General features: G+C 32.4%; 42 protein-coding genes and 1 pseudogene (2 of these 43 only partly in view). 25 read left to right on the top strand and 18 right to left on the bottom strand.

Annotated features, from left to right (window positions below):
* Positions 1-580, bottom strand: the 5' portion of a protein-coding gene (locus tag GBH57_RS06270; RefSeq protein ID WP_151673223.1) for a WD40/YVTN/BNR-like repeat-containing protein. 464 nt of this gene lie to the left of the window's left edge; the window shows 580 of its 1,044 coding nt (coding positions 1-580); its start codon is at positions 578-580; its stop codon lies off the left edge, out of view.
* 162 nt (positions 581-742) lie between these two features.
* Here GBH57_RS06270 and GBH57_RS06265 point away from each other — a divergent pair, with 162 nt between their 5' ends.
* The 3 genes from GBH57_RS06265 (at position 743) to GBH57_RS06255 (ending at position 4,256) form a co-directional block, all read left to right on the top strand.
* Complete coding sequence (locus tag GBH57_RS06265; protein ID WP_151673222.1) at positions 743-1,969, top strand: RsmB/NOP family class I SAM-dependent RNA methyltransferase; 1,227 nt, start codon at positions 743-745, stop codon at positions 1,967-1,969.
* Positions 1,959-3,002, top strand: a complete 1,044-nt coding sequence (locus GBH57_RS06260; RefSeq protein WP_151673221.1) for an endonuclease — start codon at positions 1,959-1,961, stop codon at positions 3,000-3,002. Before GBH57_RS06265 ends, GBH57_RS06260 begins: the two co-directional genes overlap by 11 nt.
* A 147-nt stretch (positions 3,003-3,149) precedes the next feature.
* On the top strand, positions 3,150-4,256 hold the full coding sequence (locus tag GBH57_RS06255) for an MBL fold metallo-hydrolase (RefSeq protein ID WP_151673220.1): 1,107 nt from the start codon (positions 3,150-3,152) through the stop codon (positions 4,254-4,256).
* 68 nt (positions 4,257-4,324) lie between these two features.
* On the opposite strand, the gene GBH57_RS06250 is transcribed toward GBH57_RS06255, so the two are convergent.
* Positions 4,325-6,505 carry a T9SS type A sorting domain-containing protein gene (locus GBH57_RS06250; protein WP_151673219.1) on the bottom strand — a complete coding sequence of 727 codons (2,181 nt, stop codon included), beginning with the start codon at positions 6,503-6,505 and terminating at the stop codon, positions 4,325-4,327.
* A gap of 250 nt (positions 6,506-6,755) precedes the next feature.
* Here GBH57_RS06250 and purL point away from each other — a divergent pair, with 250 nt between their 5' ends.
* The 3 genes from purL (at position 6,756) to GBH57_RS06235 (ending at position 14,819) form a co-directional block, all read left to right on the top strand.
* Positions 6,756-10,415, top strand: a complete 3,660-nt coding sequence (purL, locus tag GBH57_RS06245) for a phosphoribosylformylglycinamidine synthase (RefSeq protein ID WP_151673218.1) — start codon at positions 6,756-6,758, stop codon at positions 10,413-10,415.
* Positions 10,416-10,516: 101 nt separating this feature from the next.
* Positions 10,517-12,919, top strand: a complete 2,403-nt coding sequence (locus GBH57_RS06240) for a M14 family metallopeptidase (protein ID WP_151673217.1) — start codon at positions 10,517-10,519, stop codon at positions 12,917-12,919.
* Between the two features lie 118 nt (positions 12,920-13,037).
* Positions 13,038-14,819 carry an AMP-dependent synthetase/ligase gene (locus tag GBH57_RS06235; protein WP_151673216.1) on the top strand — a complete coding sequence of 594 codons (1,782 nt, stop codon included), beginning with the start codon at positions 13,038-13,040 and terminating at the stop codon, positions 14,817-14,819.
* Between the two features lie 137 nt (positions 14,820-14,956).
* Here GBH57_RS06235 and GBH57_RS06230 read toward each other — a convergent pair whose 3' ends face one another.
* The 5 genes from GBH57_RS06230 to GBH57_RS06210 all read right to left on the bottom strand — a co-directional run bounded on the left by GBH57_RS06230 (position 14,957) and on the right by GBH57_RS06210 (position 18,873).
* Complete coding sequence (locus GBH57_RS06230; protein ID WP_151673215.1) at positions 14,957-15,586, bottom strand: SDR family oxidoreductase; 630 nt, start codon at positions 15,584-15,586, stop codon at positions 14,957-14,959.
* Between the two features lie 110 nt (positions 15,587-15,696).
* Entirely contained in the window at positions 15,697-16,884 is a 1,188-nt protein-coding gene (locus tag GBH57_RS06225; RefSeq protein WP_151673214.1) for a BaiN/RdsA family NAD(P)/FAD-dependent oxidoreductase, read from the bottom strand.
* 83 nt (positions 16,885-16,967) lie between these two features.
* The gene (locus tag GBH57_RS06220) at positions 16,968-17,147 is read right to left on the bottom strand and encodes an alpha/beta fold hydrolase (RefSeq protein ID WP_151673213.1); all 180 of its coding nucleotides are present in this window, start codon (positions 17,145-17,147) and stop codon (positions 16,968-16,970) included.
* A gap of 354 nt (positions 17,148-17,501) precedes the next feature.
* Complete coding sequence (locus GBH57_RS06215) at positions 17,502-18,248, bottom strand: SDR family NAD(P)-dependent oxidoreductase (RefSeq protein ID WP_174844031.1); 747 nt, start codon at positions 18,246-18,248, stop codon at positions 17,502-17,504.
* A gap of 61 nt (positions 18,249-18,309) precedes the next feature.
* Positions 18,310-18,873: a TetR/AcrR family transcriptional regulator gene (locus GBH57_RS06210; protein WP_151673211.1), complete on the bottom strand. Its 564-nt coding sequence runs from the start codon at positions 18,871-18,873 to the stop codon at positions 18,310-18,312.
* Positions 18,874-19,082: 209 nt separating this feature from the next.
* Here GBH57_RS06210 and GBH57_RS06205 point away from each other — a divergent pair, with 209 nt between their 5' ends.
* The 4 genes from GBH57_RS06205 to GBH57_RS06190 all read left to right on the top strand — a co-directional run bounded on the left by GBH57_RS06205 (position 19,083) and on the right by GBH57_RS06190 (position 25,212).
* Positions 19,083-19,541 (top strand): MarR family winged helix-turn-helix transcriptional regulator, encoded by a 459-nt coding sequence (locus GBH57_RS06205; RefSeq protein WP_151673210.1) that lies wholly within the window; start codon positions 19,083-19,085, stop codon positions 19,539-19,541.
* 114 nt (positions 19,542-19,655) lie between these two features.
* The gene (locus GBH57_RS06200; protein ID WP_151673209.1) at positions 19,656-22,061 is read left to right on the top strand and encodes a 3-hydroxyacyl-CoA dehydrogenase/enoyl-CoA hydratase family protein; all 2,406 of its coding nucleotides are present in this window, start codon (positions 19,656-19,658) and stop codon (positions 22,059-22,061) included.
* 101 nt (positions 22,062-22,162) lie between these two features.
* The gene (locus GBH57_RS06195) at positions 22,163-23,353 is read left to right on the top strand and encodes an acetyl-CoA C-acyltransferase (protein WP_151673208.1); all 1,191 of its coding nucleotides are present in this window, start codon (positions 22,163-22,165) and stop codon (positions 23,351-23,353) included.
* Between the two features lie 50 nt (positions 23,354-23,403).
* On the top strand, positions 23,404-25,212 hold the full coding sequence (locus GBH57_RS06190; RefSeq protein WP_151673207.1) for an acyl-CoA dehydrogenase FadE: 1,809 nt from the start codon (positions 23,404-23,406) through the stop codon (positions 25,210-25,212).
* A 573-nt stretch (positions 25,213-25,785) separates the two neighbouring features.
* Here GBH57_RS06190 and GBH57_RS06185 read toward each other — a convergent pair.
* A complete protein-coding gene (locus tag GBH57_RS06185) occupies positions 25,786-26,199 on the bottom strand; it encodes a hypothetical protein (RefSeq protein ID WP_151673206.1) in 414 nt (137 codons plus the stop codon).
* 1 nt (position 26,200) lies between these two features.
* Entirely contained in the window at positions 26,201-27,355 is a 1,155-nt protein-coding gene (locus GBH57_RS06180; protein ID WP_151673205.1) for an endonuclease/exonuclease/phosphatase family protein, read from the bottom strand.
* A 65-nt stretch (positions 27,356-27,420) separates the two neighbouring features.
* Here GBH57_RS06180 and GBH57_RS06175 point away from each other — a divergent pair, with 65 nt between their 5' ends.
* Positions 27,421-28,299, top strand: a complete 879-nt coding sequence (locus GBH57_RS06175) for a TolB family protein (RefSeq protein ID WP_151673204.1) — start codon at positions 27,421-27,423, stop codon at positions 28,297-28,299.
* Here the strand turns inward: GBH57_RS06175 and GBH57_RS06170 are convergent.
* Positions 28,296-29,351 carry a helix-turn-helix transcriptional regulator gene (locus GBH57_RS06170; protein WP_151673203.1) on the bottom strand — a complete coding sequence of 352 codons (1,056 nt, stop codon included), beginning with the start codon at positions 29,349-29,351 and terminating at the stop codon, positions 28,296-28,298. The genes GBH57_RS06175 and GBH57_RS06170 overlap by 4 nt on opposite strands.
* A 119-nt stretch (positions 29,352-29,470) precedes the next feature.
* Here GBH57_RS06170 and GBH57_RS06165 point away from each other — a divergent pair, with 119 nt between their 5' ends.
* The 10 genes and pseudogenes from GBH57_RS06165 to GBH57_RS06120 all read left to right on the top strand — a co-directional run bounded on the left by GBH57_RS06165 (position 29,471) and on the right by GBH57_RS06120 (position 38,604).
* Positions 29,471-30,151, top strand: a complete 681-nt coding sequence (locus GBH57_RS06165; protein WP_151673202.1) for a M23 family metallopeptidase — start codon at positions 29,471-29,473, stop codon at positions 30,149-30,151.
* A gap of 66 nt (positions 30,152-30,217) precedes the next feature.
* Positions 30,218-31,549 (top strand): annotated as a pseudogene (locus tag GBH57_RS06160) (M28 family metallopeptidase).
* Between the two features lie 89 nt (positions 31,550-31,638).
* On the top strand, positions 31,639-32,154 hold the full coding sequence (locus GBH57_RS06155) for an STM3941 family protein (RefSeq protein ID WP_306424019.1): 516 nt from the start codon (positions 31,639-31,641) through the stop codon (positions 32,152-32,154).
* A gap of 951 nt (positions 32,155-33,105) precedes the next feature.
* Positions 33,106-33,981 (top strand): alpha/beta fold hydrolase, encoded by an 876-nt coding sequence (locus GBH57_RS06150; RefSeq protein WP_151673200.1) that lies wholly within the window; start codon positions 33,106-33,108, stop codon positions 33,979-33,981.
* Positions 33,971-34,465, top strand: coding sequence for an RNA polymerase sigma factor (locus GBH57_RS06145; RefSeq protein WP_151673199.1), 495 nt, complete (start codon positions 33,971-33,973; stop codon positions 34,463-34,465). Before GBH57_RS06150 ends, GBH57_RS06145 begins: the two co-directional genes overlap by 11 nt.
* Positions 34,466-34,467: 2 nt before the next feature.
* Positions 34,468-35,046, top strand: coding sequence for a hypothetical protein (locus tag GBH57_RS06140; RefSeq protein ID WP_151673198.1), 579 nt, complete (start codon positions 34,468-34,470; stop codon positions 35,044-35,046).
* 96 nt (positions 35,047-35,142) lie between these two features.
* Complete coding sequence (locus tag GBH57_RS06135) at positions 35,143-35,526, top strand: VOC family protein (RefSeq protein ID WP_151673197.1); 384 nt, start codon at positions 35,143-35,145, stop codon at positions 35,524-35,526.
* A 70-nt stretch (positions 35,527-35,596) separates the two neighbouring features.
* Positions 35,597-36,292, top strand: a complete 696-nt coding sequence (locus GBH57_RS06130) for a CPBP family glutamic-type intramembrane protease (protein ID WP_161596071.1) — start codon at positions 35,597-35,599, stop codon at positions 36,290-36,292.
* A 107-nt stretch (positions 36,293-36,399) separates the two neighbouring features.
* Positions 36,400-38,028, top strand: coding sequence for a M1 family metallopeptidase (locus tag GBH57_RS06125; RefSeq protein WP_151673195.1), 1,629 nt, complete (start codon positions 36,400-36,402; stop codon positions 38,026-38,028).
* Positions 38,029-38,037: 9 nt separating this feature from the next.
* Positions 38,038-38,604 carry a YdeI/OmpD-associated family protein gene (locus tag GBH57_RS06120; RefSeq protein ID WP_151673194.1) on the top strand — a complete coding sequence of 189 codons (567 nt, stop codon included), beginning with the start codon at positions 38,038-38,040 and terminating at the stop codon, positions 38,602-38,604.
* Between the two features lie 530 nt (positions 38,605-39,134).
* On the opposite strand, the gene GBH57_RS06115 is transcribed toward GBH57_RS06120, so the two are convergent.
* From GBH57_RS06115 to GBH57_RS06105, 3 genes are all read right to left on the bottom strand, one after another.
* Positions 39,135-42,989: a T9SS type A sorting domain-containing protein gene (locus tag GBH57_RS06115; RefSeq protein WP_151673193.1), complete on the bottom strand. Its 3,855-nt coding sequence runs from the start codon at positions 42,987-42,989 to the stop codon at positions 39,135-39,137.
* 145 nt (positions 42,990-43,134) lie between these two features.
* On the bottom strand, positions 43,135-44,238 hold the full coding sequence (locus GBH57_RS06110) for a tetratricopeptide repeat protein (protein ID WP_151673192.1): 1,104 nt from the start codon (positions 44,236-44,238) through the stop codon (positions 43,135-43,137).
* Positions 44,239-44,316: 78 nt separating this feature from the next.
* Positions 44,317-45,843, bottom strand: coding sequence for a helix-turn-helix domain-containing protein (locus GBH57_RS06105; RefSeq protein ID WP_151673191.1), 1,527 nt, complete (start codon positions 45,841-45,843; stop codon positions 44,317-44,319).
* Between the two features lie 68 nt (positions 45,844-45,911).
* Between GBH57_RS06105 and GBH57_RS16355 the strand changes: the two genes are divergently transcribed.
* Positions 45,912-46,073 (top strand): YdeI/OmpD-associated family protein, encoded by a 162-nt coding sequence (locus GBH57_RS16355; RefSeq protein ID WP_161596070.1) that lies wholly within the window; start codon positions 45,912-45,914, stop codon positions 46,071-46,073.
* Positions 46,074-46,132: 59 nt separating this feature from the next.
* Here the strand turns inward: GBH57_RS16355 and GBH57_RS06095 are convergent, their stop codons facing one another.
* On the bottom strand, positions 46,133-46,951 hold the full coding sequence (locus GBH57_RS06095; RefSeq protein WP_151673190.1) for a DUF6503 family protein: 819 nt from the start codon (positions 46,949-46,951) through the stop codon (positions 46,133-46,135).
* Between the two features lie 310 nt (positions 46,952-47,261).
* On the opposite strand from GBH57_RS06095, the gene GBH57_RS06090 reads away from it, so the two are divergent.
* Positions 47,262-50,531, top strand: coding sequence for an amidohydrolase family protein (locus tag GBH57_RS06090; protein ID WP_151673189.1), 3,270 nt, complete (start codon positions 47,262-47,264; stop codon positions 50,529-50,531).
* A gap of 47 nt (positions 50,532-50,578) precedes the next feature.
* Here the strand turns inward: GBH57_RS06090 and GBH57_RS06085 are convergent, their stop codons facing one another.
* From GBH57_RS06085 to GBH57_RS06075, 3 genes are read right to left on the bottom strand one after another with little or no spacing between them, the layout of a single operon-like run.
* Positions 50,579-52,426, bottom strand: coding sequence for a YfiR/HmsC family protein (locus tag GBH57_RS06085; protein ID WP_151673188.1), 1,848 nt, complete (start codon positions 52,424-52,426; stop codon positions 50,579-50,581).
* Positions 52,427-52,429: 3 nt separating this feature from the next.
* Positions 52,430-55,165 (bottom strand): TonB-dependent receptor, encoded by a 2,736-nt coding sequence (locus tag GBH57_RS06080; protein ID WP_151673187.1) that lies wholly within the window; start codon positions 55,163-55,165, stop codon positions 52,430-52,432.
* Positions 55,166-55,222: 57 nt separating this feature from the next.
* The gene (locus tag GBH57_RS06075; protein WP_151673186.1) at positions 55,223-55,627 is read right to left on the bottom strand and encodes a response regulator; all 405 of its coding nucleotides are present in this window, start codon (positions 55,625-55,627) and stop codon (positions 55,223-55,225) included.
* 558 nt (positions 55,628-56,185) lie between these two features.
* On the opposite strand from GBH57_RS06075, the gene GBH57_RS06070 reads away from it, so the two are divergent.
* A complete protein-coding gene (locus GBH57_RS06070; RefSeq protein ID WP_151673185.1) occupies positions 56,186-56,848 on the top strand; it encodes an ATP-binding cassette domain-containing protein in 663 nt (220 codons plus the stop codon).
* 30 nt (positions 56,849-56,878) lie between these two features.
* Positions 56,879-57,331 carry a DUF3291 domain-containing protein gene (locus GBH57_RS06065; protein WP_151673184.1) on the top strand — a complete coding sequence of 151 codons (453 nt, stop codon included), beginning with the start codon at positions 56,879-56,881 and terminating at the stop codon, positions 57,329-57,331.
* Positions 57,332-57,385: 54 nt separating this feature from the next.
* Here the strand turns inward: GBH57_RS06065 and GBH57_RS06060 are convergent, their stop codons facing one another.
* Positions 57,386-57,671, bottom strand: partial view of a fasciclin domain-containing protein gene (locus tag GBH57_RS06060; protein ID WP_235904655.1) — the 3' end only. Its footprint extends 335 nt past the window's final position; only the last 286 of its 621 coding nucleotides appear in the window; its start codon lies beyond the right edge, outside the window; the stop codon is at positions 57,386-57,388.

Below are 57,671 nucleotides of genomic sequence, written 5' to 3'. Positions count from 1 at the left end.
TATCTCCTTTCACCGCAATATTAGTGTTACTAGCTGCAAATGCTGCTTCACCCTTAAAGACTGGCGGTAAATTTTCACAAGAAATTTTATTCCACGTATTCCCACCGTCACGTGTTATAATTATTGATAGACATCCATTAATTGGGTCACCCATCGCAATACCTTCTTTTTCATTCCAAAAAGTAATTGCATCATAAAAAACACCTTCACCCTCTTCCGTATAAACCTCCTCCATACTTTCAGCTTCTATTCCATTAGACTTAATTTTATACAAAACAGCAGGGTTTTCTATACTCAAAACAAATACATTATTCCCAGATTTAGCTATTGCTCTAAAATTGAGAATACTGTCCCCATATTTGATAGTTGCAACTTTAGGGGTCTTACCATCAATTAAACCTACAATACCTTTATTTGCAGCAAACCATACTTTAGTAGCATCTTGTGGCGCTATTGCACGAACGCTTAAACTATCAGAAAAAATAGGTGTTATTTCAACCGAAGTAAATGTAGATGTTGTATCATTTCCGCAGGATATCAATAATAATGCGGCAAAAAGTGTAAGAAAATATTTTTTCATTCTGAAATTCTTAATTTTTAATTTGTTTGTTCCTTATAGCCCGTTTTATCACAAAATATAATACTCAATTAGATATATAATTTTAGCAAAAGTAAACAAAAGGTTTTGGGCTTAAAATGATACCTTTGTAGCCGCCTAATTTTAATAGGCTAAATACCCATTATGAGATTACACCGTAATTTAGTTTTTGCAACTATAGATTCTCTTCACGAAATATTCAATGAAGATAAGCAAGCAGATAAAGTATTAAAAAACACCCTTAAACGCGACAAGCGATGGGGATCACGTGACCGTGGATTTGTAGCTGAAACTACATATGATATGGTACGATGGAAACGTTTATACGCTGAAATAGCAGAGGTTAAAGAACCTTTTTCTAGACCAAACCTATTTAGAATGTTTACCGTTTGGGCAACATTAAAAGGTATCAAAATACCAGAATGGCCACAATTTGAAAACACACCTACACGTAGAATTAAAGGACGGTTTGACGAACTTTCCAAAGTTCGTGTTATGCGTGAATCTATTCCTGATTGGTTAGATGAATTAGGAGTTAAGGAATTAGGAAAAAAATGGGACAAAGAAATTGCAGCACTTAATCAACAAGCTGATGTTGTTTTAAGAGTTAACCCATTAAAAGCTACTGTTGAGCAAGTTAAAAATGAACTTTCGGATTTAGAAATAGGAACCGACCCAATTAAAGGGTATCCTTATGCACTAGTTTTAAGAGAACGAGCTAATGTTTTCACGTCTGATGCTTTTAAAAATGGTTGGTTTGAAGTACAAGATGCCTCTTCTCAAAAAGTAGCAGCTTTATTAGATCCTAAACCAGGAATGCGTGTAATTGATGCTTGTGCTGGTGCTGGTGGTAAAACATTACATATTGCCTCATTGATGGGGAATAAAGGGAATGTTATTGCAATGGATATTTACAATAATAAATTAACAGAGCTTAAACGCCGTGCACGTCGAAATGGTATTCATAATATTGAAACACGTTTAATAGATTCAACTAAGGTTATTAAAAAATTAATTGAAAAAGCTGATAAGGTATTAATCGATTCTCCTTGTACAGGTCTAGGTGTCTTAAAACGTAATCCAGATAGCAAATGGAAAATGAATCCAGATTTCCTAGAAACTATAATACAAAAACAAGCCGAATTATTAGACTCGTATTCTCGCATGGTGAAACCAGAAGGAGATTTAGTATACGCTACGTGCTCTATTTTACCTAGTGAAAACCAAAAACAAGTTAAAAAGTTTTTGGCTCGTGAGGAAGGAAAAAACTTTACGTTCGTAAAAGAAGAAATCATATTACCATCTGCATCAGGATTTGATGGTTTTTATATGGCATTATTAAAGAAAAACCCATCTACAGATGAAAAATAATCTATTTGCTTTATTAGCAGTTTTATTATCCTTTAATGCAGTTGCTCAACAACCATATTACAATGATGTTGATCTTTCTTTAACTGGTCAAGCATTATATGTAGAACTTCAAAACAAAATTGACATTAACAACAATACATTTACCTATGGAGATGTTCGTGATACTGTAAAATTTACAGATGAAGATCCTTCAAATTCAAACAATGTATTATTAATTTATGGATACGATAATAGCAGTTGCTTAACGCAACGCAGTAGAGATAAAGATGATTTTGGAGGAACTAGTTGCGAATACAATCGTGAGCATACATTTGCACGAAGTAATGCTAATCCTGAAATGGGATCAGCAAGTAACAGTTCAACAGGAATTACTGCAGACCCTCATAACTTACGTCCAAGCGATCAACAAATGAACGGAAATCGTGGTAACAAAAAATTTGATGATGGTTCTGGAAATGCTGGGAATGTAGGAAGTGGAAATTGGTACCCTGGAGACGAATGGAAAGGAGATGTTGCAAGAATAATGATGTATATGTACACACGTTATGGAGATAGATGTTTGCCATCGTTAAATGGTATAGGCGCTACGCAAAGCGGAAATGATATGTTGCAACTTTACTTAGAATGGAACATTGAAGATCCAGTTACTCCTTTTGAAGATCAACGTAATGCATACTTAGAAAATGCGTACGGGAACCGAAATCCTTTTATTGACAATCCATATTTAGCAACTGTTATTTGGGGAGGTGAACCAGCAGAAGACAGATGGAATTTATTCTCAGTAAATGAGCACTCTACTAATGCGTTCATAGTTTATCCTAATCCAGCAAATACTCAATTATCACTAACAACTACTACAGCTTTAAATGATGCTGAAGGTGTAATCTACACAGTAACCGGCACTGAAGTAATGACTTTTAAACTTAGTACTATTACTACAACTTTAGATATTTCCTCATTAAACTCTGGTATTTATTTATTACAAGTTAATAATAATGGTAAAAAAATTACAAGACAAGTTATTGTAAAATAATCTAGTTATTATCTATAAATTTAGCGCTCCTTAAAAAGAGCGCTTTTTTTATATCTACAATTTATCCAAACGTATAGATAGCTGTTAACTAAGCTTCAATAATGATTCAATATTAACATAATGATCAAAAAAATATTAAAGAGAATAATGATAATAGCAATAACAATAATCGGAGTATTAATATTAGCTTATTTCGCTTTTACTAACTTTTACCCAAGTTTTGGTGGTGATGTTTCTAAACAACAACAACTAATATATAAAGATTCTAAACAATTTAAAGACGGAAAGTTTACTAATATTAACCCCGTCCCAAAGGAGTTAAGCTTTTCAGAAACTACAAAATTAGCTTACACATTTTTCACAACCAAAGTTCCAAACGGCAGACCAAAAAAAGACTTAAAAGTAACCAAAATTGACTCTACAAATGTAGCTAACTATAAAGGTGAAGCAAGAATGATTTGGTTTGGTCATTCTTCATTTTTATTACAAATTCAAGGAAAAAACATACTTTTAGACCCTATGTTTGGTAAAGTAGCTGCACCTCACCCACTTCTTGGCGGAAATCGTTTTAATCAAGAGTTTCCTTTAGCAATAGAAAAATTACCGCAAGTTGATGCAGTGATTTTTTCTCACGATCATTACGATCATCTAGATTATCAATCTGTTTTAAAAATAAAAGATAAAACAAATCATTTCTATGTTCCACTTGGTGTGGGCGAACATTTAAAAGCTTGGAATGTTTCAGAAAGCAAAATAACCGAACTTGATTGGTGGCAAGAAACACAATTAGATTCTTTAAAACTAGTGTGTACTCCTGCTCAACATTTTTCTGGAAGAAAATTAAATAATGGGCAAAGTACATTGTGGAGTTCTTGGGTAATTCAATCTAATGAAGAGAACATTTACTTTAGTGGAGATAGTGGTTATGCATCACATTTTACTGAAATAGGAAACAAATACGGCCCATTTGATTTAGCGCTTATGGAATGTGGGCAATACAATGAAATGTGGGCAGATATACATATGATGCCCGAAGAAACAGCACAAGCTGGGGTCGATTTAAAAGCTAAAAAAATTATGCCTATCCATTGGGGTGGATTCAAATTAGCATTACACGAATGGACAGATCCTGTTGTTAGAGTTAAAGTTGAAGCAGCCCAGTTAAACATTGAAGTTATTACACCAACAATAGGTGAAGAAATTAGAGTAAAAGATGCTATAAATACCTCTATTAATTGGTGGGATAACCTTTAATCAATTACTATAAACAATAAAAGCGTCTTGATTTTCATCAAGACGCTTTTTAATATAAACTAGTGTTATTATTTATTTACAATAACTCTTTTAGTAGCTTGAAACTCTCCGTTTGATACTACAACAAAATACACCCCTGCAACTGCAGCTGACATATCCATTCTTGCAACATACTCATTACCTCTATTTTCAAGGTTACCAGCAGTTACTTTTTGTCCTATAGTATTATAAACAGTATAGTTAATATCTCCAAAATCTCTAGGCGTATTAAAATCTAAATCATATTGCTTAGATCCTATTGGTAGAATATTAAATTCACCACTATTAAATTCAACATCATTAGTTGAAAGTAATGTATTATTTACCTCAATTGAAAAAGGGTCATTAGGAGCATTTTGATCTCCTGTTAATAAAGTTCTTGCTTCAATATCATAGGTTGTTTGAGGTGAAGATAAATCAACTGTTTGAGTAAATGTGTACGTATCTCCAGTAAATGGAGCTAATGTTCCTGAAAAGGTTTCAGTAGCTACAATAGTTCCATCAACACTTAATTGAACATCAAAGTTAGATTGTGGGTCGTTACCAAAATTGTATACGTTTACAGTTACAGTTTCAGCATTACCTAGATCTCCAGTAGTAGGAGTTACAAAACTAGATACACCTACATCAGCCAATAAACCTGTATTTAATCTAAAAGAGGCAATACGAGTTCTCCAGTTGTTTACACCTTGAAAATATTCAGTAGTATGCCAAAATGTAAGTCCATCAGGGTCCATAGTCATATGTGCATAATCACCAAATCTATTTGTATTAGCTTGCCATCCAGTTCCATTCCAAATTGTACTTTCAGGGAAGGTCATTTCACCAAGAGGGTCTCCATCAAAACGCCCTGTAAATTTAATAGCTACTGGTGTATTTTCACTTCCTAAATTGTAAGCCATACCAATATTTCCATCAATATCCATTGCTGCACTACTCATAAAACGCTTTTCACCATCAGCAGGAGCAAATGTTCCTTCTTGAAAAATTGACCAATCATTTGTTGCATCATTACGTAGTTCTATCCAGCGAATTCCAGGAGTAAAGTTTCCTAAATCTGTATTCATTGTAATTACCCAAGAGTTATGAGTTGGAAATTTACGGTAATTTGCCGCATAGCTAATAATACCACTTTGTGCATCAACACGTCTAGTAGTATTAGGTTGTTCAATATCTCCTTGTCCAAATGGTCTAATAAAAGAATCAAAAGGAGCTGTAGGAATCTCTAATGGGTTTGCTGAAATTGTAGAATTTGCTGGTGTATCAAAATCAACATCAATTTCCCAAACTTTTAAATGGTCGAAACTTACTCCACCCCATTGGTCATCTTGTAAATAAACGATATATCCAGGTGTTCCTGCATCAAAATCAGTTCCTACTAAGTTAGCAGGTTCTGGGCTAAAAACCGTTGCTGGATTTCTAACTACTTGGGGAAGATTAAAACCAATAATTGCAGGATTAGCATCACCATTAATCATACCTTGTCTATCAATTGCATAGGTAGTATTACCGTTAAATTTATTCGCTGTTAAAAAATAAGCATCAGGCCAAATACTGTAATGTGGGTAATCAGGGAAAGCATCTAATGAATAAGAGTATAAGTTATATGATCCCGTTGGATCTGGAGTTTCAGAAACACCTATAATTAATGCATTATCTGAAGTTCTAAACTGACTTACAAAAAAGCGATCTGCTAATTGATCATACATTACAATAGGATCTCCATTGTTGTTTCCAGAACCTAAAAACGTTCCTAAAAACGTAGGTCCAGATAATAAAGTTCCTGTTTTGTCAAATATTTTCACAACTAAATTTACAGCATGAACATAATGGTTAGGTCCTACAGCTCCTGAAGGATCTGGTGGTACTGCTTGACCTTCTGCTAATGAAGCACCTTCAAAATTTTGCATGGTAGTCATTACTTGTCGAGTACCTTGCTCACTTTGTCTCACTAAATCATCTCCATTTAATGGAAGTGCATTTGGATTTATAACTGCATCTGCTTGAGTTGGGTCAAAACGCTGTTTAATCTCTCTTATATTTTCATAACCAGCTTCTTGCATTTCATATATGTCTGGCATATCACGTAAAGGAATTGTTTTCCCTAAGAATTCTCCAGTCGATACAACTTGTGGGCCTACAGTATCCTGAGCCATCGCTGAAAAAGATGTTAATGCAGTTACTGCAATAACAAGAGTACTTAATTTCATAGTATTTTTTTTAAAAATTAATAATTTGTTTTTGTAATGATTTTGAAGATTTTAAAAACCCAAAAAAATTATTGTATTATTTCAATAAAAAAGAGGTCAGAAAAATGATGAATACCTTACAAATTAATTAGTTGTTTGCAATTTACACCTAATTGTTGAAAACAATGGGGCAAAACTTCCTCATGTGATACTTTTATTAGAAAAATTTTAGGGTAAAATAACTACATTTGTTGCTCTAAAACCCGAACAAATGATTCACTTCTTTGGAAACGTAAAAAAGACCATTTTTGCAGTCCAATCAACTCAAGATTTATCAACCGAAAATGTCACTAAATTAAGTTGGCTATTTGGTAACCAAGCTAAGGTTAATGAAACCGTTTTAAAAGAATCCTATATAGGTCCTCGTGCCGCAATGGTGACTCCTTGGAGTACTAATGCAGTAGAAATTACTCAAAATATGGGTGTGGAAGGAATTATACGTATTGAAGAATTTTTCAATACTTCGGAAATAAGCCAGGATTTCGATCCTATGCTTACTCAAAAATATAGTGAACTAAACCAAGAGATGTTCACCATTAATATCGCTCCAGAGCCTATTAAGAATATTGATAATATTTCAGCATTTAATAAAGCTGAAGGTCTTGCTTTAAACGATGAAGAAGTAACATATCTAGATAACCTAGCTACTAAACTAGGACGTCCACTTACTGACTCTGAAGTTTTTGGTTTTAGCCAAGCAAACAGTGAACACTGTAGACACAAAATATTTAATGGAACATTTGTTATTGATGGTGAGGAAATGCCATCTTCACTATTTAAGTTAATTAAGAAAACAAGTAGTGAAAATCATAACGATATTATTTCTGCTTATAAGGATAATGTTGCATTTGTGAAAGGACCTAAAGCAACTCAGTTTGCTCCTGCAAGTCCTGACAAACCTGATTTTTACGAAAATAAAGAATTTGATAGTGTAATTTCGCTTAAAGCTGAAACTCACAACTTCCCTACAACGGTAGAGCCATTTAATGGTGCTGCGACAGGAAGTGGTGGAGAAATTAGAGATAGATTAGCGGGAGGAAAAGGTTCATTACCATTAGCTGGTACCGCTGTTTATATGACATCGTACTCAAGACTAAATGATTCAAAACCTTGGGAAAAAACTATGGAACAACGTGATTGGTTATACCAAACACCTTTAGACATCTTGATTAAAGCAAGTAATGGAGCGTCAGACTTTGGAAACAAATTTGGGCAACCCTTAATTACAGGTTCTGTTTTAACTTTTGAACACGAAGAACACGCACGTAAATTAGGTTTTGACAAAGTGATTATGATGGCTGGAGGAATTGGCTATGGTAAAGCAGAACAAGCCTTAAAAGACACACCAAAAACTGGAGATAAAATTGTGATTCTTGGTGGTGAAAACTATAGAATAGGTATGGGTGGTGCTGCAGTTTCAAGTGCTGACACAGGTGAATTCTCTAGCGGAATTGAACTTAACGCCATACAACGTTCTAATCCTGAAATGCAAAAACGTGCAGCCAATGCCGTAAGAGGTATGGTAGAAAGTGACATTAATCCTATTGTTTCTATTCACGATCACGGTGCAGGTGGACACCTTAATTGTCTAAGCGAATTAGTAGAAGACACAGGTGGATTAATTGATTTAGATAAATTACCAATTGGTGACCCAACGCTTTCTGCTAAAGAAATTATAGGTAACGAATCACAAGAGCGAATGGGTCTTGTAATTGGTGAAAAAGATATTGACACATTAAAACGTGTTGCAGATAGAGAACGCTCTCCTATGTATGAAGTGGGTGATGTAACTGGTGACCATCAATTTACATTTCAAAGTAAAACTACTGGTTTGAAACCTATGGATTTTGCTTTAGAAGATATGTTTGGTAGCTCACCAAAAACAATAATGACAGATAAAACGGTTGAGCGTGATTATAAAAATCCAGTTTATAACGTTTCAGATATTACATCATACGTAAGCCACGTTTTACAATTAGAAGCAGTAGCTTGTAAAGACTGGTTAACTAATAAAGTTGACCGCTGTGTCACCGGTAAAGTAGCTAAACAACAATGTGCTGGCCCTTTACAATTACCACTTAATAATTGTGGTGTAATGGCCTTAGATTATAACGGTGTTAATGGTGTAGCTACAAGTGTTGGTCACTCCCCTATTTCAGGATTAATTGATCCTGTTGCTGGTTCTAGAAACTCAATTACTGAAGCATTAACTAACATTGTTTGGGCACCACTTGAAAACGGACTTAAAAGCGTATCACTTTCAGCTAACTGGATGTGGCCTTGTAATAATGAAGGAGAAGATGCTCGTTTGTACAAAGCTGTTGAAGCAATTAGCGAATTTAGCATCGATCTTGGAATTAATGTTCCTACTGGTAAAGATTCCCTTTCAATGAAACAGAAATACAAAAACGAAGAAGTTATTTCTCCGGGAACTGTAATTATTTCTGCAGGAGCTCATTGTAGTGATATTAAAAAGGTTGTCGAGCCAGTTGCTCAATTCGAACAAGGAAGCTTGTATTATATTAATATTTCGCAAGACACTCACAAATTAGGGGGTTCTTCTTTTGGTCAAATGTTAAGTACTGTTGGTAACGAAGCTCCAACAGTTAAGAGTGCAGCATATGTAAAAACAGTTTTTAATACTATCCAACATGCAATTAAAAATGACTTAGTTGTAGCAGGTCACGATGTTGCTTCTGGTGGACTTATCACTACATTGTTAGAATTATTTTTTGCTGACACTAACATAGGTGCCACGCTAGATATTTCGGCATTAGGAGAAGATACTGTAAAAGTATTATTTGCCGAAAACTGTGCTATAGTAGTTCAAACAAATAATAATGAAGCTTTTGAAAGTTTATTAAATGACCATAATATCGATTTTAATATCCTCGGAAATGTGATAGCTTCAAATACACTGAGCATTTCAACAAACGGTGATCCTTTAGATTTTGATATAGCTGAAATGCGCGATACTTGGTATAACACTTCATATCATTTAGACAAAAAACAGAGCGGAAATCAAGCAGATGCAAGATTTAAAAATTATAAGAAGCAACCTTTACAATTCACATTTCCGAAGGACTTTACAGGAGCTTTACCACAAATACCAAAAGGAGAACGCATAAAAGCTGCTATCATTAGAGAAAAAGGAAGTAATAGTGAGCGCGAAATGGCTAATGCGATGTATTTAGCTGGATTTGATGTTAAAGATGTCCATATGACAGATTTAATTAGCGGTCGAGAAACCCTTGAAGATATCAAATTTATAGCTGCCGTAGGAGGATTTTCAAATAGTGATGTTTTAGGATCTGCTAAAGGATGGGCTGGCGCATTTTTATATAATGACAAAGCAAACACAGCATTGAAAAACTTCTTTGCTAAAGACAATACTTTATCATTAGGAGTATGTAATGGTTGCCAATTATTTGTTGAATTAGGATTACTTAATGAAGAAGATACTGAAAAGCCAAAAATGCTACATAATGATAGCGGAAAGTTTGAATGTTCATTCACATCAGTAAAAATACAAGAGAACAATTCAGTAATGCTTTCAAGCTTAGCTGGAAGTACCTTAGGTATTTGGGCTGCTCACGGTGAAGGAAAATTCTCTTTCCCAAATAATGAAGAGCATTACAATATTGTAGGTAAATATGGTTATGAAGGTTTTCCTTCTAACCCTAACGGAAGTGATTTCAATACAGCTATGATGACAGATGTTACTGGACGTCATTTAGTAATGATGCCACATTTAGAAAGATCTACATTCCCTTGGAACTGGGGTCACTACCCTAGCGATCGTCAAGATGAAGTTTCACCTTGGCTTGAAGGCTTTGTTAATGCAAGAAAATGGTTAGAAAATAAGAAGTAATTTCTCATAATTAACCCACAATTAGTCCATAAGAGCGTAAGAAATACGTAATTTTATGGACTAATTTCGTTTAACACTTCTGTTAAAAGTATTATCACTTTATGAAAAAGACCTTACTATTAATGAGTTTGCTGCTCATTACCATTTCAACATTTGCTCAACTTCAGCAAGAAAAATTTCAACGTGCAAAAATTTTGTACTCAGAACCTTCAGATCTTTCGAGACTGGAAAATTTAGGATTACCTGTTGATCACGGGAAACACAAACTTGGCTATTATGTTATATCAGATTTTTCAGAAAATGAATTAGAAATTGCAAGAGAAAATGGTTTTCAAGTAGACATTTTAATTGATGACACTAAACAATTTTTCTTAGAAAGAAATGCACAACGATTACCCTCTAGAAATTTAACTTGTGCTGAAAGCGGTGTTAATTATGAAACACCAACTAATTTCAACTTAGGCTCTATGGGTGGTTTTTTAACCTACCAAGAAATGCTTGACGAGCTTGATCAAATGCGCGCATTATATCCTAATCTTATTTCGGCTAAAGAAAATATAAGCACCTTTTTAACTGAAGGATCTCCAGACAACGGAGTTTCACCATCAATAGGTGGAAATGGAATACAATGGGTACGCATAAGTGACAATCCAAATACGGAAGAGGCTGAACCTCAAATTTTATATACAGCAATACATCACGCTCGTGAGCCACAATCATTATCTCAACTAATTTTCTATATGTGGTATTTATTAGAAAATTATGATTCTGACCCAGAAGTACAGGCAATAGTAGATAATAGTGAACTATACTTTGTTCCTGTTGTTAATCCTGACGGATATTTATATAACGAATTAACTGACCCTAACGGTGGAGGATTCTGGAGAAAAAATAGAAAAGAAAATGGTGGAAACTCATTTGGTGTGGATAACAATCGTAACTACGAATACTTTATTGACGGAGACGCTTCTAACGGAATGTGGGGAGGTGAAGGAAGTTCTGGTAACCCAAATAACGATACCTACCGTGGAACTGCACCATTCTCTGAGGTTGAAAACCAAGCTTTAAAATGGTTTGTTGAAAATCACGATTTTGTAATGGCATTTAATAACCATAGTTATGGTGATTTATTGTTACGCCCTTTTGGATATGCATTAAATACTCCATCTGTGGATGAAGACTTATTCAGAATTTTAGGCGAAGAATTAGTTTCTGAAAATGGATTCAACAATATCCTGTCATCTGAATTATATGCCGCTGCAGGAGATAGTGACGATTTTATGTACGGAACAATAGGTACACACGACGCTATTTATGCCTACACTCCTGAAATAGGCCCAGAATTTTGGCCATCGTCAAACGAAATAATAAACATCTCTAAAGGGATGATGCATTTCAACCTTACGTCTGCTAAAATGATTAATAACTTTGCTATAGTTTCAGACTCGGGAAGTTTATATGTAGGAAATAATGCAAGTGTAAATGCTGAATTTGACATCAAACGTTTAGGTATCTCTGGAAACGGAAACTTTACAGTAAGTTTAGAACCTCTTTCAGCTAATATTGCTGTAGTAAATGGATCACAAACTTTTAATGGATTAGATTTATTAGAAACTCAATCTGGGTCAATACCATATATTTTAGCGGGTGGAACAACAGAAGGTGAAACTATTATTTATGATTTAGTAGTTAACAATGGTATTTTCGAAACAAAACACCGAATTACTAAATATTTTGGGACATTAACTCCAGTTTTTGAAGATAACGGCGATAGTCTTGCTAATTACGATAATAACGGTTTTGACACAACTAACACAACATTTGTATCACCATCAACATCAATTACAGACTCTCCTAACGGAAATTATCAAAACAATGCTAATAAGTCAATTGAAATAAATGATGAAATTGACTTAACAAATGCTTCTGGTGCAATTGTATCTTTTTATGCAAAATGGGAAATTGAAGCAGGTTTTGATTATGCACAATTCCAAATTTCAATAGATAACGGTAATAACTGGATTGCGCAATGTGGAAATTATACTGTTGCAGGAAGTTCTAACAGCATTCAACCAGAAGGAGAGCCACTTTATGAAGGCGCACAATTTGATTGGGTTTTAGAAGAAATTGATCTAAGTGACTATCTTGGTGAAACCATAAAAGCCCGTTTTGTATTTAGAAGTGACAATGGATTACGTCAAGATGGATTTTATTTTGATGATATTTCGTTCAATATATCTGGAGATACAATCTTAAATATAGATGACACTGAGGTGTCACAATTTACTATTTACCCAAATCCAGTTGCTGAAATTTTAAATATCAAAACAACGCTTACAAATTATAACGCTTCATTATATACAATTCAAGGTCAGTTAATTGAAACTAAAGCAAACTTAAATGCTACACAGCAATTTGATTATAGTAATGTAGCATCGGGCTTATATATATTACAACTTACGTCAGGAGATACAACTGAAACAATTAAAGTTATAAAACAGTAAAAAAAGGACTATTTATAATCAAAGTCGCGAATAAATCGCGACTTTTTTTGTTTTTAAGAAGTTTAATAAAAATTTAAGAATTTTCCTTATTTTGCATGACGCAAACAATACATAGAACATGACCGAGATAAAAAGACTCTTTGACTTCCCATATCATCAATTAGAAAAATTTCCCCTAGCAGATTCCCTTGTAACAAAGGTTAATGGATCTTGGACAAAAACGTCAACTCAAGAATATATAGACAAAGCTTGTGCTTTAAGCCGTGGTTTAATAAAACTAGGCGTTCAACCTAATGATAAAGTTGCAATCATTTCTATGACAAATAGAACTGAATGGAACATTTGTGATATAGGAATACTTCAAACAGGAGCTCAAGATGTACCTATTTATCCTACAATTAGCAGTGAAGAATATGAATACGTTTTAAATCACTCTGAAGCAAAATATGTATTCGTTTCTTGTAAAGAAGTACGCGACAAAGTTGAAAAATGTAAAGCCAATGTACCTTCTCTTTTAGGTATTTATTGTTTTGACGATCTCAACGGAACAGAAAACTACAGTGAATTAATTGCACTTGGAAATGATAATAAAGATCTTCAAGAAGAATTAGAGAAGAGAATGGCAGCAGTCAATGAAGATGATTTAGCGACGCTTATTTATACTTCTGGTACAACGGGAAAACCTAAAGGTGTAATGCTTTCTCATAAAAATATATCATCAAATGCAATGCACAGTGAAGGAAGACTTCCTATAACATTTGGTGATTCTAAAGCTTTAAGTTTTTTACCCGTTTGCCATATTTACGAGCGTATGCTTTTATACATGTATCAATATTGTGGTACAAGTATTTATTATGCTGAAAGCCTAGAAACCATTAGCGAAAACCTTCAGGAAATTCACCCTGATGTAATGAGCGCAGTACCTAGACTTTTAGAAAAAGTTTATGATAAAATTATAGCAAAAGGAAATGCGTTAACTGGCGTAAAGAGAAAGTTATTTTTCTGGGCAGTTGATTTAGGTCTACAATGGGAACCATACGGTAAAAATGGCTGGTGGTATGAGACAAAATTAGGTGTTGCAAGAAATTTAATTTTTAGCAAGTGGCAAGAAGCCCTTGGCGGAAATTTGAAAGCCATTGCATCTGGTTCTGCCGCATTGCAACCTAGGCTAGCTAGAATATTTAACGCAGCAGGTTGTCCTGTTATGGAAGGATACGGTTTAACTGAAACATCTCCAGTAGTGAGTGTTAATGATATGCGTAATAAAGGATTTAAAATTGGAACAGTTGGTAAACCTTTACCTGATACTGAAGTTAAAATTGCAGGAGACGGCGAAATTTTAATTAAAGGCCCACAAGTAATGCAAGGTTATTACAAAGACCCTGTTCAAACTGAAGAAGTATTAAAAAATGGATATTTCCACACAGGAGATATAGGAATTGTTGATGCTGATGGTTTCTTAAAAATTACAGATCGTAAAAAATCTATGTTTAAGACTAGTGGTGGTAAATACGTAGCTCCACAGTTGTTAGAGAATGCAATGAAACAATCTCTGTTTATTGAACAAATTCTTGTTGTTGGTGAAGGAGAAAAAATGCCAGCAGCATTAATCCAACCTAATTGGGAATATATTGATGAATGGAAAAAAGTTAAAGGTTATGATATTTCATCTGATGCTAATAAAGCTTGCAATGATCAAATACTTTTAGACAAGATTCAATCTGAAATAGACCAGTACAACGAAAAATTTGGGAAATGGGAAAAAATTAAAACTTTCGCATTAACTCCAGATGTTTGGAGCATTGAAGGTGGACACCTTACTCCTACTATGAAACCTAAAAGAAAAGTAATTAAGGAAATGTACAAAACGCTATACGAAGGGCTTTACGGAAGATCTTAATTTATTTATGAAAACCATAAAAGGAGAATACACATAAAGCGTATTCTCCTTATTATTATCGAAATCTTAATCGTAATATGATTGAATAAAAAAGGAGCTACAATTCGTAGCTCCTTTTTTAAAACAATAGACTGACATTACATAACTTGAAAATCATTTACTGCTTTTTCAATATTTGTTTCTCCACTAATAATTTCGAAAGCTTGATTTTTTGCGACATCATCCTCAAGACTGTTTACTAGTGTTCTTGCAACATCCCAACGAGAAATTTCTCCTTGTTCGTTTAATTTATGTTGTAGTTTGATCTTACCAATCCCTTCATTATTAGTTAATGAACCAGGTCTAACAATACTAAATGTCACACCACTAATATCTAAATATTGGTCTGCATTTTGCTTTGCTTGTAAATACTCTTTTAGCTCTCCTTGCGGATTATCAGCTCCCATAGAACTTAGCATTACAAATTTATTGACCCTCTCTTTTTTTGAGGCATCTATTAAACGCTTTGCTCCTTCTTGATCAATATTTACTACATCTTTTCCTCCAGATCCTGCTGCGAAAATTACTTTATGGATTCCTTTAGTTGTGTTAGAAACATCGTTCGCTAAGTCTCCCATAACAGTTTTAATTCCAGCCGACTCAAATTGAGCTTTCTGATTTTCCTTTCTAACCATTGCTACGGGTTCGTACTTACTAGATTCATTTAATAATTGAACTACTTTTTTTCCGGTGGTGCCTGTTGCACCTGCTACTAATACTTTTTCCATAGCTTAAAAGTAATTATAGAATAAGGCTAAAAATAATCTCTTAACGTTCTTTAACGTTGAAAATGGAAAGATTTAAAATAGCTTTAACAAATAGTAGATTTTCATACTAGTTAGCTACTACTATTTAAATATGTGGCTAGAAAAACTCCTGTACTAACACATCCCTGTAGTAAATAACCACCTGTAGGTGCATCCCAATCGAGCATTTCACCAATACAAAATTGATTTGGCAAATTTAAAAGTTCAAAATTTTCAGAAACTGCTTTTAAATCAATACCTCCTACCGTAGATATAGCTTCATCTATAGTTGCAGTACCTATTACTTCTAAAGGAAATTTTTTAATAGTATTAGCCAACTCTCTCTTATTTAAATAAGAATCTTTAGATAAATAACATTTCAGCAAGTCAACTTGTGGAAGACTCAATTTTAACTCCTTTTTTAAAATCTGAGTTGTATTTTTAAATGATGAATTTGTTAATTTAGAATAAACCAATTCTAAAGTTAATGTAGGTTTGAAATCAATATATATTGTTGCCTTTTTATTTGTAGCCAATTGTTTCCGTATTTGTGGACTTAAACCATAAATAGCGTTTCCTTCTAACCCAAAGGTTGTAATCACCGCCTCCCCTTTTTGTAAAACATCATTGCAGGAAATAGCTATATTTTTAAGCGGAGTTCCTTCGTGAATTTTAATGAAATGAGAACCCCAAGCAACTTCATAACTACAATTTGATGCCTTAAAAGGTTTAGTAGTTATCCCTTTTTTTGAAAACGTATCGATCCAACTTCCAGAGGAACCAGTTACTTTCCAGCTAGCGCCGCCTAAAGAGAAAACGGTATAATCAGTTTGTAGTACATTATTATTAACAATTGGGAAGTTTTCTGCATCCCAACCTGTAAAAACGTGTTCGTATTTAATTGACACACATTTCTCCTTTAAATGAGCTAAAACAGCATTTAGCACCTCAATAGGCTTTATGCCATCCGTTGGAAAAACTCTTTTACTACTTCCCACGTATGTTGAAATACCTATACTTTGTAGCCAAGTTCTAAATTCAGTATTATTGAAATGCTGTAAAGCGTTGTCTAAAAAATGATTAGAAGTATATCGACCTAGAAATGGTTTAATAGATTCAGAATGTGTTAAATTAAATCCACCTTTTCCTGCCACTAAAAACTTACGCCCAGCTGTTTTATTTTTTTCATAAATGGTCACATCAAATTTTTCAGTGTCTAAAAATGAGGCTAATAAAAAAGAAGATGGCCCACCACCTATTATAGCAATTTGTTTTTTCATTAAGCAGAAATAGTTGTTGAGAGAACGTTTTATAGTATTATTTTATAAATATAACCATTTAACGCGCCACCTATCCACTTACACTAAAATGAGCGTTTAATAGGAACTTTATTTATTTCCTTTTTACTAAGAAACGTTAAAATTAATTGCGCTATAGCTCTCGTTTTTTCTTCAGCTGCAAAATGCCCCGCATCAAGTAGATGTAATTCCGCTTTTGGTATATCTCTTAAATAGGGGTTAGCCCCATTAAAGTTACATTTCAAATCCTTTTTTCCCCAAGCACTTGGTGTTTTGGTTGCAATTTAGCCAACATATTTTGCTATTTTGGATAGCTCAATAAATTGGTATTATAGTCTTGAAAAAGCTGAACTTGTATTTTCCAGTCATTTTCAACTTCAAAAAAACCAAAGCGTGCACCCAAGCCTATGGGCTTTGTGTATGATAGTTTGATGTGTCAATATCAAATAAATACTGTTTATTAATTACAGCATCTGCACCAGTTAGACTATATTAGAATTCATATTTTAGTGTAAAATTTTAATATTAATTTTAAAGTAAAACAGCGGTTTGATTATTAATCAAACCGCTTATAAATTTATGGGGTGAGTTATTAGAAATTAATTTCTTCCAGCCATTACTCCACCATCGGTATCCCAAATAGCACCAGTAACCCAAGATGATTTATATGAAAGTAAAAATAAAATACTATTTGCTATATCATTTGATTCACCAAATCTTCCAAGAGGATGAAATTCATTAAAACCAACTAAGGCTTTTTCAGCAGCTTCTTGACCACCAAAAACACCGTGATAAACTGGTGTGTTTACAAAAGCAGGAGATACCGCATTTACTCTTATGTTATCACTTGCTAATTCCATTGCTAAATGCTTCGTTAAAGAATGTAATCCAGCTTTTTGCATAGAATAAGCAGAAGAAGGCGTTGCTTTAATAGCTTGTTGCGCCCACATAGAACCTACATTATCGATAGAACCACCATTAGTCGATTTCATTTTTCTAGCAACACCTTGTGTGATAAAAAAGAACCCTCTATTTAAATCTAAATACGAGTTATAATCCTCTAACGTATGATCCAAAAATGGTTTTGGTCCAAAAATACCTGAAGCATTTACCAAGTAATCTAAGTTATCTAAAGAAGTAATTGTTGAAATCAATGTATCAACTTGTTCTTGATTAGAAATGTCAACCGTGTGTTTTACTAAGTTAGGAGCATCTGCTACTTTATCGGTATTTCTTCCTACAATATGTACCGTTGCGCCTCCTTCTAATAATGCATTAGTTGTTGCATTACCTATTCCACTTGTTCCACCTATTACTAAGACTACTTTACTTTCAAATTCATTCATCATATTTTTATTTAATTTACAAACAGACAGACAAGTCTGTCTTTGTTGGTACAATTTTTTTTTAATTAAGGATTTGCGAGCATAAATTTTTAGTCTCTTTTATTGGCCAATCTGCCTGATGTAGATGACTCTCACCTACTGCACTTTCATAAAGCAAGTATATTTGTCGAGCTAGTGAGGTAACTTCTTTTTCAGAAAAATGATCTAAATTATCCATAATCAACTTCGATATTAAATCAATAAAATTGTTTTTCTGAAGCTGAATTTCACTTCTAATAACTTCATTATCCTTAGGAATTTCCGAAACTGTTTTAATACACCAACATCCATTAAAATCTTTATTCTGAAAAAAAATTCCAAGAAAATCGAAGATAGCAAGTATTTGATCTTTTCCTTTTGGTTTAGACCTAGTATAAACTTCAATATCTTTTATAAAAGTGGTATTTTTAAACTGAAGGTAGGCTAAGCATAGAGCTTCTTTAGATTTAAAATGATTATAAAGTGTAGCTTTAGCAATACCTGCTTCTGCTATAATTTCGTTAATGCCTGTAGCATTATAGCCGTTCTTGTAAAATAAGAACGAAGCAGTTTCAATAATTCTATTTTTAGTTTCAGAAATTTTCACATGAAAAATATAAACTTTTAAACAAATTATATGCTACTTTACTACCTTATATATAAGTACATTTATATATTGATTAAAAATTAAACAATAAAGTACGCTTCACTCCTACTTATTCAAAATGAAACATTTTACGATTTACTATGCGTGCATAGTAAATTTATTGTATCTTTGGTTTTGATATAAATCCGTATTCTGAGCGGAGCACAAGTATGAAAGAAAAAACAATAGATTATATTTTAAGAAGCACGTGGATGTCTGTACAGAAAATGTACAATGAGGAGGCAGGAACAAAAGGCAGCACAATGGCTACAGGATTTGCACTAATTAGTATTGATCCTGAAAAAGGTTCTCCATCTACAGCGTTAGGTCCTAAAATGGGGATGGAAGCCACTTCCCTATCTCGTACCCTTAAAAAAATGGAAGAGCAAAAATTAATTGAACGCCATCCTAATCCAGAAGACGGAAGAGGAGTTATCATACAACTTACTCCTTTTGGCAAAGAAATGCGTGATTTCTCTAAAAGTGTTGTTTTTCGTTTTGACCAAGCGGTTAAAGAAAATATTTCTGAAGAAGACATCAATACATTTAAAAAAGTAGCTTTCACTATGATGGAGCTTATCAACAACAAGAAAATTTACACTAATTCTGAATTAAATATTCAGGGTTAGATTTTTTATTCTGAAATATTCTTTAACAAAGAAAATTTCGGAAGCATAATAAACATAATAATAATTTAGAATATAAAAGTTGAATGACTTTTAATTCATAATTCATAGTTAGTAATGAAAAGAAGAATTAATAAAGTAGCCGTAATAGGTAGCGGAATTATGGGAAGCGGTATCGCTTGTCACTTCGCAAACATTGGTGTGGAAGTTCTATTATTAGACATTGTACCACGCGAATTAACTGATAAAGAAAAGGCAAAAGGCCTTACACTTGAAGACAAAGTTGTACGTAACCGTATGGTTAATGATGCACTTACAGCTTCTATAAAATCTAAACCTGCACCGCTATATCATTTAGATTTTGCTAAGCGTATTACTACTGGTAACTTAGAAGATGATATTGCTAAAGTTAAAGATGTAGACTGGATTATTGAGGTCGTAGTTGAACGACTAGATATAAAAAAGCAGGTATTTGAAAACCTAGAAAAGTATAGAACTCCAGGTACGTTAATTACTTCTAACACCTCTGGAATCCCTATTAGTTTTATGAGTGAAGGACGAAGTGAAGATTTCCAAAAGCATTTTTGTGGAACACACTTCTTTAACCCACCACGCTACTTAAAGTTATTCGAAATAATTCCTGGACCAAAAACAAATCCAGAAGTATTAGAATTTTTCAATAGCTATGGAGAAAAATTTCTTGGTAAAACAACCGTAATTGCAAAAGATACTCCTGCCTTTATTGGTAATCGTATTGGTATTTTTGGTATACAAGCAATGTTTCACCTTGTAAAGGATATGGATCTTACTGTAGAAGAAGTTGATAAATTAACAGGCCCCGTAATTGGTCGTCCTAAATCTGCAACATTCCGTACGGTAGATGTAGTAGGTCTTGATACACTTGTTCACGTTGCAAATGGTATTTACGATAATGTACCTAATGACGAGGAGCACGATTTATTTAAACTTCCGGACTATGTTAACCACCTAATGGATCAAAAATGGTTAGGAAGTAAAAGTGGACAAGGTTTCTATAAAAAATCTAAAAACGCTGAAGGTAAAACCGAAATATTAGGTCTTGACCTAAACACGTTAGAATATAGGTTAGGTAAAAAAGCAAAATTTGCCACATTAGAATTGACTAAAACAGTTGACAATGTAGCAGACCGATTCCCTATCCTTATCAAAGGAAAAGATAAAGCAGGTGAATTCTACCGAAGAAACTTTGGTGCAATGTTCGCTTATGTTTCTAAACGTATTCCTGAAATTTCTGATGAGCTTTACAAAATTGATGATGCAATGAAAGCTGGTTTTGGATGGCAACACGGACCTTTTGAAATTTGGGATGCAGTAGGACTTGACAAAGGAATTGAATTACTAGAAGCTGCAGGTAAAACTGCTGCAAGCTGGGTTACCGAAATGAAAGCTGCAGGAGTAGAATCTTTTTATACTGTAAAAGATGGAGCGACATATTTTTATGATATTCCACAAAAGAAACATGTTAAAGTACCTGGACAAGATTCATTTATCATTCTTGATAATATTAGAAAAACTACTGAAGTATTTAAAAACAGTGGAGTATCAGTTCAAGATCTTGGTGATGGTATATTGAATGTTGAATTCCAAAGTAAAATGAATTCTATAGGAGGTGATGTGCTTGCCGGTATTAACAAAGCAATTGATCTAGCCGAAACAAGCTATGATGGTTTAGTTATCGGTAATCAAGGAGCTAATTTCTCAGTTGGAGCAAATATTGGGATGATCTTTATGATGGCAGCAGAACAAGAATATGATGAGCTAAATGCTGCGATTAAATATTTCCAAGACACAGTAATGCGCTTACGCTATTCATCTATACCAACGGTAGTTGCACCTCACGGTATGACATTAGGTGGTGGATGTGAATTAACGTTACATGCAGATCGCGTTGTTGCAGCTGCAGAAAGTTATATTGGTTTAGTTGAATTTGGTGTAGGAGTTATCCCTGGTGGTGGTGGTTCTAAAGAAATGGCCCTACGTGCTAGCGATATGTTCCAGAAAGGTGATGTAGAATTAAACGTATTACAAGAGCACTTTTTAACTATTGGTATGGCGAAAGTTTCAACATCAGCTCAAGAAGCATTTGATCTTGATATTTTAAAGCCAGGTAAAGATATTGTTGTAGTTAATACGGCTCGCCAGATTGCAACTGCTAAAGCGGTAGCAAGACAAATGGCAGATATGGGTTACACGAAGCCAGCACCTCGTAACGATGTAAAAGTATTAGGAAAGCAAGCATTAGGTATGTTTTTAGTAGGAACTGACTCAATGAATGCTAGTAAATATATTAGTGAACACGATCAAAAAATCGCAAACAAACTTGCATATGTTATGGCAGGTGGAGATTTAAGTGAACCTCAATTTGTGAGCGAACAATATCTATTAGACTTAGAGCGCGAAGCATTCTTAAGTTTAACTGGAGAACGAAAAACACTAGAACGTTTACAACACATGATTCAAAAAGGGAAACCTTTGCGTAATTAAAATTACGGAGCCTTTAGCCATTAGCATATAGTTATTGGCCTGATTGTAATTAATAATTTAATACGCTAGAAGCCAAAAGCCGATAGCTAAAAGCAAAAAAAATGAAAACAGCATATATAGTAAAAGCATACAGAACCGCTGTAGGTAAAGCGGGAAAAGGAGTCTTCCGTTTTAAAAGAGCAGATGAACTTGCTGCGGAAACAATCCAATATTTAATGAAGGAACTTCCTAATCTAGATCCTAAAAGGATTGATGATGTAATGGTAGGTAATGCAATGCCAGAAGGTTCACAAGGACTAAACGTAGCACGTATTATCTCATTAATGGGATTAGAAATTGTTGATGTTCCTGGTGTAACTGTTAACCGTTTTTGTTCTTCAGGATTAGAAACAATTAGTATGGCAGTAGCAAAAATACAAAGCGGAATGGCTGAATGTATTATTGCTGGTGGAGCAGAATCTATGAGTAGCGTACCTATGACAGGTTTTAAACCAGAATTGAACTACGATGTAGTAAAAGCAGGTCACGAAGATTACTACTGGGGAATGGGAAATACAGCTGAAGCAGTTGCAGACCAATTCAACGTATCTCGTAAAGATCAGGATGAGTTTGCTTATAATTCACATATGAAAGCATTAGCTGCAATTGATAGCGATCGTTTTCAAGACCAGATTGTTCCTATCGAAGTTGAAGAAACTTTTTTAAATGGAGCAGGAAAAAAAGAAACTAGAAAATATACCGTAACAAAAGACGAAGGACCACGTAGAGGTACGTCTGTTGATGCTTTAGCAAGATTACGCCCAGTATTTGCTGCAAACGGGAGTGTAACTGCTGGTAACTCATCACAAACAAGTGATGGTGCTGCATTTGTAATGGTAATGAGTGAAGATATGGTGAAGGAATTAAATCTTGAACCTATTGCTAGAATGGTGAGTTATGCAGCTATGGGAGTTGAGCCACGTATTATGGGAATTGGACCAGTTGCTGCAGTGCCAAAAGCATTAAAGCAAGGAGGTTTAACTTTAAATGATATTAAACTTATTGAACTTAATGAGGCTTTTGCTTCACAGTCCGTTGCGGTAATTAGAGAGTTAAATTTGAATCCAGATATCATCAACCCAAATGGTGGAGCAATTGCACTTGGTCACCCACTAGGATGTACAGGAGCTAAATTATCGGTCCAATTATTTGATGAAATGAGAAAACGCAATATGCAAGGACAACACGGTTTAGTAACTATGTGTGTTGGTACAGGTCAAGGAGCAGCAGGAGTTTTTGAATTCTTGAAATAAAATAACAATGTAAACTTGTCTGGTCATGCGGACATTATAAAAACAATAAAATGGCACAAGAAACAGAACAAAAAGATATCCTTAGAGGAGGTCAATTTTTAGTAAAAGAAACAGCTTCTGAAGATGTATTTACACCAGAAGACTTTACTGAAGAACAACGCATGATGAAAGATGCGGTTATGGAATTTAATGACCGCGAAATTGTAGCACATAGAGATCGCTTTGAAGCTAAAGATTATGCACTTACTGAAGAAGTAATGCGTAAAGCTGGTGAACTTGGATTTTTAAGTGTTGCCGTACCTGAAGAATTGGGTGGATTAGGAATGGGATTTGTATCTACAGTATTAACCTGTGATTACATATCAAGTGGAACAGGATCTTTCTCTACTGCTTTTGGAGCACATACAGGAATTGGTACTATGCCAATTACCTTATACGGAAACGAAGAACAAAAACAAAAATACGTTCCTAAATTAGCAAGTGGTGAATGGTTTGGTGCTTACTGTTTAACTGAGCCAGGTGCTGGTAGTGATGCAAATAGTGGTAAAACTAAAGCGGTACTTACTGAAGATGGAAAACATTACTTGATCAATGGTCAAAAAATGTGGATCTCAAATGCAGGTTTTTGCGATGTAATGATTGTATTTGCTCGTATTGGTGATGATAAAAATATTACTGGTTTTATTGTTGAAAACGATGCAAGTAACGGAATCTCTATGGGAGAGGAAGAACACAAATTAGGAATTAGAGCTTCTTCTACTCGCCAAGTATTTTTTAATGATACTAAAGTGTCTGTTGACAATATGCTAGCTGGACGTGGTGAAGGTTTTAAAATTGCAATGAATGCATTAAACGTAGGTCGTATTAAACTAGCAGCAGCTTGTTTAGATTCACAACGTCGAGTACTATCTGAAGCTACAAAATATGCTAATGAACGCATTCAGTTTAAAACTCCTATTGCGAGTTTTGGTGCTATCAAATTAAAATTAGCTGAAATGGCTACTTCTGCATATGCAGGAGAAAGTGCTACCTATAGAGCTGCTAAAAACATTGAGGATCGTATTAATATGCGTATAGCTGCTGGTAATTCGCACCAAGAAGCAGAATTAAAAGGTGTTGAAGAATATGCTATCGAATGTTCAATATTGAAAGTAGCTGTTTCTGAAGACATACAAAATTGTGCTGATGAAGGAATCCAAATTTTTGGAGGAATGGGCTTTAGTGAAGATACTCCTATGGAAGCTGCCTGGAGAGATGCACGTATTGCTCGTATCTATGAAGGTACAAACGAAATTAACCGTATGCTAGCAGTAGGAATGCTTGTTAAAAAAGCGATGAAAGGTCACGTAGATCTTTTAGGTCCTGCTCAAGCAGTTGCAACAGAGCTTACCTCTATCCCATCTTTTGAAACACCAGACTTTAGTGTATTGTTTGCTGAAGAAAAAGACATGATTAAGAAACTGAAAAAAGTTTTCTTAATGGTAGCTGGAAGTGCAGCCCAAAAATATGGAGATAAATTAGAGCAACACCAACAGACCTTAATGGCTGCTGCAGATATCCTTATCGAAATTTATATGGCAGAAAGTACAATTCTTAGAACTGAAAAGAATGCGAAGCGTACAAGCGAAGCAGAACAAGAAGTTCAAATTGCTATGTCGAAATTATACTTATACCATGCGGTTGATATTATCTCAGTAAAAGCAAAAGAATCTATTATTTCATTTGCTGAAGGTGATGAACAGCGTATGATGTTAATGGGACTTAAACGTTTTACTAAATATCAAAATATGCCTAATATAGGTACTTTGCGTAAAGTAATTGCTGAAAAAGTTTCTTCAGAAGGGAAATACCCTTTCTAAAACAAAATTTTAAGTATTAATAAAATTTAGTATTTAAGTTAAAAGCCACTCAAATTGAGTGGCTTTTTCTATTAGTAATAGAAATCAACAATAATCTCCTTTTACATAATAAGAAGTTTGTAATCCAAGAATCAACCCATAATTTGTTAAAAAAATGTTAAATTACTACTATGTAATACAAAGTACTGTAACAAACTATGTAGTTAGTAGTCTATTTAGTATAACCTTTAAAAACAACTATTATGAGAACTTTAGATTCAAACCAATTGACAGAGAGATTATCAACTTCTAAAAGCTATGCTTGGAATTCAAAAAGAAGATACCGAAACTAATTAGGTCACAAATTCAATAACCAAAAAATACTGCGATGAAAAAACAAAGAAACATTAGAATTAGACAGTGGGTAGGGACAAAAATTCACGCAACAGTTATGACTCCCTTCGACCACAAACTACAGAAAAAATTAAGTATCAATGCGAATTAAGCAAATACCTAGTAACAACCTAATCAAAAAATAAAAAGCTGAATGTTTCGAAAAACATTCAGCTTTTTATATGAAATAGAAATTGCTTCTTATTTTACATTCAATAAATTAAAGACCTTTTTCTTTACTTTAAATTCAACTGAATCATATGATTTTGCTTGAATTTTTTTAATACCACTTTTATCAATATCAAAGCTTACTTGTGCTACGTGGCGTTGTAATGGTTTCGCATATTCACATTCAAATTCTTGAATTGATGATGGAAGTGTTAAATCGCCTTTACTACTTTTAAATATAATTGTAGCCCCATCCATCGTTTTGAAACTTTTCTTACTGACAAATAAAGCTTCGAAGAAAAGATAATCATTTAGTTCTTGAAAACCTCCATATAAAAGCATATCGTCAGACTCTCCTAGTTTTACGCCATCAACAGTAGTCATTGCTGCTTCTACTTCTGCATTACTTAACACACTCTTATTTGAACTGAATAATTTTTTAAACATATTATTTTTTTAATATTCTTATGGTATCTATTATAGCACCTTCTTTTTCTAAATGTGCAATATACACACCTTCTGCAAAGCTGCTTAAATCTACAGTTAATTCTTTTTGACCATTGGTAAATTCCGCAATCCTAAGTTGTTGACCTTGCATATTATAGAGTACTATTTTAGTATTGATAGAAGCTTCGGCTAGCAAAAATCTTGTAGTTGTTGTTACTGGATTTGGCAAATTAAAAACCTTTAAAATTTCCGAAGTATCATCAATATCTAATGTTATATCGACTGATAATTTCATACCAACTGGGCGATGATCACTAACATTTTCATCATATTCATCAAAACCATTTACAAGATAATCCTCTACTTTAATAGTTTCAATACTACTTCCCTCTTCAGCAAACTCGTCAAACAATTCGTTTGTAATTAATATATGGTCTAAATGTGATGGCCAATTAGGAAAAGACCAATCACTTGAGCTTCCTGTTGCTATATCTAAATCTACAAATTGGTAATTATCCGTATCATTTAAAAATCCAATAAATACATTATCTTCTTCCGCATCAGTTAAAACATCATTTAAATCTCCTAATAATATTACTGAAACGTTATCTAGATTTGTATCTATATAATCTTTCAATAAATTGCTAGCGTTAAAACGGCGAGTTTCTTCATCAAAAGGATCATCAATTTCGAGGTCACCATTCCCACAACATTTGTAATGATTGTTAATCAACACATAGCGTTCTCCTGCAAACATAATGTCTAACACCATTGGGTATCTAGGGAAATTATCATCTTCCGGATCCTGAGTATAAATTTCAAAACCACTATTAATTTGTACAAGATCTGTTTTGTACAAATACGCCAGTCCTCTATTATTGATAGAGGTTTTAAAACCACTATAATCTCCTAAAATTGCAACTAAATCGTTCCACGCAAAATAGTCGTCAACTTCCTGAATGGCAATAATATCTGCATCCATCGCTTCAACTATACTCGCAACATATTGAATTGTAGCTTGTCCGTTTTTAGGGAAAAACTCAATATTCCAAGTAACTACATCAAACGTTTCTGGGGTTCCAAAATCTATATCACCTATGGTCTGTCCAAAAAGAAATGAAGGGAGGAGTGTTAAGAAGAAAAGAATTTTTTTCATAGCTGCGCAAAAGTACGACTAAAACAAGAAAATTCAATATCTTTAAATCACAACAAACATTTTTTATGAGACTATTATTTTTAGGCCTTTTGGCCGTTTCTTCAGCAGTATTTGGGCAAACTAATCCAGAAATATTTTTAATGGAGGTTTCAAATGACTTAGGGGAATTTAAAATATCAAATTTCAGAAATATTACTAATAATGAAGGTTATGATAGCCAACCATCATTTAGTGATAACAATACGCTGCTATTCGCTGGAACTGAAAATGGACAAACCGAAATAATGAGTTATTATTTAAAAAATAACACCACACTTAGAATTAACAAACCAACTTCAGGTGGAGAATATTCTCCTCAAAAATTTCCTAACAATAATGAAATTGCTGCCGTAAGACTAGACACAACCGGCCTACAGCGTTTATACGCTTATAAAAATTCCACAATAGAACAAGGTACTTCGCGTATATTGTTAAATAATCTTGAAGTTGCTTATTATGCATTTCACGATAACAATCGCATTATTGCTTCTGTACTAGGCGGAAATCAACTTAATCTAGTAATCGCAAATTTAAAGACTGGAGAGGTTATGCCTTATTTAGAAAACTCTGGACGTTCAATCCACAATATTCCTAATAGTACTTCGGTGAGTTATACTGCTGTAAATGAAGACGGAAATAACGATGTTTTTATAGTTGATATCGATGACGACAAGGAGAGCTATTTTGTTTGTCAACTACCCATAGGAATTGAAGATCACTGTTGGTTAAACGAAAGTATATTGCTTTTAGGGAGTGGTGCTAGATTATATAAATACGATTTTTACGGAAAGCAGGAATGGGTTGAAGTAGCTAATTTGTCAAATTATAATATTTCAGAAATAAGCCGAATTACAGTAAGTCCAAATGGTAAAAACATTGCACTAGTTGCCAATATAAACAATTAGATTTTTCGTTCCTTTCTGTATTTTCCTGGTGTAATTCCTGCATATTTTACAAATGCTTTATTAAAACTTACATTGTTATTAAAACCGCATTCAAAGGCAATCGCTAAAATTTTCAAATTATCTTTTTCTGGATTCTCTAATAATATTTTAGCTAGTTTAATTCTATTTTTATTAAGATAGCTAGAAAATGAAGTTCTAAAAATTTCAGAAAAAGTTTGAGATACGTGATGAGGTTTTTCTTCAATTATATCACAAAATTTGGTGAGATTTAATTGATTGTCTCTCACTATCATTTCATTTTTAAATGCCTCATTTATTTTTGTTGATATCCGTTTAACATCTACAGGTTTTAATGAACTATTAAAATATTTTTGTTGTAATTTCTGTAGTATTTCAGGGTAACGATATAGTACAATACCAGCAATTAAAGTGATTGTTGATGCAAGAAAAAAGTAGAGTGAAAACTGTCTAAAACTATCTGCAAAAGCTGTTAAATACGATTGTAAGACAGCCGTTAACAAATAAATAATTGCAATTACAGTAAGGTAAATTCCGCTTTTATTTTCGAAAAAAAGTTTTTTACGTACAAGTATATATATCATTGCTAACCCATAAAATGCCACATGACTTGTACGTAAATAGTTTAAAGGCATCATATGGTTCATAAAATTTTCTCTTGTAAAAGCAAGTCGTTCATCACCCGTAAGTGAATATAATGGCAACATCGCAAATACTACAAAAAGTACAAATGGAATGAGATGTAGTAAATCCAATAATTTCCATTTCCGTGCTGGATTTATTACAAACTGAAAATGTAACCATAAAGCTGGACCAAACAAAAAGCAAATAGGATAAATAAACAGAAAATATTCTGGGTAAATAAGTACAACATTAGAGGTTGTGTATAAAAAATCAATAAGCTCTAAAGTGAAGAATAAAATAAACGCAGAAATAGTTAGGTTAGCTCCTCTCCTATTTTTAAAGAATAGTCCTCCAGCAATAAAAACGCCTATAAAACAATATAGACCAATAAAATATCTTAAAACCTCCATTGGTTAAAAATACATATTGTTGCATCTAAAAACAGTTAATAATAATTATTATTAAGCCGTTAAGTCTCAAATTAGTGCCGTAAACAGGTATCTATCATTAGTTTTACAAGAAAACAGATATGCGTTACTCAATTCTACTTTTACTCTTTTTAACTATTATTTCTTGTACTAATGATGATGATACATCTAAGTTTACGACAACCACAGCTACCGCATCAGACGATATAAATAATGGTATTTATGGCAATGGAGACAACAATGGAAACGATAGCAATAATAGTTCTAATGGATGTGCAGGTGATTATCCCGAATGGCTCACTTCACCCTACGTACTTCCCTATCCTGTTGGCAAAACTTATCAAGTAGCATTAAGTCATTGCTCTGGTTCGTACCACAGTCCTGGGCAACCAGATCAATATGCTATAGATTTTAGGATGAATATAGGCACATTAATTACAGCCGCTAGAGAAGGTACTGTAGTTTACGTTCAAGAAAGTGGAACAGATTATATGTTCCCCAACAATATTGTGGTTGTAAAGCACGGTGATGGAACCTATGCACAATATATGCACTTAACTAAAAATGGAGCACTTGTAACTCCTGATAGTTTTGTAGCAAAAGGAGATAGTATAGGCTATAGTGGTGCAACTGGCCTTGCTGGATATCCACATTTACATTTTGTTGTAACACAGGATAGTTGGCCATATCCATATACCTCTATTCCTTATAATTTTAAAAATACCGCTTCAAACCCAAGAAGTTTAAATTCTGGAAGATCATATACTGCTGAACCTTATTAGTATTTTTAAAGTTTAGCATTTAAGAAGAATAATCTTTTGCCTATTTTTATTGAAAAGAAATTTTCTATGAAATGTTATTATATTCTATTTTTTGCAATCTTTTCAATTACTGCTACATCTCAAACAACCCCAAAAATTTACGATATCATCAGTAATGTTTCTGCTGAAAGGTTAGAGAATGATATTACTACGTTAGCTAATTTTGGAACTCGTAATACTTTTAGTGACACCATTAGCAATACCCGCGGAATAGGTGCTGCTAGGCGATGGATTAAAAATGAATTTGATGGCATAAGCCGAAATTGTAATAATTGTTTAAATGTTTTCTATCAAAAAGATTTAGTACTCGCTGAAGGCAACAGACGTGTACCAAAGGATACCTGGGTAGTAAATGTGGTAGCAATTCAAAAATCCAAAACAGAATCTAATCGCTATATTATTATGAGTGGTGATATAGATTCAAGAAATAGCGACGGAAGTAATTACACAAAAGATGCCCCTGGAGCAAACGACAATGCCAGCGGAATGGCTGGAACAATAGAAGCAGCTCGTGTGCTTTCTAAATATAATTTTGATGCTAATATCGTTTACCTTGGATTAAGTGGTGAAGAACAAGGACTCTTTGGTGGTGCAGGATTTGCGCAATATGCTAAAGATAAAGGTTGGGATATTATAGGCGTTTTAAACAACGATATGATAGGTAACATTAAAGGAGTTGACGGAGTTATTAGCAATGTAGATTTCAGAATTTTTAGTGAACCAACTCCAGCGAATGAAACAGAAAAAGCAAGAAAGGCACGCCGTTTCTATGGTGGTGAAGTGGATGGAATCTCTCGCCAATTGGCACGTTATATTCATAAAACAACTAAAACGTATATGCCAGAAATGAACCCGATGATGATTTACCGTCTAGATCGTTTTGGCCGTGGTGGGCATCACCGTCCATTTAATGATTTAGGATTTGCTGGTATTAGAATAATGGAAGCTCACGAAAACTACACACAACAACACCAAGACATACGCACGGAAGATGGTATTGAATATGGTGACCTACTTAAGTTTGTAGATTTTGAGTATGCAAAAAAACTAACAGCAGTAAATGCCATTACAATGGCAAGTTTAGCTTGGGCTCCTGCCCCACCAGCCGACGTATCAATTGGCGGAATAGTAGCACCTTCTGCAAAGTTTAAATGGAGTAAAAGTAAAAACGCTGTTGGTTATTAAATTTACTGGAGAGACACTACAAGCCCTACTTGGAATCACAGTCGTTATGTGGGTGATGTAAATGAGTTTACATTAGATGGTATTGTGATAGATAATTTTTTCTTCGGAATTGCAGCCGTGGGTAAAGATGGACACGAGAGTGTTGTTGTTTTCCCTAATGCAGTTTTTAGATAAACAACTGAAAATCAATAAACATTAGGGCTATTATTTAAATCCGGTGTTGTGTGTAATTTGGACACTCAAAACTTACAGAACAAAATTGAATGAACAGAGAAATAAAATTTAAAAAACTTCGGATTTATTTAGGAATACTTTTTTTTTGTTTGATGTTTTGCATATCAATTTCTTTTTTACTTAATCCCAAAATATTTATCAGAAATGTGTTTATGAAAGAAGAACATATTCTAATAATAGGAACAATAGGGTTTGTGTATTTTCCGCTCCTTATATTTTCCTTTTTGAAAATTATTAAAAGAAAATACGCAATTCTAATTACAGATGAATTTTTAATTGATAATTCAAAATTTGAATCAATAGGAAGTATAGAATGGAAGAGTATTTCAAATATTAAAAGACTTAAGAAGAAAAGTATTGAATTGGATATAATTAAATCTGTTCTTCAAAAAAGAAAAATGAATTTGCTCGAAAAGTTTTTTGCTTTTATGCATAATTGGAATTATAAAGAAAGTATAATAATCTCAAGTGCATTAATAGACTGTAGTATTGAAGAACTATATGAGACAATTTCTGAAACTTGGGAAAATAATAAATTGAATTAAAAAACTACACACAACAAAGGCTATAATCAATACGGGTTTTGGTGCTTAACCCAAAGTTTAGAGCTTTTAACCAAGTCCGCCAAATCTTTTGATTTAGCTTTATTAAGAAAAAGATAAAACAAAATAAAAAGTTTTGACTAAGTGCTTAATCGGAAATTAATAACTTTTAATTCCCGTACTAATCATAGCCGAGACGTTGTGTGCAAGCAAAAAAAAGGAATAGATTAAAATTTATTCTATATAATTGAATATAATACGTAATGTTATATAAATTGAAATAATTTAATGGAAACTAATAAAATAACAAACTATAGGACTTGGTCTTTTCGATTTCTAATATATCTTATTTTACTAATTATTTTGGTTGCATATATTGTTGCAAATAGTGCATATTTAATTGTTGAATCTGAAATTGAAGGTTATGAAAAATATACCGACACTAATAACTATGATTCAATACTATTATTAATTCTACAAATTCTGACAAGTATTCTTTTGATATCTGGTATTATATTTACGATTTTAAGCATCAGAAAAAATGAAAATAAAGACTATAAATATTTCACTTCGATTATAGGTTATTCGATTTTCATATTATCTTATATTTTTAGCCTATTTTAAATTCACAATTAAAAGGAAAAGTCTTAAATCAATATATACAAATTGAAAAAATCTGTTACAGAAGAAAAATATAGTTGAATTAGAAGCCTACACACATCAAAGTATATAAAAAATAGCTGAAAAAGCACAATCCGAAAGGTTTGTGCTTTTTTATTTACATTTAGCTTTCTGAAAAACTGGTGTATATCTATTCGCTACTTTTCATATACCAACCGTTAGGAACAACCACTCACGAAACCCTAAAAATCGACATCACTAAAAAAATGTTTGAAAAATTGTAATAAAATTACCTTTTGCTAATCTAAAGAGTAAATCATAAAAACATTTACAATGAAAAAATTAGTAATTCTGTTAGTCATCTTTTTTTATCAAACAATAACTTACTCTCAATCTGAAAAATATTCTTTCAATATTGAAATTAAAGGAAAAGGGAAACCAATAATTCTAATTCCTGGATTGGGATCTTCTGGCAAAGTATGGGAAGAGACAACAGATATATTAGAGAAGAATTTTGAATGTCATATATTAACTTTAGCAGGTTTTGCTAATCAAAATGCAATTTCAATCGAAAAAGGTTACTTGCCAATTATAGAAAACGAAATCATCAAGTATATACAGGATGAATTTGATGAAAAACCAATATTAATTGGACATAGTTTGGGTGGTTTTTTATCACTTTCTATAGCAAGTTCTCAACCTAAATTACTGGAAAAGATAATAATTGTAGATTCATATCCATTTATGTCTTTGGCTTATAACCCAAAAGCAACAGTAGAGAGTGTTCTTCCACAAGCAAAAATGATGAAAGAAATGATGCTATCAACTTCTGATAGTCTATTTATTCAACAACAAAAAATGACAATGCCAACTATGATAACTGGTTCCTCAAATATTCAGTTAGCGACTAAATGGTCTATACAATCAGATAGAAATACCATGGCACAAGCAATTTATGAACTTATGACAACGGACTTAAGAAATGATATTGAAAAAGTAAAAATACCTATCCTTGTATTTGGAAGTTGGTATGGTGCAAAAGATTACGGAATAACAAAAGAAACAGTTCTAGCAAACTATCAAAATCAATTCTTGAAAGCAGATAATTGTCAAATCAAAGTTGCAGAAACAGCAAAGCACTTTATTATGTGGGACGAACCTAAGTGGTTTATTAATTCAGTTGAGGCATTTATAAATTATGAAGAATAAAGAGCAAAAATTTAAAAAAGTCTATGAGCAATCAAAGGATAAAGTCTATCGACTTTGTTTGGGATTTATGGGAAATAAAACAGATGCTGATGATTTGTTTCAAGAAGTTCTTATAAAAGTTTGGAATAATTTAGACACGTTTAGAAATGAGAGTAATATAGATACTTGGATTTACCGAATCACAACAAACACAGCACTCTTAACTCTAAATCGAAAAACCAAATTAAACAAAAAAGAGATAGATTATCAACCCAATATTCCTCATTACGAAAGTGAGAATTTGAACTCAACTGATAAAGAACAAGAAATAAAAAAACTCTATAATGCCATTTCTTCGCTTAAAGAAATAGATAGAATAATTATAGGATTATTATTAGAGAATTGTAGTTATGACGACATTTCTAATATAACAGGATTAAAAACTTCGAATGTTGGAGTTAGAATAAATAGAATTAAAAAAACATTGAGTAAAAAACTCAAATAATTATGGAGAAAGATATTACAAATTGGCAAAACCTTTGGAAAGAAGAAAAGTCGACACCTTTAGATGTAAGTAAGTTGATTATTCATTTAAACAAAATTGAAAAGAAAGGAAAATTAGAAAGAATCATTTTACTCGTTGCTGTACCAGTTACGATAATTGTTTTAGCATTATTACTTCCTATACTCTCAAATATATATTATTTAATTACTATCGTCATAGTTAGTTTTGGTATGATGATGATACTAATCCAATCTTATAAAAGTAAGTATCGTTTAATAAGCAATGATGCTGAATTAAATAATCATAAGTATATAAAAAACCTTATTCATAAACTAAAACAACGAATGTTAACTACATCAAGATATATGTGGTTCTATACATTTCTATTAGTTTTAGGAATAAATATAGGCTACATTGATGTTTTACAAAAATTCTATGTATCAATAACTGTTAGGATATTTATTCACATTATTTTCACAGTTTTAATGATTTGCGTGATGTATTATTCTATAGAAAATAGAAAAAAAGAAAATAATAAAAGAATTTTACCATTAATTGACTTTTTAGAAAATTTGAACTAAAAAATTGCCAGTGCCTAATACAGTATAAAACCAAATACACATACAATTTATAGTCACTAAACACCATTACTAAATTTCTAATTTTAATTGTAACTAATGACTACTTTTCTATTTAATCATATTGCGCTTTCGGTAAAGGACGTTGAAACTTCTCTAAAGTTTTATCAAAAGGTATTTCAGTTTAAAGAAATTGAGAATACAGCTTCTAGCTCAGCAACTAAATGGCTATCTATTAGCGATGGAAAACAACTTCATCTTATTCCTCGTCCAAATGCTAAAATAATAACAAATAAAGCTGTTCATTTTGCTTTATCGACTACTAAATTTAATTCCTTTGTAACACTTTTAAATGAATTGGAAATCCCCTATTCAGATTGGCGTGACACTTCTGAAAAAAACTATATTAGAAAAGATGGAATTAGACAGGTATATTTTCAAGATCCCAATGGCTATTGGATTGAAGTAAATGATGCTACTTGATAAGTGTATTGTAATAACTGAACGTAGTCCTTATTTAAAAGGTGCAAGTCTATAAATTTAAATTACAACTTTGAACATATTAAACAACCTTTGGCTTTTAGCTAAAACTGGAAATGTTGAACAAGGAAAAAGTGATTTTAGCAAATCATTTAGCCTATTAATAAAGTTATTTATTATTTTAATTTTATTTAAAATTCTTTATTTAGCATTAGTTCTTGGAATTGAATTATCTGCTTCAGTAACTATACCTAAAGTCGCTAATGACCTTGAATTTGACAACTATAATGGTTTGTTGAAATTTACTTTAGTTGCACTCATCGCTCCTATTTTAGAAGAGCTTACTTTTAGGCTTGGATTAAAATTTTCTAAAACTAACGTGCTCTTTTTTATTGCTGGGATAACATATATTTTTCTAAAAATTATTATTCAATTAGAATGGTATATATGCTTAATAATGGTTGCTGTAATTACTTTACTTTTCAGTTTAGTATTAAAAAATAAGCTACTGCAAAAACTAAAAGACTTTTGGAAAAAAAATAGGCTATTATTATTCTATTTTTTGCTTTTCAGTTTTACGTTTTTACACATTACTAATTTCAAACTAGATAACGCAATTTTAATTTATCTACCATTATTAATGCTCCCACATCTGTTAGCGGGTTTCGTTTTTAGTTATGCCCGTTTAAAATCTGGAATATTGCTTGCTATATGTTTGCATGTACTCAATAATGGATTATTTGCATTACCCTTATTATTAGGTGACTAAAACAAGATAAAAGGGACAACGACTCTTCTACAAAAACATTAAAATCTCAATAAAATAATATCATAGAATACTTATATTGTGGTTTGATAAAAAAGAACAATTACTAGATGAAAAAATACTTATTATCCTTTCTTTCAATACTTTCAAGTATTGTACTATTTGCTCAAGACTTCACTAAAGCAGATGAACTTAAAGGAGCCTTGACTGATGAGCGAGTATGGTTTGATGTACAACACTACGACTTATCTGTAGATGTAAACCCAAAAAAGCAAATGCTAGAGGGTACTAATGTAATTACCTATACTGTTTTAGATTCTGAAAAGGTGATGCAAATTGACTTGCAATCGCCTATGGAAATTGATAAAATTACACAGGACGGAAAAAAATTAAAATATAAAGTAAAAGAAAAATCACATTACTTTATAAAGCTAAAAAAGAAACAATCGGTTGGTGATGAAAACAAAATTACCATCACTTTTTCAGGAAAACCTATTGTCGCAAAAAATGCACCGTGGGATGGTGGATTAAGTTGGAAAAAAGATGATAATGGTAACGATTTTGTTGCGACTTCTAACCAAGGTATAGGCGCGAGCGTTTGGTGGCCTTGTAAAGATCACCCTTCAGATGAGCCAGATAATGGAATAGATTTAGCTATTACTACTCCTTCTAATTTAATGGGTGTGGGTAATGGTCGTCTTATTTCCGAAGTAGATAACGGAAAAACTAAAACTTGGAATTGGAAAGTTATCAACCCAATTAACAATTACGGTGTAAATATTAATGTGGGTGATTATGTTCATTTTGATTATAAACACGAGGGTGTTGCTGGTATGCTTGATGTAGACTATTACGTATTATCTTATAATCTTGAAAAAGCAAAAACACAGTTTGAGCAAGTACCGTTAATGTTAAATGCATTTGAATATTGGTTTGGTCCATATCCATTTTACGAGGATAGTTATAAGCTTGTGGAAGTTCCTTATTTGGGGATGGAACATCAAAGTAGTGTTACGTACGGAAACAAATACCAAAATGGTTATTTAGGAAATGATCTATCTGGTTCAGGTTGGGGACTACGTTTCGATTTTATTATTATTCACGAGTCTGGTCACGAATGGTTTGCTAATAATATCACTAACAGTGACGTTGCAGATATGTGGATTCATGAAGGTTTTACGGCTTATTCTGAAAATTTATTTCTTGATTATCATTTCAGCAAAGAAGCATCTAGTGAATACGTTGTTGGTACTAGAGAAAGAATCCAAAACGATCGTCCTTTAATTGGTGAATACGGCTTTGCAAATGAAGGTAGTAGCGATATGTATTATAAAGGCGCTAATATGTTGCACACTATTAGACAACTTATTGAAGATGATAAAAAATGGAGAGATATTTTAAGAGGATTAAACTCCGATTTTAAACATCAAATTGTATCGTCTAAACAAGTGGAAAACTATATAAGTAATGCATCTGGGATTGATTTAACGCAGTTTTTTGAGCAATACTTACGTACTACCATGATACCTAAGCTAGAATACAAATATGTTCGTAATGAATTATCGTACAGGTATCTAAACGTAGTAGATGGATTTGATATGCCCTTAGAAGTGCTTATTAATGGAAAGCCAAAATGGATTTACCCTACATTCGAATGGAAAACAACTGAAAATATAGGAGATATTAGAGAATTTTATATTCGTGATGATTTCTATATTGAAAAGGAAATGGTGGAATAATAATATACAATGAGACCTGAATTATACTTTCCGCGTGATGTTGAATTATATGACTGGTTTCTAAATAACCACAACCAATATCCTAAGGGCATTTATCTCATTTTTTATAAAATTGAAAATGAAGAGTTAAGTATGCGATGGGAAGAAGCAGTAAAAACAGCCATCTGTTTTGGGTGGATTGATAGCACTGTTAAAAGCCTTGGTAATGGTAAACGCAAACAATTATTTACCCCTAGAAATCCAAAAAGTACTTGGAGTGCCTTGAATAAAACATATGTTTTAGAACTAGAAAGAAAGGGACTTATACAAGAGCCTGGCTTTAAAATTATTGAACACGCTAAAAAAACGGGAACTTGGTCTACAATGGATGGCCCAAATAAAGGAATTATTCCTCCTGAGTTACAAGAGGCATTTAATACAAACAAAAAAGCTTTTAAATTCTATAATTCTCTAGCTCCAGGATATCAAAAAAGCTATTTAAGATGGCTTGCAACAGCTAAAACTACTCCTACAGTTTTAAAAAGAGTTTCCTTAATAATCGATTTATGCGAAAATGAGATTAAATCCCATAATTAATAAATATTTATTCTATCAATTGAATTAAATACCTTTTAATAATGTTTGTTCATTTATATTTAGATTAAACAATCTTATTATTCCTATCTATTTGTATAAACATATGTAAATTACATCTTGCAAATCCAGTCCATATTATTTACAATAATCAAAATATTAATTTTTATTTAATCAAATTTATCATCTCCATTTTCTATAAATTCTAATAGCTTAATTACTGTGAATAGTTTGATATAACATTTAAATAATCATTTTCTAAAATTTTCGCATCCACATAGTTATATACACTTATGAAATAATAAGCATCCCGTAGTTATTTTAAAAAATACAGGAGCTAACCTTAAGATGCATAATACTATTTCTTTTTTCCTTAATTGTATTAATTCAGTCGTGATTTAAATCTATCTAAAACACTATGAAAAAAGCTAAAAAATAGTTGAATAGAAAAATCACTAAGAAATTTTATTATAATGAAAACCCGCAGTTGAAAATATACTGCGGGCTACATTTATATAACTATACCTAACTAATTATTTAATGACAACCTTTATATTAACTTTTTCAGAAGAAGAATTCACTTCAAATAAGTATATTCCTGTGGAAAGTTCCGCTATGTTTATTTGTCCTTTTGTTGTATTCAGATTGTATTTTTGAACTTTTTGACCCAACATATTATAAGCAATTATCGTATCTATTAAATAATCTGATTCAATTGTGAGAATATCTTTAGCAGGATTAGGGTAAACTGTAAACGAGTTATTGTTAAAAGTATCTGTTCCTAATTTTTCGTCAGTTGTAAATAAGATTGGTCCGTGCCAAGCACTACCATTCTCATCACAAAGAGACCTTACCCATACTGCATAATCTGTTTCTGGAGTTAAATCATTCAAAATTGTTTCTGTATCAAAAAGTACTGTACCTAATTCTCCAGTTGGGTATACAGCTTCTTGATTTTGAACAATATATTCATATCCTCCAGGTTCAATTGCAGGTTCATCCCAAGAGATAACAGCTGTAGTTTCTGTAACATCAATTGCTTCACCGTTTAATGGAATTTCACATGTAAGAGTATTATCATAAGCTGCAATTTTAAAATATCCATAACGACCTGCATATCCCCAAGCTCTAACTAAAATAGTAGTTCCTGGTTCAAAATCCTCAAGTTCTATATAGTTAAAGAAGCCTTCTCCTTGATCATTACTACAAAATATAGTTGTCAATGCATTACAAGTACCAGAATAGGCTTGTAAGCCCATATCATCTAGATAAGGATCGCTATTACTTCTCGTTTCTAATGTTAAGTTTCCAGACGCAGGTACAGTTACGTTAAACCATATATCTTTACCTTTTTCTTCAAACTCTAAAATCTCACAAATAACAATTGGGTCATTTGTATTTCTTGTTGAAGAGGTGCTGTTTCCTACTATAAAACTAGTATCAAAATCTTCTCCAACGTTTAAGGTGAATGCACCTGAACATTCGTCATTAGCTGGTGCTGGTGGTGATTGGTATACACAAACATCAAAGTAAAGGTGCGTATTAACAGTACTGCTTGATAATGATATATAATACATTTCGTTAGCAGTTAAATCAACATTTTGTAAGTAAGTGTCACATTGGTTTGTAATCTGAGTTAAGTTTCCAGGAGTACCAGAATATACAGATAGATAAACAAGGCTAGTACCAACAGTTACCGTACTTTTAAAGGTATAATTTGTTGTTTCTGTAGCGGTAAAAGTGTACCAAACATCACTTGTAGAAATACCACAGTCTGCATCAACAGAATTTGTTGAAGCAGACAGAAATCCTTCTGTTGCATTATCACAAGCGTCATCTGTTGATTCAGTTAAACTAACAGCGCCACTTGGTTCATCATTTAGAGGTGTTTCGGCTAATTTACTTACACATAACACAAATTGAGCTTCTGATATTTCACTCGCTACAGCAATAAAATAAGTTCCATTGTCCTCTAAATCTAGAGAGACCAAATTTGAAGAACAACCCACTGATAAAGGAATTAAATCTGCCGTAGAGCCTCCAAACACATACATACTAATTGGCTCTCCATTTACAGAGTCTACATTAAATACATAACGTCCACTTTCTGTAGGTGCAATTCGGTACCAAATGTCTTTATATTCGCTGTACGCTGGATTTTCACATGGGAATTCATCAGATCTTGTAGCGCCTGTAAAAATTCCAGTTGTTGTATCATTACATAAATAATCATCAGAGATTGTTATCAATTCGGCAGCAACAACTTCATCATTAAAGCCTAAGTCTTCGTCGCTAAATTCATACACATACTCATCCATATATACATACTTAAAGTTACTACCAATACCAGAGTGTTGTGGTTTAAAAGCAATATATGTATGATTTAAGCTTGTGTCATAATTTGAAAAGTTAATCGTAAATTCTGTCCAAGTTTCTGCATCTATACTTGTATTGTTTACAGTTGTGTCATCCAGAGCTACGAACGTTGAGGCGTTAAGTGGATCTGACATCGTACCTACAATCACAGAGAATTCTTCTGTAGTAGCAGTACTCTTATTCATTTTAAAACGAATTTGTTTATCTGTACTTATATCTGTAGTTTCTGGAGAACTTAAAATTAAGCCTTCAGCATCAGAACTTGAGCTAAAAAACATACGCAACATTAAATTTCCTTCAGTAGGTAAAATATTGTTTTGAGAAGCATAGGTTCTAAAATCTCCCGAAGTATTGTCTAAAACATTCCAACAAGGTTTAATTTCTTGACCACTTTCGTTTAGGCCTTCAAAACTATCATTGTAAACTCCAATAACCTCATCACATGTCGTTGTAAATTCTTCAGAAACGATCCATACACCAAAATCATCTGTATCACATTTTGCTCTAACATAAGCTATGTATGTTGTGTTCTGTTCTAGTGGCACATTTACCATATTGGCCATAGTTTCTGTTCCATTTGTAGCGGCATCTGGTGCGGCAACTGTTGGTTCTTGAATAATATATTCCCAAGTCGTTTCTGAAGAACCACTTACTGTCCAGTTAATATCTGCCGAATCAAACTGAACATTTGTAGCGTTTACATCGATTACTTCTAGACAAGTTGGAGTATTTTCTATACAAACTGTATTTATCCAAATATATTTATTAACAGTTCCATTATGTCTAAAAGCAAAGTTAGTATGATCGTTATCTGGTAAAGACACATAGTATTCTTTTTCTCTATTTGAAGTAGGTGAAATTGTTGTAATTAAAACAAATACTCCTGCTGGGTTAATAGTTCCAACTTCTAATACATCTGGTGCGTCAGTTGAACTACCTGCTGTAAATTTTAATCTGTGTGTTCCGTCCATTGCATAACTTGTATCTGGTGAAATAGCTACAATATCTCCTAACACAGTGTTGGTTGTAAAAAACATCTCTAGCATATTTTTGTTATAGCCAGAATATTCATAATCTAAATACACATGACCTCCAGTTATAGAATCATCTATCATAGTCCAGCAAAACGGTAAAGCTCCATCATCGTATCCTGCCCAGTCTTCACAAAAATTTTCTATAAGTGGACCACAATCTGTTCTAATAGTTTCTGCTGCAAGTATCCAAGCCCCAAAATCACCACTACCACAATTTGCTCTTACATATACTTCATACTCTGTATTTAAGTCTAAGTCTGTTACTGTAATTACGGGTGTTGTATCTGTAGATGTATGTGCCGTACCACTTGATACAGGAGTACCTCCTCCTACTTCTTGAACTACATATTCCCAATTGTCTTCACCAGATCCACTTTCGTTCCAGCTAACATCTATAGTAGTCATTGTTGGGTTTGATAAAGTAACATCTGTTACTTCTAGACAGGTAGGTATTTCTTCAAAGCAAATACTATCTATATTAATTTGATCCCAAGTAGTGGCTAAATCATGTTTAAAAGCCAAGTATTGATTTGTTCCTTCTGGAATTACCACTTCATAATAAACCCAGTCATTTGTAGGATTTAAAGAAATAATTAAACTAAATGTTCCTGTTTCATCATTCGTATTTACAGTTCCAATTTGTAATAAAGAAGAATCTGGTGTACCCTGTAGCCAAAATTTTAAACGATGGTTACCATCACTTGTAGCAGCTACTTGTGGTGCTACAAAAATTAACTCTCCAGTAGCAGCATTTCCATTAAATATTCTTAAAAATTTTGGAGGAGTTGGAGCTTGATTACTTGGTTGCACTCTAGCATAGATATTATTGGTTTCTCCTGTAGTGTTTATTAAAGTCCAATCTATTGGTTCTTCATTATTTTGATAGCTGTCAAAGTCTTCAGAGATCTCGCACTGAGCATATGACATATGACCTAAAAAAAGCAGTAAGAACAATAAAATATGTAATGATATTTTCATTGTAGCATTATTAAATTAAAAATTGTTTGAAATGTAAATTTAACGGATGCTATACTATATTAAAAGTTTGATAATTTAGAATTTAAGGAATTTTCGTGAAATTTAAAAATAATAAAACGGAACTAACTATTTGAAAAACAAATGATTACTGTTCTTTTTTCAATTTATCAGATTTTTCTATTTTTTCCTTGCTTTGGGCGATTTTATTTCTTTTTTTTAAAATTTTTCTGTAAATAATTAACATCAAGAGAATCAAAATAATACCGCAAAAAAGGAATACATAACTATATTTATCCTTTTGATATTGTCTTTTTTCATGATTTTCAGAAGATATTTCTTTCGTTACTTTGTTCAAAGATTTCTTCTCTTCTTTAAATAATTTTTGCTCTTCTTCTAAATATAATTGTGAATAATAACGATATTGATTTTCATTACCAATTTGTTTATAATTCTCAGAAAGCGCTTTTAATATCTGACTATTTAAAGCCCCATCATGTATATCAGTTATGGAATCTAGAATGTACTCTAAAAGTGCTATTGCTTCTTTATTTTTACCTTCTATTGAAAGTAATTTTGCCAACCCTAATTTTGATGAAGCTACATTTTTAATAGCATTAATTATTTCTGCAGAAATAATTGCCTCATTATAATTGATTTTAGCATCCTTATAATTTTGCAATTCAATATTGCAATCTCCTAAATTGTTTAGAGCAATTGCAAGGTTTGCGTTAATAGCAACTTTATCAGTATTTTTTTTGAAAACTTTTACTGCATCAGATAAATATGGTAAGGCATACTCACAACCTAATTCATCCTTTTGAATAAGCCCCTTGACCACTAATATATTTCCTTGTATAAATTCTAAAGAATCTGGAAGTGGATGTTTTATAGTTAAATTATAAGCCTTATTTAAATAATTTAGAGCTCTATCACTTAAATTTAATCGCCTGTATTGCCCACCTATAAAACCTAAAACACGAACATGATCTGTGTAGTTTCTGTTTAGTTCGGCAATAGAATCTGCTTTTAAAGCATACTTAAATACGGCATCGTGATCTTTTAAAACGGCATACGCATTTGCAACAGAAAGTAATGCACTTACTTGATGTGTGGAACTATTCTTAGACAAATCATATAATTCTAAACCCTTTGTAATAGCTAGTTCAGGGTCGTTATACGCAAGCACACTAACCTCCTTTTTAAGATTTTCAAGTGTTGATTTTTTCTGAGCCAATAATGAAGTTGACATCACAACAGATGTGAGTGTAATGCAAAAATAAAGTCTAAATTTCATTAAAATTTTCTTTGTAATAAGGTACTAAAAAGTTCAGGAAGAGACTTTACTACTTTTCTTTAAAAACATAACAAATTGTTTAGGTGTAATATTTGTAATTGATTTAAATACCACTGTAAATGCACTATGTGAAGAAAAGCCGCTCTTTTTGGCAAGATAACTCACCTTATATTTTAAGTACTCAGGATCATCCTGCATTAATTTTATAATATAATTTATTCGTAGCTCGTTGATATATGTATTAAAATTTTTGCCTTTATGGTTGTGTATAATTTCTGAAATATACTTCTTGTTAGTCTTTAATTGTTTTGCTAATAGCGCTAAAGACATATTAGAATTCGTATAATCTGTAGAATTTTCAAATACATCAAGTCGATCTAAAATTGCTTTTTCTGTTTCTATCGGGATTAAAACACCTTTAGAAACTTTAGATACAACAGCCTCCTTTGTAGTAATATTAAGCTCTAACTTCTCTTTGTTTTCTATTTGATTAATAATCTTTTCAAATTGGATATATTCTTTATCTAACTTTTTATTGTAAAAATAATACCAAATTAATAATATTAACAATAACACAAATATGATTTTAACTAGTACGTAATATAAATTCATATCATTTTTAATTGAGGCATTTTGACCTTTTTCTAAATACTCAATTAATAATATCCTTGCAGATCTTTCAGATTTTAATATTTCAGATTTAAGAGAAATATTCTCACTATTATACTTTTGAGATATAGTCATACTGTCCTGCATCTTATAAATAGCTGCTAATTTATTTTGTATAGCATACCTTGTTTCAGGGAACATTACTGGCTGTTCTAAGGCTTTTAAAAAGTACAGCTTTGAAGTTGTAAAATCTTTCTTTAAAAATGTTATATCTCCTAAACCTTGTAATGATGTAGCTGTAATAGCAGAGTTATCAAGTGCGTTATTTTTTAACTCTAAAATGTTATAATTAAAACTAAATTGGGCTTTGTCTAAATCTTTTTTATTTAAATAATTAAATCCAAGATTATTTCTAATTATGGCTTTAAGCGCTGCATATTTTTCATATTTCGAAGCATCATAAATATCGTCAAAAACCGTTAAACCATTATTTTGCAACAATGCACATATCTGTAAGATGATCACTTTTTCTTCTTCAGTTAGTTTTTTTGCAATCGTTTTTGCTGTATTTATAAAGTTGACAGCACTTTCTGTCATACCTGCCTTTTGGTATCGCTCAGCTAAAGCTATATTTAATAACGCATTAATAAAATTAGATTCATGTAACTCAAATTCGTCTTTTGCTTGCAGCAAATATGCCTGCCCTTCTGTTACTTCGCCAAACAGAAATGATACGGTAGATTTTAAATAAAATGCTTTTGCCCTTTGTTCTGCAGTTTTTGAATTTGAAAGAAGATAATTTGCTACTCTACTAGTTTGAACAGGGTTATTATAAACCTCATTAATATTTTTTGTAAAAAGCGCTTCGGGTTCTTCACTATTTTGACTCCACCCAGATATTTGTACACAAAAGGTGAGAATCATTAAAAGACAATAGTGTAGTTTTTTCATAATTAAAGCAACTGCTACAAATATAATTTTTTTTAGAAGGACTATAATAAATTCAAGTAATCACATTTGTGAATACAAACAAAAAAGCTTTTAAATTCTATAATTCTCTAGCTCCAGGATATCAAAAAAGCTATTTAAGGTGGCTTGCAACTGCTAAAACAACTCCTACAGTTTTAAAAAGAGTTTCCTTAATAATCGATTTATGCGAAAATGAAATTAAAACTAGGTAATACCAAAAAGCCCACAACTTATTATTAAGCTGTGGGCTTTTTGGTACTATTTAGTTCGTTTATTTTATCTCAACATAATCTGCTGGCACGTTAAAAGTTGTTCTATCGGTATCTAAAAATTCAAAATTAGTAAGTTGGGCTGCTCCTATTTGATCTTTTCCAAAACCATCTTTCTCATTCCATCCCCAAAACTTCCAATCCTTAGCGAAAGGTACTTCATCAACTACTACATAATCACTGTATGAAATAGCGTGAGGGTCTGCCTCAGCTTTATCTTTAGATTTTCCAAAAGTCACAATGTAACTAGCTGCTGTTAATTGGTTGCTATTTTTATCTTTATAGACTACGTACCAATCATCTGGTGTATCTCCACTACCCTCTTTAAATGATAGTTTTTTAGTGTCGTAAATAGTATTATTCCATTCCATTTCTTGAGCTTGAGACCAATGTGTTCCCTCATCACCTAGCTTATGTGGTAATAAAAAGAAATATGACCAAGTATAAGCGTCAAAACGCACCCCTTTGTTTTCAGCTAAACCTGGAGAAACAAAAACTTGATCTTTATCAACGTAAATTTTATTTCCATCGTTTAATTCAATTACCCCTTTTGAACTATCAGTTTTTAGAATCATTTTACCATTTAAACGTTCGTTTCCACCAAACTGAATAGCAATATTAAATGAGACCGCATCTTGCGCTCTAAACGTAGCTTTATTGTGAGCCTCTTCAATACTTACAGCAAAAGCATCAGTAGATTCTTTATAATTAAGCGTCTCAATTTCTGTTACAGTTTCAACTGTTTGTTCTTCGTGTTTAACTTCGTTTTTACACGCAATTAAGGACACTAATAATATTAGTGTAAGAGTAATTCTAATCATTATTTTAAAATTTTATATTTCAAGACAAAATTGTCGAATTATAAAATGTAGCTTATAGCAATTAAGAAAAGTTTGTGAAAGATTTAGTACTTATAAAAAAACTATTCTAAGCAGTGACACTTATTTTTTACGGAAATTTAAACTATTAGAAGTCATTTTACTTGTTAATATTTCAGAGAAAATAGTAGAACTTTTAACTATTATAATTAATAGTAAAAATTTCAGATATAGGAATTTATACGCATTGTACTTCATCTTAAAAACGTATATCTTTAAAATCGATTTATATTTCAACACTTACAGAATTACTATGAAAAAAATTCTCATACTCGGGTTACTTCTAGCCTCAACGCTAACATTTGCTCAAAAAGATAAAGAAAGTAAAAAATGGGACGTTAACAATCCTGGAAAAGATTTCAATTACAAAACACATCAATTTACTACTACTGAAGGAACTTGGATGAATCTTGATGTAAGCCCAGATGGTCAAACTATTGTGTTTGATATGCTTGGTGACATTTATACCATTCCAATTTCTGGAGGGAAAGCAAAAGCGCTTCGAACTGGTATTGCCTTTGAAGTACAGCCTCGTTTTAGTCCTGACGGAAAACATATATCATTTACTAGTGACGCTGGTGGAGGTGATAATATTTGGGTGATGAACACAAATGGAAAAGATGCAAAACAAGTTACTGAAGAAAATTTCAGACTCCTCAATAATGCTGTTTGGATGCCTGATAACAATTATCTAATCGCTAGAAAACACTTTTCTAGTGGCCGTAGTTTAGGTGCTGGAGAATTATGGCAATATCATATTACAGGTGGTAGTGGAATCCAATTAACAAAGCGTAAAAATGATCAACAAGATGTAGGCGAACCATTTGTTTCAGCAGATGGAAAATATCTTTATTACTCTGAAGATATGTACCCTGGCGGAAATTTTCAATATAATAAAGATCCAAACAGTCAGATATACGCAATAAAAAGATACAGTTTTGAAAACGGTAAAACCGAAACTATCACAGGAGGTCCCGGTGGTGCTGCGCGCCCTACTGTTTCGCCAGATGGAAAAACATTAGCTTTTGTAAAGCGTGTTAGAGAAAAATCAGTTTTATATAATCATAATTTAGAAACTGGTGAAGAGTTCCCAATTTTTGATGGATTAAATAAAGACCAACAAGAGGCTTGGGCTATATTTGGTGTGTATCCTAATTTTGATTGGATGCCTAACAATGAGGAATTAGTAATCTGGAGTGGTGGAAAATTTCAGAAAATAAATGTAAAAAGTTTAGCTGTAACAAATATACCCTTTGAAGCAAATGTAAAAATTGACTTGGCTAAAACTGTTAAAACGAATACACCTATTGATCGTACTAATTTTACATCAAAAGTGATTAGAGATGCTGTTACAACTGCTGATGGAAAAACACTTATTTTCAATGCTCTTGGTAGGCTTTATAAAAAATCACTTCCTAATGGAACGCCTGTTAGACTTACAACAGGAACTGATTTCGAATTCGAACCTAGCTTATCACCTAACGGAAATGATATAATTTATGTTACTTGGAACGATATTGAAAAAGGTGCTATTTACAAAGTAAATATTAATGGTGGTGCACCACAAAAATTAACTTCAGAAAAAGGAATTTACAGAACACCAAGCTATTCGAATAGCGGAAATAATATTGTGTTTAGAAAAGAAGGTGGTAATAGCGATCAAGGAAATTCCTTTACAAAAAACGCAGGAATCTATACAATGACTGCTCAAGGTACTAATGAAACTAAAATAGATGCTAAAGGCGAACTTCCTCGATATAGTGCAGATGACAGTCGTATATTTCTTAAAACTGGTGGAACATATTTTGGAAATTTAACAAAGAAACTAATATCAGTTAATTTAAACGGCCAAGATGAGCGCGAGCATTTAATATCTAAATATGCAAATCACATAGTTCCAAGCCCAGATAATAAATGGGTGGCTTTTTCTAATCTACATAAAGTGTATATCGCACCAATGCCACAAACAGGAAAACCTTTAACGTTAGACGGCAAAAGTAATAGTGTTCCCGTGCAACAAATAGCTAGGGATGCAGGAGTAAATATTCATTGGTCACCAGATAGTAAAAAGGTGATGTGGACATTGGGTGATGAATATTTCAGTAATACATTAAAGGAGAAATTTTCGTTTGTAGAAGATGGTGCCAATACTCCTTCGGAAATGCCAATAACCGGAATAAAAGTGAATTTAACCGCTCCTGTAGATAATCCTTCAGGGAAAATAGCTTTTACCAACGCCCGAATTATTACTATGAATGGCGACAATATAATCGAAAATGGTAATATTATTATCGATGGAAATAAAATTATAGCTGTTGGAACTGCAGATGGTACGCCAGTGCCAAGTGATGCTAAAATTTATGGAATGAAAGGAAAAACTATTATGCCTGGAATGGTGGATAGTCACGCACATATTGGAGCTTTTAGAAGCGGTCTTCCAGCACAACAGAATTGGCAATTTTTAGCAAATCTTGCTTTTGGAGTAACAACTTCACATGATCCATCTGCCAATACTGAAACAGTATTCACATTAAGTGAGTTACAAAAAAATGGACAATTAGTTGGTCCACGTCTTTTCTCAACTGGATTTATACTTTACGGTGGTGATGGAGATTTCAAAGCAGTAATCAATAATATAGACGATGCTAGAAGCAGTATTAGGCGTACTAAGGCCTTTGGAGCTAAAAGTGTGAAGAGTTACAATCAACCTCGCAGAGAGCAACGACAACAAGTATTACAAGCTGCAAGAGAAGAAGGAATTAATGTAGTACCAGAAGGTGGATCTACCTTTTTCCATAATATGACAATGGTTATTGATGGACATACGGGAGTTGAACATAATATTCCTGTTGCACCAGTTTACAAAGATGTTTTAGAAATATGGGGAAAAAGTGGTTCTGGCTATACTCCTACTTTAATTGTAAATTATGGTGGGCTAAATGGTGAGTTTTATTATTACCAACGTGATAATGTATGGGAAAATGAAAAACTTTTAAAATACAGTCCAAGAGCTATAATTGACAGTAGATCAAGACACAGAATGATGGTGCCTCTAAAAGAATACGATAATGGACATATTCTTGTTTCTAAAACGGTTAATGAACTTGCTAATAGTGGAGTAAAAGTAAATATGGGAGCTCACGGGCAATTACAAGGATTAGGTGCTCATTGGGAAACGTGGATGATTGCTGCTGGTGGTTTAAGTAACCTTGAAGCTCTAAAAGCCGCAACTATCAATGGTGCAAATTATATAGGTGCAGGAAAGGACATTGGTAGTTTAGAAGTAGGTAAATTAGCCGACTTATTAGTACTAGACAAAAACCCATTAGAGAATATTGAAAATACGCAATATATAAAATATGTAATGCAGAATGGTCGTTTGTACGATCCAGAAACGATGAATGAATTAGGGAATTCACCTAAAGAACGTGCCCCATTTTATTGGGAAGTAAATGGTTATAATCAAGCTTTTGAATGGCATGAAGAAAGTGGAAGTTTTATTCATGGAAACTGTAGACATTAAACTTAAAGGGAGTTAATTCTCCCTTTTTTATTTTAGCTTAATTCCATTTATTCATTAGGGATTGTAAAGTAAAAAGTACTTCCTTTACCTTCTTCAGAGGTAACCCATACATCACCCCCGTGAGCATCGATAATTTTTTTTACGTGTGCTAAGCCTATCCCAGTTCCACTATAAGTATCGTGGGAATGTAAACGCTGAAATATTGAAAAAATACGTTCTTTATATTTTTGAGGAATCCCAATTCCATTATCAGCAACAGAAAATTGCCAGATGTTTTTCTCCGTTTCTGTTGTATTACTTAAACTAACAGCTTTAATATTAATAAGGGGTTTAGTACCAGGAGCAATAAACTTAATAGCGTTAGTAATTAAATTCTGAAATACTAATCGTAATTCAACTTCAGAAGCCATAATAGTTGGCATTGAATCAAAATTAATTTCAGCCTGTGTGTTGCTAATTACACTGTCAAGATCTTTAGTAATTTCAACCAGTAACTTTTGTGTATTTACTAATTTAAAAGTATCAATATTACCTAGTTTAGAATGTCGTAATAATGCTTTTATTAATTCGCGCATACGATTGCTCGATTCGGTAATAAAAACCAGACTTTGTTTTCCTACATCATCAAATGCATCACCATATTCATCATTTAAAATACCTATTAAGCTAATAATAGAATTTAATGGTTCCTGTAAATCGTGACTTGCGACATATGCGAATTGCTCTAATTCCTTATTTTTTGAAGCTAAAATTTTTGCTTGCTTAGCAGCTTCAATATTCTTCAACTCAAGCTCTTTTGCTAATCTACGTTTTGATCTATAACTTAGATACAAAAGGAGTCCGCTTAATAATAAAACACCTACAATTGCTCCTAATAAAATAGTCGTATTTCGCTGATCTTCAATAGTTAGATTTTGTTCATCTAATGTTTTTTGTCTCTCGTTAATTTGAACTTCTTTTTCTTCTAAGTCTAACTGTTGCGCTTTTAATACTGCTTTACTATTAGTAATAGCTTCTTGTTGTGCATCAACTAAAAGTAATTGATTTGTTATTGTTTTTTCTAACTCTTTTTCTAAGAGTAACTTTTCTTCATATTTCTTTGCCTGTAGTACATTATCCGTTAATAATGATGCTAAAGAATCCTGTTGAGTTTGTAATAGTTTTTCGGAAGCATTAATTTTATTTACTTGGGTATCTATAGCATTTTTTTGATCGCCAATAGTAATATTATTATCACTTATTATTGTTTGATTTTTTAATATTTCGGCTTCATTCTCTAAATTAATTTGTTGCTCTTTCTCTAGTTCTTTTTTAGTGACTGAAAATAAATTTTTCCATTTTTCGGCTGAAGTAACAGCATATTCACCCAAAGAAGGAGCTACTATAAAATTTTCAGCAATAAGTAATCCGTTGTTAATTTCGTACTCGAATGAAGTTCCTACACTCACCATATTAATCATTGAAGTATTGTAATTATAATCTTCAGAAATTAATAAAATACCTTTATTATGAATGTGTTTTATTATGTAATTAATATCAAAGTTCAAGTTCTTATTTACGTAAAGCAACTGAATATTATTAATGTCCTTAACGCTACTAAAACTAACTACTTCAACCTTCTTGCCTCCTATTTTTCTTTTTAGAGCCATTGACTTTAAGTCAACTAATGTTCTATCTGTACCAAGTACACCAATGGTAAAAATTTCAGCATCATTACTACTTGGCCAAGCGACTTGTCCTGCAAGATTAAATATAAAAATAGTGCGTTGAACTCTCTTTATTTGCTCATTAGTTGTTTGCTGAGCGTAGATAGCATTAGTACTAAAAAATATAACAAATATGAGTGCTATTTTTTTTAAACTGAAATTTAATGTTATGATTTTATAAAATTCCATAAGTTATAAACGGAGTAACAATTTAAAAAAGTAATTAGCGCCTTTAACGCCAAATTGTTGTACTCGTCTACTATAAATAAAACTACCGTCACTTGTATTTGCTTCGTGAGTATGTTTATCTGGATAGACATTGAAAATGTTATTTCCACCTGCCGAAACGATTACATTTGAATTTATTTGATAACTCAATAATAAATCTGTCACTAATTTTGGTGAGAATGTTTGATCTCTACTTTCTATATTTCCAGTATAATTATTTAAAACCCAATTAGCAGAATCTCCATCGTCAGGGTGTAGATAAGTAACTTCGCCAAACAAAGTATTCCCTAATTGAATTCTGTATTTATCAAATTCATAAACAAAACGAGATAGTATTTTAAAATTAGGTTGTGATTTTTCTACCCTTCCTACTTCTTCTCTACCAAATAACTCATCTTGGCCTATTAATGAGTTAGGTACGTTTATATCGTCACCTACTCTAGTTTTAGAAAAATTAGCCGATATAGAAGCATTTAGTTCTCCATCTCCTAATTTGTCTTTAAAGTTTACAGTAATATCCTGTCCTGAAGTTTCAGAATTAATAGCATTTGTAAAAAATTGTGCTGCACCTACATTGTAAGGACTTAAAAGATCTTCATATCCCTCTGCGAATCTTCCAGAAAGTACTATTCTGTCTCGTATATCAATATGATAATAATCTAAATTGAAAGTGATTTTATTACCTATTTTTCCATTTAAGCTTAAACTAAAATGGTTTGAGATTTCGGCTCTTAAAGGATTAATGCCAAAAGCTTCTCTTGCTATAGCACTCTCATTATTAAAAGTACCTACTTGTACAATTTCGCCATCAATAAATTGTGTGCTGATATTTTGAAAGAAAACTTGGTGTAGTGACGGGGCTCTGAAACCTTTAGAATAGGCAGCTCTAACACTTATGTTTTTATTGAGTTTGTACCTACTTGATAATTTGTAAACCCCTTGACTCCCAAAATCATTAGAAGTTTCATATCGACCTCCAACTTTAAAAAGCAAATCATCAATTGGGTTTAAATCTATTTCAATATACCCTGCACTATTAGTTCTAAACCTATTTAGTTCATTTTCAGGTTGAATTCCTGGAAAAACTTGTGCTCCTGCAATTCTAGGTTTTTCATCGCCATCAGCATCGATATACGTTGCACCTCCATCTATATACGAAGCCTCTTCTCCAGCAACAATCATATAATTTTCAACTCTTAGTTCTGCACCAAAAGCCAAGTTTGCACCTTTTAGAAAATCGAACTTTCTTGAAATATCAAGATTTGTTGTATTTTGATTGTAATCGAAACCACCAGAGTAAAAAGTACGTGGCGATATAATTCCTAACGACGCATTATTCGAATTATTAATTGTGTAATCAATTCTATTATTTCCTATCGAGTGACTAAAATCAATATAGAATTCATTTTTAATTCCTTTGACACCTAAAACAACCGCATCATCCTGAATATCAGTCAATATACCTGGTGAAAAACCATCAGGAAACAACTCACTAATTACTCTATCTTCATCTTTAGGAAATCTATAAAACCCACTTGCTTTACCTTCTCTGTAGTTTCTACCTCCGTGTAAATAGAATGTCGCACTAGGAGAAATTTTAAATTCTCCATTAAAGTAAAGGGCTAAATTTTGAGTTTCAGCATTTCCAATTGCCATTACTCTTCTACCGTCATAACCTGTTTGATTAAAAAAGTTATTTTCATTAATCAATTGTTGATCTAATACAGGATCTGTAGAATAAACTGCACCTGTATAATTACCTGCTCTGTTTGTAGCGTTTCGTTTGCGATATTCAGCTGTAACATTTATATAACCATTTTCTCCAAATTTTAGTCCAAAGTTACCTGAACTGTAATTCTCGAATCCATCTCCTTCAGTGTTTAATATCACTCTATTGTCAATATCAATTACCTCCGTTTGTTTTTTAAGTATTATGTTAATAACACCCGCAATAGCATCAGATCCATATTGAGATGTTGCTCCTTCTCTTAAAACTTCAATACGTTCTATTGTCGCTAATGGTATTGCATTAAAATCTGTACCAACACTACCTCTACCTACAGTACCGTTTACATTTAACAATGCACTATTATGGCGCCTTTTACCATTTACTAATACTAAAACTTGATCTGGACCTAATCCTCTAAGAGTACCTGGGTCAATGTGATCTGTTCCATCTGCAATAGTTTGATTTGTGGAGTGAAAAGAACTAATTACATAATGTAATAAATGACTTAATTCTGTTTGTGATGAATTTGCGATTTCTTGAGGAGAAATAATATCTACAGGAGCAGATGTATCTAATCCTGAAGCAGGATCACCTCTGTTTCCAATAGCTATAGGTTGATCAATAGAAAAACCTGTTTCTAATGTGAAGTCTAATACAGCTTCTTGCCCCACACCCACAGTCACTTCTTTACTTTGACTTATATACATTACAAAACCAGTATTTATAATGTAAGTACCTTCATCAACACTAAAGCTATAATTACCATTTACATCTGTTGTTGCAAAAACCTCACTGCCTTCAATACTAACAGTAGCACCAGGTAAACTTCCAAATTGATCCGATATATTTCCCGATATAGTTGCTCTAGTTTGAGCAATACCCTTTGTAGAACAAAGAATAAATAATAATGTGAATGTATAAAATACAATTGATGAGACATTAACTAATGTCCTATGTTGGGGAAACGTCATTCTAGGTTTTTTGCAAAAATACTTATTTATATGTAATTAGTTAAGTATCAACCTTTGTTAAAAATGAGTTTCGTAAACGGTATTTAAAATAGGAAGAGATAAGGGTTTACTAATAAAGTCTTCAGCATTGTAATTTTCTAAAGTTTTTCTTACTTCATCTGGATCTGAAGAGGTCGATAAAATAATTACTTTAATTTTTGAAGTAAATTCAGAACCTAGTTTTTCAAATTCTGTTAGAAATTCCCATCCATTCATTCCTGGCATGTTGATATCTAAAAAAATTAAATCTGGTGTTTTAAATTTCCCACTTTTAGCTTCTACTAAATAATCTAAACCATCTTGACCATTTGTTACTGAACTAACTTCAGAAAACTGTTCGTGACGACTCACCATCATTAAATTGTAAAAGTTGGTTGCTTTATCATCATCGATCAATAAAACAAATTTAATTTTAGACTCCATAGTCGCGCAATATAATAAAGAAGTTTGTACACTTTCACTTAAAAAAATTATTCTGAAATTAGAAAATATTGTTTTCGTTGTACTAAGACCAAAATCGGATTAATAACTCCCTATTTTTGAGTATCTTAAGTTATAACTGACCAATATTAATAAATCATTAATTCTAAATTAAGTGAGATTATCTAAAAAAAGAACCATCATTATTTAAAGAAAGTTACCTTTATCACATTCACATTTATAAATTTTTAAAACAATTACTTTTATCGAAAATGAATTTTAGACCCTATCTACAATTTTACAAATCTATATTTTTATATATCCTAGCTTTTTCAATAGTTGGAATAATAGCTTTTGGGATATTTTATGGGTTCATTTTCTTTTTAACTTTTGGATTATGTTTTGGTTTTGTGGCATTTCAGACGTTCTATAAAGAACAATGGTTTACATATCAAAATTTAGGAATCACTAAATGGAAACTCTTTAAAACATCACTACTATTAAACCTTACTGTAGGTCTGCCTATATTTTTATTTTTATTCATATTAATCTCTTTTATTATTGGCGACTTTAGTATTACATACTATTTCTAAAAAATTTAAAAATAACCAGGTTCTAAAACAGGTTGATTTTTCATTAAAAACAGGAGAAATTATAGGTCTTTTTGGTCGTAATGGTTCTGGTAAATCTACCTTGCTTAAAATTCTCTTCGGAAATTTGAAAGCCGATTCTATTGCTATAGAGCTCAATAATGAAGCACTTAATATTTCAGAAGTAATCCCTAACCAACTTATTGCATATTTACCTCAACATCCATTTCTCCCTAAACAAATGAAAGTTAGAGATATTATCATTATGTTTCATAGTGAAGAACGTGAACAAGATGCCGTTTTTTATGACAGTCATATTGCAACTATGACTCATAAAAAAACCAGTGAATTATCTTTAGGAGAAGTAAAATATTTTGAAGTTGTTTTACTTAGCCAATTACCTCATCCATTTATTATGCTTGATGAGCCCTTTTCTATGCTAGAACCTCTACATAAAGAACAACTAAAAGAAAAATTAGTTGAGTTAAAAAAAACGAAGGGAATCATCATTACAGATCATTATTACAACGATGTTATGGAAATAGCTACTAAAAATATGGTTATAAAAAATGGAGAAAGTTTTCCAGTAAAATCAGTAACCGATTTAAAAGAATTCGAATATTTGAGCCGCTAAATAAATTAATACCTTAATAATACTATACAAATGCAACTCGCACAATTAAACTTAGCAGACGCCATAGCTGATATGGAAAGTCCTATTATGGCAGGATTTATTAATGCAACAGACCGTATAAATGAACTAGCTGCGCAAAGCGATGGTTATATATGGAGTTTAATTGATCGACCTGAAGAAGAAAGAGAAAATAGAATTGAAGTTTTCAGTAAAGAAAGTGTACTAGTTAATATGACGGTTTGGAAAAACAGAGAATCGCTTTTTGAATTTGTTTATAGCTCAGACCATAAAGATATTATGATTCGCAAAAAAGAATGGTTTCAGAAAATGCCAAAAATACATATGGTTTTATGGTATGTACCAGATGGACATCAACCTACAATTTCAGAAGGAAAAGAGCGTCTTGAATATTTAAGGTTGCACGGCGAAACGCCCTATGCTTTTAGTTTTAAAAGTAAGTTCACACTAGAAGACACCAAATAAGAAAAAGCCCCTAACACACTTGTTAAGGGCTTTTTATACGCACTAAATTGAGAATTATTCTTTAGGCATAAGTACTGTATCAATGGCATGTATCACTCCATTTGAAGCATCTACATCTGCCATAACAACAGTTGACATATTACCATTTGCATCTTTAATCATGACTTTTCCATCTTTTTCTGAAAGTGTTATGTTTTGATTTCCTAGCGTTGTAATTGTGTAAGCATTATTATTATCTGCTATTGCTTTTAATACTGCTTTAGCTTTAAATTCTCCTTCAATAACGTGGTATTTCAAAATGTTTTGAAGAAATTCATTACCATTTGTAGACATTAAGTGG

The sequence above is a fragment of the Patiriisocius marinus genome (assembly GCF_008974325.1).
Taxonomy (GTDB): domain Bacteria; phylum Bacteroidota; class Bacteroidia; order Flavobacteriales; family Flavobacteriaceae; genus Patiriisocius; species Patiriisocius marinus.
The sequence above is the reverse complement of the archived record's forward strand: the minus strand, read 5'-3'. Positions and strand labels throughout refer to the sequence as shown.

Bases quoted from the DNA above. Each gene is read 5' to 3' on its own strand.
- GBH57_RS06150 (WP_151673200.1), top strand. From the start codon at position 33,106: ATGAAAAAATTAGTAATTCTGTTAGTCATCTTTTTTTATCAAACAATA.
- GBH57_RS06120 (WP_151673194.1), top strand. From the start codon at position 38,038: ATGAGACCTGAATTATACTTTCCGCGTGATGTTGAATTATATGACTGG.
- GBH57_RS06105 (WP_151673191.1), bottom strand. From the start codon at position 45,843: ATGAAAAAACTACACTATTGTCTTTTAATGATTCTCACCTTTTGTGTA.
- GBH57_RS06085 (WP_151673188.1), bottom strand. From the start codon at position 52,426: ATGGAATTTTATAAAATCATAACATTAAATTTCAGTTTAAAAAAAATA.
- GBH57_RS06090 (WP_151673189.1), top strand. From the start codon at position 47,262: ATGAAAAAAATTCTCATACTCGGGTTACTTCTAGCCTCAACGCTAACA.
- GBH57_RS06225 (WP_151673214.1), bottom strand. From the start codon at position 16,884: ATGAAAAAACAAATTGCTATAATAGGTGGTGGGCCATCTTCTTTTTTA.
- GBH57_RS06155 (WP_306424019.1), top strand. From the start codon at position 31,639: ATGAACAGAGAAATAAAATTTAAAAAACTTCGGATTTATTTAGGAATA.
- GBH57_RS06200 (WP_151673209.1), top strand. From the start codon at position 19,656: ATGAAAAGAAGAATTAATAAAGTAGCCGTAATAGGTAGCGGAATTATG.
- GBH57_RS06240 (WP_151673217.1), top strand. From the start codon at position 10,517: ATGAAAAAGACCTTACTATTAATGAGTTTGCTGCTCATTACCATTTCA.
- GBH57_RS06215 (WP_174844031.1), bottom strand. From the start codon at position 18,248: ATGAATGAATTTGAAAGTAAAGTAGTCTTAGTAATAGGTGGAACAAGT.
- GBH57_RS06075 (WP_151673186.1), bottom strand. From the start codon at position 55,627: ATGGAGTCTAAAATTAAATTTGTTTTATTGATCGATGATGATAAAGCA.
- GBH57_RS06235 (WP_151673216.1), top strand. From the start codon at position 13,038: ATGACCGAGATAAAAAGACTCTTTGACTTCCCATATCATCAATTAGAA.
- GBH57_RS06260 (WP_151673221.1), top strand. From the start codon at position 1,959: ATGAAAAATAATCTATTTGCTTTATTAGCAGTTTTATTATCCTTTAAT.
- GBH57_RS06185 (WP_151673206.1), bottom strand. From the start codon at position 26,199: ATGTTTAAAAAATTATTCAGTTCAAATAAGAGTGTGTTAAGTAATGCA.
- purL (WP_151673218.1), top strand. From the start codon at position 6,756: ATGATTCACTTCTTTGGAAACGTAAAAAAGACCATTTTTGCAGTCCAA.
- GBH57_RS06175 (WP_151673204.1), top strand. From the start codon at position 27,421: ATGAGACTATTATTTTTAGGCCTTTTGGCCGTTTCTTCAGCAGTATTT.
- GBH57_RS06135 (WP_151673197.1), top strand. From the start codon at position 35,143: ATGACTACTTTTCTATTTAATCATATTGCGCTTTCGGTAAAGGACGTT.
- GBH57_RS06250 (WP_151673219.1), bottom strand. From the start codon at position 6,505: ATGAAATTAAGTACTCTTGTTATTGCAGTAACTGCATTAACATCTTTT.
- GBH57_RS06180 (WP_151673205.1), bottom strand. From the start codon at position 27,355: ATGAAAAAAATTCTTTTCTTCTTAACACTCCTCCCTTCATTTCTTTTT.
- GBH57_RS06165 (WP_151673202.1), top strand. From the start codon at position 29,471: ATGCGTTACTCAATTCTACTTTTACTCTTTTTAACTATTATTTCTTGT.
- GBH57_RS06065 (WP_151673184.1), top strand. From the start codon at position 56,879: ATGCAACTCGCACAATTAAACTTAGCAGACGCCATAGCTGATATGGAA.
- GBH57_RS06110 (WP_151673192.1), bottom strand. From the start codon at position 44,238: ATGTCAACTTCATTATTGGCTCAGAAAAAATCAACACTTGAAAATCTT.
- GBH57_RS06170 (WP_151673203.1), bottom strand. From the start codon at position 29,351: ATGGAGGTTTTAAGATATTTTATTGGTCTATATTGTTTTATAGGCGTT.
- GBH57_RS06265 (WP_151673222.1), top strand. From the start codon at position 743: ATGAGATTACACCGTAATTTAGTTTTTGCAACTATAGATTCTCTTCAC.
- GBH57_RS06195 (WP_151673208.1), top strand. From the start codon at position 22,163: ATGAAAACAGCATATATAGTAAAAGCATACAGAACCGCTGTAGGTAAA.
- GBH57_RS06140 (WP_151673198.1), top strand. From the start codon at position 34,468: ATGGAGAAAGATATTACAAATTGGCAAAACCTTTGGAAAGAAGAAAAG.
- GBH57_RS06080 (WP_151673187.1), bottom strand. From the start codon at position 55,165: ATGACGTTTCCCCAACATAGGACATTAGTTAATGTCTCATCAATTGTA.
- GBH57_RS06230 (WP_151673215.1), bottom strand. From the start codon at position 15,586: ATGGAAAAAGTATTAGTAGCAGGTGCAACAGGCACCACCGGAAAAAAA.
- GBH57_RS06190 (WP_151673207.1), top strand. From the start codon at position 23,404: ATGGCACAAGAAACAGAACAAAAAGATATCCTTAGAGGAGGTCAATTT.
- GBH57_RS06115 (WP_151673193.1), bottom strand. From the start codon at position 42,989: ATGAAAATATCATTACATATTTTATTGTTCTTACTGCTTTTTTTAGGT.
- GBH57_RS06205 (WP_151673210.1), top strand. From the start codon at position 19,083: ATGAAAGAAAAAACAATAGATTATATTTTAAGAAGCACGTGGATGTCT.
- GBH57_RS06145 (WP_151673199.1), top strand. From the start codon at position 33,971: ATGAAGAATAAAGAGCAAAAATTTAAAAAAGTCTATGAGCAATCAAAG.
- GBH57_RS06125 (WP_151673195.1), top strand. From the start codon at position 36,400: ATGAAAAAATACTTATTATCCTTTCTTTCAATACTTTCAAGTATTGTA.
- GBH57_RS06095 (WP_151673190.1), bottom strand. From the start codon at position 46,951: ATGATTAGAATTACTCTTACACTAATATTATTAGTGTCCTTAATTGCG.
- GBH57_RS06255 (WP_151673220.1), top strand. From the start codon at position 3,150: ATGATAATAGCAATAACAATAATCGGAGTATTAATATTAGCTTATTTC.